The sequence below is a fragment of the Flavonifractor sp. An10 genome (assembly GCF_002161215.1).
GTDB classification, from domain to species: Bacteria; Bacillota; Clostridia; order Oscillospirales; family Oscillospiraceae; genus Flavonifractor; species Flavonifractor avistercoris.
Genome location: NZ_NFMB01000012.1, coordinates 1 through 57,671 on the forward strand (window position 1 = coordinate 1; position 57,671 = coordinate 57,671).

Below are 57,671 nucleotides of genomic sequence, written 5' to 3' on the forward strand. Positions count from 1 at the left end.
GGCCCAGGCCCGCCCCCTCCACCGCCGGACGGAGCAGCGCCCAGAGGGCCCACAGGGCGGCCAGCAGCACCGGCAGGGCCGCCAGGGCGGACAGCCACCCCGCCTCCCCGGCCAGGGCCGCGGTCTGGGCGGGGAGCACCCCGATGGCCGGGGCCAGCAGGGCGGCAAAGAGCAGCGAGAGCAGCTGCCGCAGAGAGATGCGGTCGTCGGCCATGAATGTTCCTCCTTCTGGTTTGGCTCTGTGATACGCCTGCAAGGCGCGCCGGGGTCGTCGCGCCCCACATCCTTTATCCCTCCTGCCGGGCGGCGTCGTAGCCGCGGCGGAGCTCCGCCTCCACGGACAGCTCCAGCTCCAGCCCGGCCAGGGAGGCGTTTTCCAGGGCCGCCTTGTGCCACGGCCGGGCCAGGGCCGCCCGGCTCAGCAGACCCAGGTAGTCGGCGTCCAGCTCCCGGGCCAGGGAGAGGGCGGCCCACGCCCGGTCATGCTCCACCCGGGCCAGCGCCTCCTCCAGGGCATGGGCCGCCTGCTCGTCCCGCAAGTCCAAATCCCCCTCGGCCAGGTTGGCCTCCACCTTACAAATGACGGTCAGGCCGGTGAGGGCGCCCCCCTCCACCACCGGGCGCACCGAGGCGGAGGCCCCCACCACCCGCAGGGCGGCGGTGCCGCCCCCGTCCAGAGGGAGCTCCACCACGTCGGCCTCCACCGAACCCAGCAGCAGGTTGATCCCCCGAGCGGCGTCCTCCCCCGCCCAGGCCGCCAGGGCCCCGTCCTTCACGATGCCGTATCCGGCGGCGGGCAGGCCGGTTTCCGCCGTCACGGCGGGGAGAAAGGTGGCCCCCTGGGCGTAGAGGTCGGTAATGGCGTCCTTCACCGTCCGGCGGGCGGAGCCGGAGAGCAGGCCCGCGTCCTCCGCCATGGCCTCCAGCCGGCCGGCGGCGGAGCCGTCCCGGGCCGCCGCCTCCAGGGCCGCGCCGGCCTCCCCGCCCCGCACCAGGTAGAGGGCGGTGTCCAGGCGCATCTCCACATCCCGGAGCACATAGTCCAGGGTGGGCCACAGCCCCCGGCGGGCCAGCTCCTCCCCCGCCAGCAGCTGGCCCACGTGGCCGAAATAGAGATAGGAGGCCCCCTCGCTCTGGAGGCCCAGCACCGCGGCACTGAGGGTGGCGGCCGAGCCGTTCACCACGGTGGCCCCGCTGTCCGGCCCGTCCCCCGCCCCGCTGGAGGCGGTGACGGCCACCTGCCCCGCCTCCGCCGCGTCCACCCCCAGGGTCTGCATCAGCTCCATGTCCTCGATCTCCCGGCCGCGGGGCAGCGCAGCCACGTCCCGGCGGCAGCCCGCCAGGGGGAGGAGCAGGGCGGCGGCCAGGAGGGCGCACAGTACCCGCCTCACCGCTGGTTCCTCCGGTTGGCGGGGTGGATGGCCGCCGGGCGCCACTTCACCCGGGGCAGGGGGCGGCGGATCAGCCCGCTCCCCTGCGCCGGCCCGTCGGACTCGGTGGCGAAGGGGGAGAGATAGGACACGCCGAAGCTCTCCAGCCCCGCCAGGTGGGCCACCAGGGCGGCCAGGGCCGCCGCCGCGCCGAACAGGCCCGCCAGGCTGGCCGCCGCCACCAGCAGGAACCGCCAGATACGCAGGGCCCCCGCCAGCTCCTGGGAGGGCATGGTGTACCCGGCGATGCCGGCCACGGCCACCACGATGAGCACCGCCGGGGAGACGATCTTGGCCTCCACCGCCGCGCTGCCCACCACCAGGCCGCCGATGATGGACACGGTCTGGCCGATGGACTGGGGGAGGCGCAGGCCCGCCTCCTGGAGGATCTCAAAGGCCAGCAGCAGCACGATCACCTCAAAGGCGGAGCGGAAGGGCACGTCCTGCTTGGCGGCGATGATGGACAGGGCCAGCTTGGTGGGGATCATCTCCTGGTGGAAGGTGACCATGGCCACATAGAGGGCGGGGAGCAGCAGGGTGAGGAGCATGCAAGTGTAGCGCAGCAGGGTGAGCACCGTGGCCAGCATCCAGCTCTCCGACCTGTCCTGGGGGGCCCGGAGGAAGTCCCCCAGCACCCCGGGGGCCAGGTAGCCCAGGGGCAGGCCGTCGATGAGGATGCCCACCCGGCCCTCCGCCAGGCCGGCGCAGAAGCGGTCAGACCGCTCGGTGTACTGGAGCAGGGGGAAGGGGGTGCGCTGGGCGGGGACGATATACTCCTCGATGTTGCCGGTGGCCAGGACGGCGTCGATGTCGATGTCCGCCAGCTGGGCCGCCACCCGGTTCACCAGGGCGGGGTCGGTGAGCCCCTCTATATATAAGATGTCCACCAGGGTGGCCGACTGCCGGCCCACGGTCTGCTCCCGGATGCGCAGCTCCGGGGCCTTGATGTGGCGGCGGACGATGGAGGTGTTGGTGCGCAGGCTCTCCACAAAGGCGTCCCGCGCGCCTTTGAGCACCGTCTCGTTGCTGGGGGCGGAGATGGAGCGCTTCTCCTCCGTGCCGGTAAACAGGGAGAGCACGGCGGATTCCCCGGGAAAGAACAGCAGGCACCAGCCGGACACCAGGTCGAAGGCCGCCTGATCCAGGGTGGTGCGCTCCGCGGCGGACAGGTTGTACAGGGCTCCGTCCTCCATCTTCTTCATCAGCGCCCCCATGTCGGCGCAGCCGGCCAGGGAGCTGTCCTGGGCCAGGGGGCGGAGCACATAGTCGCTGACCCGCTCCATCTTCACCATGCCGCTGAGGTAGCACAGGGTGAGGGTGGGCCCCCCCTCCAGGGCCACCGGGCGCTTGGTGAAGTCCACACAGCCCCGGAAGATCTCCTCCACCCCCGCCAGGGTCAGGGGCCCCGGATAGCGGGGCTCCCTTCTGGGGTGGGGCTCCCCCGGCTCCCTTCTCGGCCCGAATATACCCATGCCGCGCCCCTCCTTTTGTCGATTTTGTCGAATGGAACTTTGTTAGGATGCCCTTCTTTTGCCCGGTTATACAAATTTGTCCGCACCCGTTGCAATTTGCCCCCGTTGCTGATATACTTTTAACGAAACTCATAAGTTCAATCAATGAACTACCCACTTTCCTTTTGGTCAGTACCCGGCGCCCCCCTTTTCAGGCGGGGTCTCTTTTGTCTCAATTTCATTGTAAGGAGGAGCGGAAATGAAACCCTTTACCCAGGCCGCCGAGACCCTGGATCAGGAGCTGGCGGAGAAGATTGACGGCATCCTGGCCGCCCACGGCGGGGATCCCACCCAGCTGGTGGGCATCCTGCTGGACGTGGAGGCCGCCGTGGAGCGGCACTATATTCCGGAGTCCGCCGCCTACTATGTGTCGGAGAAGCTGGGGGTAAAGCCCACCCAGGTGTACGACGTGATCTCCTTCTACTCCGCGCTGCACGACAAGCCCAGGGCCAAGTTCACCCTGGAGGTGTGCAACAGCGCCCCCTGCCGGGTGAAGGACAGCGACACCCTGCTGGCCACGCTCAAGCGGCTGCTCAACCTGGAGGTGGGCGAGGTGACCTACGACGGCCGCTTCTCCATCGAGAAGGTGCCCTGCTTCGGTGCCTGCGACGTGTCGCCGGCGGTGCGGGTCAACGGGGTGGTCTACGGCCATCTGGACAGCGAGGAGCGGATTCTGGACATGCTCCAGCAGCTCAATTAAGGGGGAGAGGACATGAGCAAGACCGTCTGTTTCATCACCCGGAACTTCGGGAAGTACGACCCGGACAGCCTGGCCGGCTATGAGGCCATCGGCGGCTTCCGGGCCCTGCGCCGCGCCCTTGGCATGGACGGGTACGCCATCGCCGACGTGCTGGCCGCCAACGGCGTCCAGGGCCGGGGCGGCGCGGCCTATGACATGGGCAGGAAGTGGCGCCAGGCCCGGGACGTGCAGGGCGCCCACAAGTGCGTGGTGTGCAACGCCGACGAGGGCGAGCCGGGCACCTTCAAAGACCGGGAGCTGCTGACCCGCGACCCCTTCCAGCTGCTGGAGGGCATGATCATCGCCGGCTGGGCCGTGGGGGCGGACAACGGGTACATCTACATGCGGGAGGAGTACTCCCACCTGCGGCCCCGCATCCTCTCCGCCATCGCCCAGTGCGAGGCGGCGGGCTACCTGGGGGACAACATCCTGGGCTCGGGGCTGAACTACCGCATCCACCTGTACTCCGGCGCGGGGGCCTATGTGTGCGGCGAGGGCTCCGCCCTGGCCGAGTCCATCGGCGGCAACGCCGGCCGGCCCCGCATGAAGCCCCCCTTCATCAAGCAGTGCGGCGTGTTCCACCTGCCCACCTGCGTCAACAACGTGGAGTCCCTGTCCCTGGTGGCCCCCCTGCTGATGGACGACGAGGGCTACTACAAGCGCCAAGGCACCCCGGACTGCCCGGGCACCAAGATGATCTCCGTGTCCGGCAACGTGAAGCACCCCGGCGTGTTTGAGGTGCCCTTCGGCATCACCATCCGGGAGATCGTCTACGACCTGGCCGGGGGCATGGAGAGCGACGAGTACCCCCTGCGCCTGGTGCAGCTGGGCGGCGCGTCGGGCCGCATCTGCTCCCCGGCCCAGCTGGACACCCCCTACACCTACAAGGGCATGCGGCAGGCCGATCTCACCGCCATCGGCTCCGGCGCGGTGCTGGTGGTGGATGAGCGCACCAGCGTCATCGGCTTCCTGCGCATGACCCAGGAATTCTTCTCCCACGAGAGCTGCGGCCAGTGCACCCCCTGCCGGGAGGGCAACCGCCACATCTCCCTGCTGCTGGACAAGGTGGCCGCCGGCACCCACACGGAGAAGGACATCGCCACCCTGAAGAAGTTTGCCGACATCATGTCCAGCGCGTCCCTGTGCGGCCTGGGCGAGACGGCCCAGTCCGCCCTGCTGTCCGCCATGAAGCGTTTCCCGGAAGTCTTTGCCGTGAAAGAGGAGGTCGCCGTCCGATGAGCGAAATGGTACATATCACCGTCAACCGCCAGCCCCTGGAGGTGCCCGCGGGCACCCGGGTCATCGAGGCGGCCAAGATGCTCAACATCGACATCCCCCACCTGTGCTACCACCCGGATCAGACCATCAAGGCCCACTGCCGGATGTGCATGGTGGAGGTGGTGGGCTCCCGCAAACTCACCGCCGCCTGCTCCACCGTGGTGTGGGAGGGCATGGAGGTCATCACCGACTCCAAGAAGGTGTACGACGCCCAGACCGGCGTGCTGGATCTGATCCTGGCCGACCACAAGACCAACTGCCTCTCCTGCGCCCGCAACGGCAGCTGCGAGCTGCAGGATCTCTGCCGCCGGTTCAACCGGCTCCACCCGGAGCTGCCCGACATCTCCTCCAATGAGCCGCTGCGCATCGACAACCCCTCCATCGTCCGGGATCCCTCCAAGTGCGTCAAGTGCGGCCGCTGCGTGAAGGTCTGCTCCGAGGTGCAGGGCTGCGCCGCCCTGACCTACTCCAGCCGCTCCGCCGATTTCAAGGTCACCACCGCCTTCGACCTGCCCATGGACGAGACCGACTGCGTCCTGTGCGGCCAGTGCACCCTGGTGTGCCCGGTGGGCGCCCTGGTGGAGACCGACTACACCAACGAGGTGTCCGCCGCCATCCAGGATCCTTCCAAGCACGTGATCGTGCAGGTGGCCCCCTCCGTCCGGGTGGCCCTGGGCGACGAGTTCGGCCTGGAGAGCGGCGCCATCGTCACCGGCAAGATGGTCACCGCCCTGAAGATGCTTGGCTTTGAGAAGGTGTTCGACACCAACTTCTCCGCCGACCTCACCATCATGGAGGAGGGCAGCGAGCTGCTGGAGCGCATCAAAAACGGCGGCAAGCTGCCCATGATCACCTCCTGCTCCCCCGGCTGGGTCACCTACATGGAGAAGCACCACCCGGAGCTTATCGACAACCTGTCCACCGCCAAGAGCCCCCAGGGCATGTTCGGCGCCGTGGCCAAGACCTACTATGCCCAGAAGATGGGCTGGGATCCCCACGACGTGGTGAGCGTCTCCGTCATGCCCTGCACCGCCAAGAAGTACGAGGCCAGCCGGCCCGAGCTGGGCCGGGACGGCTATCAGGACGTGGACTACGTCCTCACCACCCGGGAGCTGGCCAAGCTCATCCGCTACGTGGGCCTGAACCTGTCCGACCTGCCCGACAGCGAGTTCGACTCCCCCCTGGGCATCGGCTCCGGCGCGGGGGCCATCTTCGGCGCCACCGGCGGCGTCATGGAGGCCGCCCTGCGCACCGCCTATGAGCTCCACACCGGCAAGACCCTGCCCCGCCTGGAGTTCGACGCCGTGCGGGGCGACGTCAACGCCATCAAGGAGGCCGTCATCGACCTGGACGGCACCCCCCTGAAGGTGGCGGTGGCCAACGGCCTGAAGAACGCCGAGGAGATCATCCGCCGGGTGGAGAGCGGCGAGGCCGACTACATCTTCATCGAGATCATGGCCTGCCCCGGCGGCTGCATCGGCGGCGGCGGACAGCCCATCGGCACCAACAACGCCGTCCGGGACGCCCGCATCCAGGCCCTGTACGAGATCGACCGGAGCCTCCCCCTGCGCAAGAGCCACGAGAACCCGGAGATCAAGACCATCTACGAGGAGTTCTTCGGCGCGCCCCTGTCCAGCCGGGCCCACGACCTGCTCCACACCCACTACCACGCCCGCAAAAAGCGGCACGATTTCTCCCATCTGAAGTAAAGAGGGGCCGGGGGACAGCCAATCTGGCCGTCCCCCGGCCTCAGGCTCTCGAAAAAGTGGCTTCGCCACTTTTTCGAGAAAAATTGCATGGCGGAAGGGACTCGATTTCTTGCGAAATTGTCGCCCCTTCCGCCATGAGAAGTGTCATTTCCGACGCACATGTCGCCGGAAATGACGGATTTTGATTTGATTCCTGCGGCTGCGGCCGCAGGAACTCTGCGAGGCCCTCCTTCGCGGGAGGTCTTTCGACAGGCTAGGGCCGTGGGCCGCCGATTCGGCGGCCCACGGCCTCTTTTCGCCTCTATTCCGGGATAAACTCCGTGGTGCAGCCCATGCCGTTCCAAACCTCCCCGTCGGAGCGGTAATACTTCCGCTCTGACGTGCCGTCCTTCCGGGTGTAGTCGATGACGAATACCTGCCCGGCCTCGATGGGTATGGGATAGTTGTTATAGGGCAGCACATCGCCGCCCTCGGGGCAGTCTTTGAAGTCCTCATAGGCCCCCTCCAGCCGCCAGAAGGCCCGGGACTGGTAATCCTCGCTCCAGCCGGAGATGTCCTCCTCCCCGAAGCAGGACGCCTGGTACGCCTTCCCCGCCACGGTGAGGGTATCCGTCCCCTGGGGCTCCCAGGCCATCCAGGAGATATCCTCGGTGCGGAGGGCATCCCCGTACCGCTCTGTCAGCTGGGCGGCCATGGATGGGACGGTGCCGGCGGAGTCCGCCATGGCATCCGGGTCGGTATGGGCCGCGCTCCTCCAGATAGTCCCGGTAGCGGGCCCCGGTGCTGTCGTACTGGTGGCCCACGTCGGTGCCGTGGAACACAGTCTCCGGGCACCCCTCCTTGACGGTGCGGTAAAAGTCCAGCGTCTCGGCGCCGGAGGCGTAAGTACCCTCCCAGGCCATACCGGGCCTTTTTTCTCAGTATAGCAGATTCCGCCCCGTCAAAAAAGGGATCTCAGATTAAAATGGGCTGAAACCCGCCCGCTGGGCGGGCCGGCCCAAATTTTACAAAAAAAGGGCTTGACAAACCGGGCCGCCGCCGTTATACTGTAGCAAATTAAATCGGTAAACCGATGACGAAGAGGAGTAGTCCGGTATCAAGGCCTCTCAGAGAGCCGCGGGTGGTGGGATCGCGGCAGGCGGCGTCCGGGTGAATGGACTTCCGAGGGCATGGCGAACGGCCGCAGGCTCAGTAGCGAGACGGGGACTCCGCCCGTTATCAGGGGAGCGCGTGCTGGTCGGCATGCGAAAGTGAGCGGGCGTGTGCTTGGCATACGTCAATCCGGGTGGCACCGCAGAGGTCTTGGCCTTTGTCCCAGAGCAGAAGATGGGACGAGGGCTTTTTTCATGCCCTCCTCCCCCGCACAACGGCAAAAAAGGAGTGTATGAACATGACGAAGATCCCCCACCGCCTGTACCTGACCGAAGACCAGATGCCCCAGAAATGGTTCAACCTGCGCGCCGCCATGCCTGAGCAGCCCGACCCCCTGATCCACCCCGGCACCCTCCAGCCCCTGGGGGTGGACGATCTGTCCCCCATCTTCTGTGAGGAGCTGGCCCGGCTGGAGCTGGACGGCGCCACCGAGTACGTGGACATCCCGGAGCCCGTCCGGGACGTGTACAAGATGTACCGCCCCTCCCCGCTGGTGCGGGCCTATGAGCTGGAGAAGGCCCTGGACACCCCGGCGAAGATCTACTACAAGTTCGAGGGCAACAACACCTCCGGCTCCCACAAGCTCAACTCCGCCGTGGCCCAGGCGTACTACGCCAAGCTGCAGGGCCTCACCGGCGTCACCACCGAGACCGGCGCGGGCCAGTGGGGCACCGCCCTGGCCGAGGCGTGCAGCTACTTCGGCCTGACCTGCGACGTGTATATGGTCAAGTGCTCCTACGAGCAGAAGCCCTTCCGCAAGGCGGTGATGGGGGTGTTCGACGCCCAGGTGACCGCCTCCCCCTCCCCCACCACCGACATCGGCCGCAAGATTCTGGCCGAGACGCCGGACACCACCGGCAGCCTGGGCTGCGCCATCTCCGAGGCGGTGGAGGCCGCCCTGAACAGCGGTGGCACCAAGCGCTATGTGCTGGGCAGCGTGCTCAACCAGGTGCTGCTCCACCAGTCCATCATCGGCCTGGAGAGCAAAATCGCCATGGAGCAGCTGGGCGAGTACCCCGACGTGGTGGTGGGGTGCGCCGGCGGCGGCTCCAACCTGGGCGGGCTGATCGCCCCCTTCATGGCCGACAAGCTCCGGGGGGTGAAGAACCCCCGCATCGTGGCGGTGGAGCCCGCCTCCTGCCCCTCCTTCACCCGGGGCAAGTACGCCTACGACTTCTGCGACACCGGCAGGGTTACCCCCCTGGCCCGGATGTACACCCTGGGCTGCGGCTTCATCCCCTCCGCCAACCACGCCGGCGGCCTGCGCTACCACGGCATGAGCCCCATCCTCTCCAAGCTCTACCACGACGGGTATATGGAGGCCGTGGCCTACGAGCAGACCAGGGTTTTCGAGGCCGCCGTCCTCTTCGCCAAGCGGGAGACCATCCTCCCCGCCCCCGAATCCGCCCACGCCATCCGGGGCGCCATCGACGAGGCCCTGAAATGTAAGGAGTCCGGCGAGGCCAAGACCATCCTCTTCGGCCTCACCGGCACCGGCTACTTCGACATGACCGCCTATGAGAACTATCTCAGCGGGCAGATGAGCGACTCCATCCCCACCGACGAGGAGCTGCAGAAGGGCTTCGACTCCCTGCCCAAAATCCCCCAGAACGAGGGGATCTGAGAAAGCCGCGGTCTTCCGGCAGCAGGGCGCGGCATCCCTGACGCGCCGCCCGACTCCCTGCAAGGCGGAACGGGCCGCCGAGGGCGGCGGCCCCGGCGCGCGTATCAACTGCCGGGCCCGCAGGGGCGGATATCCTCCGCCCGAAGCCTTCCCCCCCACAGGGGGGAAGGTGGCGCGGCCAAGCCGCGGCGGATGAGGGGCTCCACGTTCTCACACCGGGGGCGCCCCTCGCGGGACGGGCCTGCCCGGCCGGGGCCCCCATTTCTTCCCGAAGAAATGGGGAGAAAGAAGGGCCGGGGGGCTTCGCCCGCCCTGGGCCCCCCAGTACGGGGGCTCATGGCGGCGGCAGGCTGTACAGAGAAGGCAAGAACCGGGCGTGCATCCACGCCCGGTTCCTTTTTGGTTTCGTGACAGGCGCTGTCGCGCCCTGGGCGGCACGCATCGATCACCCCGCAAGCCCTGATCATTGCCACACTGTACCGGCCTGGCCCGCCGGGCCGCCGCCGGTGCCATGCCGCTGAAATATCGGGGCAGTTGCGGCAGCCATCCGTAGGGGCGCACCTATGTGTGCGCCCGCTTGCCTGCGTATCCACCAACCCGTGGGGCGCGACGACCTCGGCGCGCCATCCAACTGCCTGGGTGCCCCCCGGGGTGCCCCGGCGAAACTTTGTGTTGCACATTGTCCCCCGGGTGGTTATAATAGGGGGGACATCAAACACAAAAGAAGGTTTTGCCATGGAATTCCGCGCAAACGAGGGAAAAAGCGTCACCATAGAGGTAAACGGAAAGACCTACGCCCGCCACGCCATTCAGACCCACTTCGTGCAGGTGGGCGAGAGCTATGTGGAGCTGGTGGAGAAGTACGTCAAGCCGGTGTGGCAGCCGGGGGATCTCCTCTCCTCCAGCGAGAAGATCATCGGCCTGTGCCAGAAGCGGGTGGTGTACAAGAAGGACATGAAGGTGGGCTGGCTGGCCCGGTTCCTGTCCCGGTTCGCCTCCCACTCCTCCGCCGGCATCGGGGTGGACAGCCCCTACAAGATGCAGTTCGCCATCAATGAGCGGGGGGCCCTGTTCGTGATCTGGGCGGCCATCTGCGCCGGCTTCGGCAAGCTCTTCGGCAAGCGGGGCGTGTTCTACGAGATGGTGGGCCAGGAGGTGTCCGGCCTGGACGGCTTCTATGACCACGAGTTCCAGGAGTACGGCGAGTTCGGCATCCGCATCCCGGAGAACCCCGGCAAGGTGTGCGACGAGATTGAGGCCGCCACCGGGGTGCAGGCCATGATCGTGGACGCCAACGACCTGAACGTGGAGATCCTGGGCAAGGCCTCCTCCATCACCCTGGATGACGAGACCCTGAAGGGCCTGATCCGGGACAACCCGGCGGGCCAGTCCCGGGAGCTGACCCCCTTTATCCTCATCCGCGAGGTAAAGGAGGAGGGCGAGACCGCCTGACTTCCGCAGCACTCCACCATGAAGATTCCATTAAAAAGAGCGAAAGTGCGTTGCACTTTCGCTCTTTTCTGCTACAATAGGGTTTACGTAAACTTCTTGTAAAGGCAGAGACACCGACCCATGACTTACACCGTAGAAACACCCCGCAGCAAAAAACGCCGCCTCCGCTGGCCCAAGCTCCCGCTCGCGGAGCGGCAGCTGGCCTGGACGGGCCGGGCCCTGCTGCTCCTCCTCCCCGTGCTGGCCTTTGTGCTGGTGGAGTATCTGAACTACAACAGCTGGGACGACTTCACCCCTGTCCAGATTGCCCTCAACCTGGCCTGGTACTACCTGCTGGAGCTGGTGTTCTACTTCGTCCGTCGGCGGCGGCGCATCGCGGCGGCCAAGTGGGCCTTCGGCATCGCCTGGGGCATCGGCATGGCCAACCACTACTTAATCTCCTTCCGGGGCCGCACCCTGTTCCCCGGCGACTTCCTCACCCTGCGCACGGCGGCCAACGTGGCGGGCAACTACGACTACCGCCCCGACTCCATGCAGTGGCTCACCATCGGCATCTTCGCGGCGGTGCTGGTGCTCCTGTCCTTCCTCCCCAGGGAGGAGAAGCGGCCCTTCGACTGGCGGGGCTTTGCCCCCGCGGCGGCGGGAGCGGCGGTGTTCCTGGCGGCCTTCTTCGGCACCGGCTGGGTGGAGGGCCTGGGCATCGAGCCCTCCATGTGGACGACCCGGGGCAACGGCCTGGTGCTCAACTTCACCGTGTGCCTGAAATACATGAAGGTGGAGAAGCCGGACAGCTACTCCCAGGAGACGTTGGCGGCCCTGGCCGGGGAGAACCCCAGCGACGCCGCCGATGCGGCGGCCTCGGCGGACGGGGGCATCCGGCCGGTGAATGTGATCGTGATCATGAACGAGTCCCTCTCCGATCTCTCCGTCCTCCCCGGGGTGGAGAGCAATATGGACGCCATGCCCTTCCTCCGCTCCCTCACCGAGAACACCGTCAAGGGCTACGCCTACTCCTCCGTGTTCGGCGGCACCACCGCCAACTCGGAGTACGAGTTCCTCACCGGCAACACCACCGCCTTCCTCCCCGCCGGCACGGTGCCCTACCAGATGTACGTCTCCCCCGGCGACCCCTCCCTGGTGGGCCAGATGGAGGCCCTGGGGTATACCACCATCGCCGCCCACCCCTACCGCTCCTCCGGCTGGAACCGGCCCACGGTGTACGCCGACTACGGCTTTGATGAGGTCTATTTCGAGAGCGACTTCCAGGATCGGGCGTACATGCGGGGGGACGCGCGCACCGGCTACGTCACCGACCGGTGCGACTACGAGAACCTGATCCGCTGGTACGAGGAGAAGGAGGAGGGGCAGCCCCTGTTCCTCTTCAACGTGACCATGCAGAACCACTCCGCCTATCAGATGGCGTGGACGAACCTGCCCAAGGAGGTGTGGCTCACCGGGGAGCTGGAAAACCGCTTCCAGACGGTGAACCAGTACCTCTCCCTGGTGTACCAGAGCGACCAGGCCTTCGAGTATCTGATCGACTACTTCTCCCAGGTGGAGGAGCCCACCATGATCCTCCTGTTCGGCGACCACCAGCCCCAGGTTGCCACCAACTTCTACACCGACGTGCTGGGCACCAACCCCGACACCGCCGACGCCCAAAAGAAGCAGATGGTGCCCTTCGTGCTGTGGGCCAACTACGACATCCCGGAGGCCCAGGGGGTGGAGCTGTCCCTCAACTACCTGTCCGCCCTGCTGATGGACACCGCCAACCTGCCCATGACCGGGTATCAGAAGTTCCTCTCCCAGCTGTGGGAGACCGCCCCGGTGATCAACACCGTGGGCATCCGGGACGCCCAGGGGAACTGGTACGGGGAGAACGCCGCCCTGCCGGAGGAGCTGGACGGGGCCATTGAGGACTACAAGGTGCTGCTCTACAACAACGTGTTTGACAAAAAGGATCGGGTGGAAAACTTCTTCACCCTGTCGGACTAGCCAAAGGCCCGGCGCACGGAGTGTTTCGTGCGCCGGGCCGTATTTTTCTGAGCCTAGTCAGGCGCTCTCCCTGGGGGCGGTGGCGGCGTAGTCCTCCACCAGCTTGCGGCCGAATTTCAGGGCGTCCTCCCCCTTTTTCAGCCGGAGGGCCAGGTAGGGCTTCTCCCCGGCGGAGAAGAGCAGGCGGGACTTGTACTTCTCCATGGCGCACAGGGCGCTCACCCGCTGGAGGTCAAAGCCGTCCAGGTAGAAGTTGAGATTCGTCCCCTTCTGGCTGATCTCGGCGATGCCGTTGTCGGCGGCGTGGGCCCGGAGCAGGGCCACGGAGATCAGGTTGTTCACCGTCCTGGGCGGGTCGCCGTAGCGGTCGATGAGCTCATCCACCACGTCGTCGGCGTCGGCCTCGCTGCGGATGGCGGCGATGCGGCGGTAGAGATCCATCCGCTGCTCCGGGGAGGGCACATACCGGTCGGGGATGGAGGCGGCCACCGACAGGTCGGCGGCGCACTCGGTGGGCCGCTGGGGTTTCTCCCCCCGCTCCTCCAGCACCGCCTCCTCCAGCAGCTTCAGGTACATGTCGTAGCCCACGCTGAGCAAAAAGCCGCTCTGCTCCGGCCCCAGCACGTTGCCGGCGCCCCGGATCTCCAGATCCCGCATGGCGATCTTGAAGCCGGAGCCGAACTCGGCAAACTCCCGGATGGCCCCCAGCCGCTTGGAGGCCACCTCGGTGAGCACCTTGCCCCGGCGGTAGGTGAGATAGGCGTAGGCCCGCCGGGTGGACCGGCCCACCCGGCCCCGGATCTGGTGGAGCTGGGCCAGGCCCATGTGGTCGGCGTCCTCGATGATCAGGGTGTTTACGTTGGGGATGTCGATGCCGGTCTCGATGATGGTGGTGCACACCAGCACGTCGATCTCCCCGTCGCTCATGCGGGTCATCACGTCGTTGAGCTCCTCCTGGCTCATCTTGCCGTGGGCCACCGCCACCACTGTGTCCTCCCCCAGCATCTCCTTGATGCGGGCCGCGGTGCGGGTGATGGTCTCCACCCGGTTGTGGAGGTAGAACACCTGACCGCCCCGCTCCAGCTCCCGCCGCATGGCGTCGGAGAGGACGCCCCAGTCGTGCTCCAGCACGTAGGTCTGCACCGGCTGCCGGTCCAGGGGGGGCTCCTCCAGGGTGCTCATGTCCCGGATGCCGGACAGGGCCATGTTCAGGGTGCGGGGGATGGGGGTGGCGGAGAGGGTGAGCACGTCTACCTGCCGGGACAGCTCCTTCAGCTTCTCCTTGTGGGCCACGCCGAAGCGCTGCTCCTCGTCGATGACCAGCAGGCCCAGATCCTTGAACTGCACGTCCTTCTGGAACAGCCGGTGGGTGCCGATGAGCAGGTCGATCTGCCCCGCCGCCAGCCGGCGGAGGGTGTCCTTCATCTGGGCGGCGGTGCGGAAGCGGCTCACCACGTCGATCTCCACCGGGTACTTGGCAAACCGCTGCTTGGCGGACAGGTAGTGCTGCCGGGCCAGCACCGTGGTGGGCACCAGGACGGCGGCCTGCTTGCCGTCCAGCACGCACTTCATGATGGCCCGGAAGGCCACCTCCGTCTTGCCGTAGCCCACGTCGCCGCACAGCAGGCGATCCATGGGCCGGGGCTGCTCCATGTCCCGCTTGATCTCCTCGATACAGCGCAGCTGGTCGTCGGTCTCTGCGTACTCGAACTCGTCCTCGAACTCCTTCATCCAGGGGGAGTCGGGGGAGAAGGCGAAACCGGGCTGCCGCTGCCGCTGGGCGTAGAGCTGGATCAGGCCCTTTGCCAGATCCTTCACCGCCTTCTTGGCCCGGGTCTTGGCCTTCTCCCAGTCGGTACCCCCAAGCTTGGACAGCTTCTTGGTCTCGTTGGCGTCCTCGCCGGAGCCGATGTACTTGCTCACCAGATCCAGCTGGGTGGCGGGGACGTAGAGCACATCCGCCCCGGCGTAGGCGATTTTGACGTAGTCCTTCTCCACCCCGTCCACCGTCATCTTGGTCATCTCCAGAAAGCGGCCCACGCCGTGGTGCTCATGCACCACCAGATCGCCGGGGGACAGGTCGGCGTAGGAGTCCAGCTTCTGCCGGTTGGTGACGGGCTTGCTCTTCCGCTTCTTGCCCAGCAGGGACTGCCCCTCGGTGAGGACGGCCAGCCGCCCCACCGGGTACTCCATGCCGGCGGTGAGGCCGCCCACGGCGATCACCGCCTGGCCGTGGGCGGGCAGGTCGTGGAGCTGGAAGTCCACGGCGGTCTTCCGCCCCTGCTCCCGCAGGAGGGCCTGGAGGTTCAGGGCCCGCTGCTCGCTGCCCACCAGCACCACGGTGCGGAAGCCGTCGGAGATATAGTGGGCCAGGTCGGACACGGCGGTCTCCAGGCTGGCACCGTAGGAGGGCAGCTGCTTGGTCAGCAGGTTGAGCAGCGTCCGGGGCCGCCGGGGGTACTGGGAGGAGGTGAAGGAGTCCAGGTAGCACACCGGCCAGGCGTCCAGCACCTCGGCCAGCTCCTCAAAGCTGCGGGCGAACTCCGCCAGCTCCCCGGACAGCTCCCCCCGCTCCATCAGGGTCTTGGCGTCCTCGGTGAGCTGCCACAGGTAGTTCTTCCCCCGCTCCGCCACCCGGGGGCTCTCGCTGAGCACCACCACCGCGTCGGCCGGGAAGTAGTCCGCCGCCGTGGCCATCTGGGGATAGATCAGGGCCATGTAGCGATCCATGGCCGGGAAGGTCAAGCCGCTGGCCAGCTTCTCCCGATCCTCCGCCAGGGTGGTCAGCAGCTTGTCGCTCCCCTTGCGGCGCTTTGCCCGGGAAATGACGCCGTCCAGCAGCTCCACCAGGCCGGCGAAGCCCCCGGGGGAGAGCTGGGGCAGCACCTCGGCGGCGGGGAGGATCTCCGCCGTGCCGATGTTCTCCACCCGCCGCTGGGTGTCCGGGTCGAAGAGACCCATGGCGTCGATCTCGTCGCCGAAGAACTCCACCCGCACGGGCTTGGCCTGGGACGGGGAAAAGAAGTCCAGGATGCCGCCCCGCAGGGCAAACTGGCCCGCGCCCTCCACCTGCTCGCACCGGGTGTAGCCCGCGGCGGTGAGGGTCTCGGCCAGCTGGTTGAGATCGTGGCTCTCCCCCATGCGCAGCACCCGGGAGGCCCCCTCCAGCAGGGCCTTGGGCAGGGTGCGCTGGAGGACGGCCTCCGCCGTGCACACCAGCAGGGGGCACTCCCCCGCCGCCAGGGCCCGGAGGACGGAGAGCCGCCGGTGCTCGTACTGCCGGGACACCACGGCGGCGTTGTGGAAGGTGAACTCCCGGGCGGAGAGGGTGCGCACCTCCTCCCCCGACAGGGCGGCCAGATCCCTGGTCATCCGCTCGGCCTCCCCCTCGTCGGCGCACACCACCACCACCGGCCGGCCGGTCTCCTGGCGGATGCCGGCGGCGAAGTGGGCCCGGTGCACCGCCGACAGGCCGGACAGGGCCGCCGGGCAGGCGCCGCCGTCGATGGCCGAGAGCAGGGAGCGGTATTCAGGGATGTCGTTGAGGGCAGAGAGAAGGGGTTTCATGGGGCACCTCTCAATAAAATAGAAAATTTTGGAAGCCACAGGCATGCCGGTATCCGGCCGGGCCGGCTCCGACGGGCCGGGCTTCATAAAAATAAAGTCAGTTTTCCTATTGACTTTAATTTTATTTATGTTATACTCAATTTTGTTAAAACTTTTGGAAAGGAGCAGCGCATTGGATCTGAATCAAATCCCCCAGTGGCTCCTGGCGCTGGAGCCGGAGGACATAGCCTTCCTGAAAAACTTCGTCCTGAAATCGGGCTCCCTGAAGGAGATCGCCCGGCTCTACGGGGTCTCCTACCCCACCGTCCGGCTGCGGCTGGACAAGCTCATTCAGAAAATCGAGCTGAGCGACCAGCAGAAGGAGGCGCCCTTCTCCGCCTTCATCAAGGGCCTGGCCGTGGACGGGCGGGTGGATCTGGACACCGCCAAGCTCATCATCGACAGATATCAGAGAGAAAAGGAGGCAGACGCATGAATCCGCTGCTTACCCTGGCCGCCGCCGCGGCAATTACCGTGTTCCACATCTGGGCCTCCCGGAGAAGGCCCAGGTACTGGTATCTGGGCGGCATCGTCCCCGCCCTGTGGATTGGGGCCGTTGTTTTCCTGCTGGCAAACGGCATGATCCGCCCGGCGGAGGACTGGAAGATGCTGCTCTTCCCCACCGCCATTCTCCTGCTCATCTGGCTGGAGGGCCATCAGGCCGCCAGGAAAAAAGAGCTGGAGCGCATGAGGGCAAAGGATCTGTAACGCACAAAGCCACCATTTATCCATACATGAAAAAGGAGCATCTGATATGAGAGCCTTGCTTGTACTCCTGTTGACCTTTGTAATCCTGGCCGTGCAGTTCCATCTGGGCCTTCGGAAAAGGAAGCTGCTGGGCGCCGTTCTGCCGGCAGTCATGGCGGCACTGTTCGTCTTCATCAGCCTTGCGGGAAAAACGACGGAATATATCGCCGCGGGGATCCTCTGCGTCATCGCCATCGTGATCGTGTGGGCAGTGGGATATGCCAAATCCGCCAAGCACGAAAAGGCTGCGCTGGACAAGATGAGGGCAAAGGATCTGTAACGGTCTACGCCAGAGCATTCCCGGCGGGTATCCGCCCGTTTGCCCCCGCAACCACTGACCTCGTGGGGCGCGACGACTCGGCGCGCCCTGCCATCCTCTGACCATTCACTGGGGGCTCCCCCGTGGAACACGCCTACACGGCGGGTGGCAACTGCCGTGCCCTGTAGGGGCGGATAGTATCCGCCCGCCCGGTGGAGGCTCGGCCTCCCGGCGGGGGCCTGCCCGGCCGGGGCCCCCATTTCTTCCCGAAGAAATGGGGGGAAAGAAGGGGCCGGGGGTGTGCCCCCGGCGCCCCCCCAGTACGTGGGCTGTTGGCGGCGGTGGGTTGTACGGACAGGGCAAAGACCGGGCGTGCATTGCCGCCCGCCCCATTGGCGCTTGCGGTAATTGGGGCCCCCGCCGAAGCCCAGCGAAGCGGGTTCGGTGGGGAGAGGAGGCCCAGCGGAGGGAGTGAGCTTTCGGGCCTGCCCGGAAGCGAACGATCCGTAGCTTGGGCCGACGACGCCGCGCCTTGGGCGGCACGCATCGGGATTGCCCCGCAAGCCCTGATATCTGCTGCACTGTACCGACACGGCCCGCCGGGCCGCCGTCGGCGCCTTGCCGCCGAAATACTATGGCGCTTGTGGCGGCGGGAAACGGCGCGTCAGGGATGCCGCGCCCTACAGTGTCGCTCCCGAGCGGCGGAGGCGTTACGAAGTAAGCCTTCGCCGCCGGTATGTTACCTGTAGCACAGCTCGGGGGAAGTTCCAAGAAGGGGGAATCGCAATTCCCCCTTTTTGGTCGATCTAAGGTGGGGGCGTGGGGGAGGGAACTCGAAATCCCTCCCCCACCCTTTCTTTCTCCCCACTTTCTTTCGGAAAGAAAGTGGGGCCGCCGGAGGCCGGGCCTCCATGGGGCGGGCGGCCACAGGCCGCCCCTACAGACCATGGCAGTTGACACGCGCGCCGGGGTCGTCGCGCGCCACGGGCCCGGCGGTTGACGGCCCCTAGCCGTTAAACCGGTTCATGGCCTTATCGGGGCCGTGTTCGACATAGCACGCCACGGCGGCGGCAGCCTTTTTCACCGCCGCCTGGATGGTTTTCAGATCCTCCCCGGTGAACTTGGAGAGCACCCAGTCGGCCATATCGTAATCGGGGTGGGGCTTCTCCCCCACGCCGATTTTGATCCGGGGGAACTGGTCGGTGCCCAGATGCTGGATGATGCTTTTGAGGCCGTTGTGCCCCCCGGCGGAGCCGCTCTTGCGGATGCGCAGCTTGCCGATGGGCAGGGACACGTCGTCGGAGATGACCAGCACCCGCTCGGGGGGGATCTTGTAGAACCGGGCGGCCTCCCCCACGGCCTCGCCGGACAGGTTCATATAGGTCACCGGCTTCATGAGCAGCACCCTGGCGCCCCCCAGCTCCACGGTGTTGGTGAGGGCGCGGTGCTTCAGCCTCTGCACCGGCACCCGCGCCCGCTCGGCCAGCTCGTCCACGGTGAGAAAGCCCACGTTGTGGCGGGTATTCTCGTACTTGTCGCCCGGGTTGCCCAGGCCCACCACCAGCCACTCGGCGCCGGAGCTTCGATTTCTGTCAAAAAACAAGGTTTTCCCTCCACGCGGCAACAGGGGCGGAGCAACGCTCCGCCCCTCGCCGTTATGGTTTTCGTTTGGTTCAGCCGCCGGTTCTTACACGAACAGCTTGGACACGGACACCTCTTCGTAGATGCGCTCGATGGCCTCGGCGAACATGTGGGCCACGGAGAGGTACTTGATCTTCTCGCACTTGACGCCCTCCTTGGGGGGCACGGTGTCCAGGAAGTAGAGCTCCTTGATGACGCTCTTCTCGATGCGCTCCACCGCGGGGCCGGAGAGGACGCCGTGGCTGGCGCAGGCGATCACGTCCACCGCGCCGCCCAGCTCCACCAGGGCCTGGGCCGCGCCGCACAGGGAGCCGGCGGTGTCCACCATGTCGTCAAAGAGGATGACCTTCTTGCCCTGCACGTCGCCGATGATGTTCATGACCTCGGAGGAGTTGGCCTTCTGGCGGCGCTTGTCCACGATGGCCAGGCCCATGCCCAGCTTCTGGGCGAAGGCCCGGGCCCGGGCCACGCTGCCCACGTCGGGGGAGACGACGATCACGTCGTCCTCGCTGCCGTTGAAGCGGTCGTGGAGGTAGTTGGTGAAGATGGGGTTGCCCAGCAGATTGTCCACGGGGATGTCGAAGAAGCCCTGGATCTGGTTGGCGTGGAGATCCATGGTGAGGACGCGGTCGGCGCCGGCCCGGGTGATCAGGTTGGCCACCAGCTTGGCGGAGATGGGGTCGCGGGGCTTGGTCTTGCGATCCTGGCGGGCATAGCCGAAGTAGGGCATCACGGCGGTGATGCGCCCGGCGGAGGCCCGCTTCAGGGCATCGATCATGATGAGCAGCTCCATCAGGTTGTCGTTGACCGGGGAGCAGGTGGACTGAACCACGAACACGTCGGAGCCGCGGACGGTCTCGTAGATGGAGACAAAGTTCTCCCCATCGGAGAAGGCGCCCACCTCGGCGTTGCCCAGCTCGGTACCCAGCTCCTTGCAGATGGCCTCGGCCAGGGGACGGTTGGAAGTGCCGGAAAAGATCTTGATGTCCTTACCGTGTGCGATCATTCTTTAACAACATCCTCTCACATTATCTCTATATTCCGGCCCGCGGAGTTGCGGGCCCGGTCTTACTTTCGGCGGGCGCGGCGCTTGGCGGCCCACTGCTTCTTGACGGTCTGGCGGGTGCGGGCGATGGCCAGGGAGTCGCCGGGCACATCGTCGGTGATGGTGGAGCCCGCGGCGGTGTAGGCCCCGTCGCCCACCTTCACCGGGGCCACCAGGTTGGTGTTGCAGCCGATGAAGGCGTCGTCCCCGATGGTGGTGCGGAACTTGGTGAAGCCGTCGTAGTTCACGGTGACGGTACCGCAGCCAAAGTTGACCCGCTCCCCCACGTCGGAGTCGCCCACATAGGTCAGGTGGGAGATCTTGGTGCCCGCGCCGATGGTGGAGTTCTTCAGCTCCACGAAGTCACCCACCTTCACGTTCTCGCCCACATGGCAGTTGGGCCGGATGTACGCGAAGGGGCCGATCTTCACCCCGTCGTCCACCCTGCTCTCGTTGAGCTGGGAGGCGTTGACGGTGACGTTATCCCCCACGGTGCAGTCGCGGATCATGGTGTTGGGGCCGATCTCGCAGTTCCTGCCGATGACGGTCTCCCCCCGCAGGATGGTGCCGGGGAGCACCACGGTGCCCTCCCCCACCTGCACCCGGGGGCCGATGCAGCACTGATCCGGAGCCAGGAAGCGGACGCCGGCCATCATCAGCCGGTGGGCGCCCATCTGGCGGGCCGCCAGCTCGGCCTCCACGCGGCCCTCCCACCCGGAGCGGATGGGATAGGCGCCCTGGAACCAGACGCCCCGGCTGTTGAACTTGTCGCCCCTCTCCTTCAGGGCCTCCTCCAGGCCCACGCCCTCGCCCAGGGCGGCGGACAGGGCGGCGGCATCCACCCGGTAGACCCCGGTGTCCTTGCTGTCCAGCACGCCGCCGTTCTCCGCGTTCACCAGGGTTCTGGCGTCGTCCCAGCGCAGCAGCACCGGCTTGGTGATCACCACCACCTTGCCCTCCAGGGCGTCCAGGAAGGCCAGCAGCTGCCCCACCGCGTCCTCGGTGGTGCCGGTGACCAGCTCCGTGCCCTCGGGGAAGCAGGCCGCGGCCTGTTCCCGGTCGTCACTGTGGCAGACCACAAAAAACCGCTCCACCCCGGCGCTGCGCAGGGACTCCGCCAGCCAGCGGGCCGCCGGGTCAAAGAGCAGCTCCTCCAGCATCAGGGACGGGCCGTTTCCCTCCCGGGGGAGGAACACCACCGCTCCAGTCGCGTTCATGTCGCCATCTCCTCAAAAAATGGATTTCTTGCAACAAGATTATAGCAAAGCGGGGCGGAAAATGCACCGCTATTTTCAAAAAAACCGCCCATTTTTTCACGGTTAGGAGGCTTGCACAATTTCTCCGCCCCTTCTTGACGGGATCTTTACAAAACAGCCGTCCATCGTCCCCATATCGTGGTCATCTGTCACCTCACCAGGGACAGCATTGCCCGCCGCAGGGCCAGGCGCCGCCAGACGTGGAGCACCTCCGCCACGGAGCACAGCTTGTCGGCCAGGCACACCGCGGCGGCCTCCCGGCTGTGGGGCATCCGGACGGACAGGGGCCACATGTGGGCCAGGATGCAGTTTTCCTCCTTGGGGGACAGGGCCCCCTCCAGGGCCGCGGCGTTTCTGGCCGCCGCCACCGGGTGGGCAAAGCACTGCCGCCAGGAGGGCAGGGAGCGGGGGTCGTAGAGGTACAGGTCGTGGAGCAGGCCCGCCCGGGCGGCCAGGGCCCCGTCCGCCCCCCACCACCGGGCCAGCCGCCAGGCCACATAGGACACGAAGGCGCTGTGCTCATAGCAGGACACCCCCGGGTGGTGGCGGATGGTTTTCAGCCGCGCCACCTCCGGCGCGGCCAGCAGCGCCGCCACGCAGTCCCGGTATTCCTTCCACTCCGCACGCTCCATGGGCTCCGCCCCCTCTGTCTGAGTTCTGTCTCCATTATAACCCTCCCGCACCCGGTTGTCACTGGAAATTTGGCGGTTTTCCGCCGCGGGATTTCTGCCCCGGCGGATAAAAGCGCCCCGCCTGCGGCGGGGCCCCCGAAGAGGCCGCCATAAAAACGGGCCCCGGACAGAAGTCCGGGGCCCTTGCGCGAACTTGATTACTTGTACAGCTCGACGAGACGGGTCAGGTGCTCGTAGCGGGCCTTTGCGGCCATACCCCAGCGGGCCAGCGGCCCGCCGGGAGCCCCTATTTGATTTCACATGCTCGGGGCAAGTGAATTGCCCCTGCGCCGAGGTTTTGCCTTCGGCAAAACGCTTGGACGCGCCTTGCGGCGCGCCCCGCCTGTGGCGGGGCCCCCGAAGAGGCCGCCATATAGAACGGGCCCCGGACAGAAGTCCGGGGCCCTTGCGCAAACTTGATTACTTGTACAGCTCGACGAGACGGGTCAGGTGCTCGTAGCGGGCCTTTGCGGCCTCTTCGTTCTCGGCGAAGAGCTCCTTGGCGCGCTCGGGGAAGGCGCGGGTCAGGGAGGAGTAGCGGGCCTCGTTCATCAGGAACTCCTGATAGCCGCCGGCGGGGGCCTTGGAGTCCAGGGTGAAGGGGTTCTTGCCCTCGGCCTTCAGGGCGGGGTTGAACCGGAACAGGTTCCAGTAGCCGCACTCCACGGCCTTCTTCATCTCCATCTGGCAGTTGGCCATGCCGCCCTTGATGGAGTGCATCTCACAGGGGGCGTAGCCGATGACCAGGGAGGGGCCGTGATAGGCCTCGGCCTCGGTGATGGCCTTCAGGGTCTGGTTGGGGTTGGCGCCCATGGCCACCTGGGCCACGTAGACGTAGCCGTACTGCATGGCGATCTCCGCCAGGCTCTTCTTGGGCTGGGTCTTGCCGGCGGCCGCGAACTGGGCCACCTGGCCGATGTTGGAGGCCTTGGAGGCCTGGCCGCCGGTGTTGGAGTACACCTCGGTGTCGAACACGAAGATGTTCACATCCTCGCCGGAGGCGATGACGTGATCCAGGCCGCCGTAGCCGATGTCGTAGGCCCAGCCGTCGCCGCCGAAGATCCAGATGGACTTCTTGTTCAGGTACTCCTTCTCCTGGAGAATCTCAGCGGCCAGCTTGCAGGCGTCGCAGTCGCAGAACTGCTTGCCGGCGGCCTTCAGCTCCTGGCCGTGGGCGGCCAGCTTGGCGTCGGGGCAGGCGCACAGCTCATCCACGGTGCACAGGCCGTCCTCCAGGGCGGCGATGTAGGCCTTGGCGGCCTCGCCGTTGGCCTCGCCGTCGTTCATGGTGTCCAGCCACTTCTGGCCGGCCTCCTTGATGGCGGCGGAGCACCAGGACACATTCAGCAGGTCGCGGGTCTTGGCGGCCAGCCGGTCGCGGATGGCCTTCTGGCCCAGGAACAGGCCCAGGCCGTGCTCGGCGTTGTCCTCAAACAGGGAGTTGGCCCAGGCGGGGCCCTTGCCCTCCTTGTTGACGGTGTAGGGAGAGGTGGCAGCCGGGCCGCCCCAGATGGAGGAGCAGCCGGTGGCGTTGGTGATGTACATCCGGTCGCCGCACACCTGGGTCACCAGGCGGGCATAGGCGGTCTCGGCACAGCCGGCGCAGGAGCCGGAGAACTCCAGCAGGGGCTGCTTGAACTGGCTGCCCTTGACGGTCTTGGTGTCCTCCATGTCGGCCTTGGGGGCAACCTTGGCCACCATGTAGTCAAACACGGCCTGCTGCTCGGCCTGGGACTCCTGGGGCTTCATCTCCAGGGCCTTGACGGGGCAGGTGCTCACGCACACGGAGCAGCCCATGCAGTCCAGGGGGGAGATGGCGATGGCGAACTTGTACTCGCCCTTGCCCTTGCCGGCCTTGATGTCCACGATCTTGGCGGCGGCGGGGGCGTTCTTGGCCTCCTCCTCGGTGAGGGCGTAGGGGCGGATGGTGGCGTGGGGGCAGACGTAGGAGCACTGGTTGCACTGGATGCACTTGGAGGCGTCCCACTCGGGCACGGTGACGGCCACGCCGCGCTTCTCGTAGGCGGAAGCGCCCTGGCAGAAGGTGCCGTCCTCATGGCCGTTGGCGAAGGCGGACACGGGCAGGGAGTCGCCGTCCATGCGGCCCACGGGCTCCATGATCTCCTTGACCATCTTGACGGTGGCGGCGTCGCCCTCCAGGTGCTCGGCCACGGGCTTGTCCTCGGCGGTGGCCCAGGAGGCGGGAACCTCAAACTTGTGGAAGGCGGTGGCGCCGATGTCGATGGCCTTGTGGTTCATATCCACCACGTCCTGGCCCTTCTTCAGGTAGGAGTGGGTGGCGGCGTCCTTCATGTAGCCGATGGCCTCGGTCTCGGGCATCACCTTGGCCAGGGCGAAGAAGGCGGACTGCAGGATGGTGTTGGTGCGCTTGCCCATGCCGATCTCGATGGCCAGGTCGATGGCGTTGATGGTGTAGACCTGGATGTTGTGCTCGGCGATGTAGCGCTTGGCCACGGCGGGCATGTGGTGATCCAGCTCCTCGTCAGACCACTGGCAGTTGATGAGGAACACGCCGCCGTCCTTCACGTCGCGAACCATGGGGAAGCCCTTGACGATGTAGGCGGGCACGTGGCAGGCCACGAAGTCGGCCTTGTTGATGTAGTAGGGGGCGCGGATGGGCTCATCGCCGAAGCGCAGGTGGCTGATGGTCACGCCGCCGGTCTTCTTGGAGTCGTACTGGAAGTAGGCCTGCACGTACTTGTCGGTGTGGTCGCCGATGATCTTGATGGAGTTCTTGTTGGCGCCCACGGTGCCGTCGCCGCCCAGGCCCCAGAACTTGCACTCGATGGTGCCGGGGGCCGCGGTGTTGGGGGAGGGCTTCTCCTCCAGGGAGGTGAAGGTCACGTCGTCCACGATGCCCACGGTGAACTGGCGCTTGGGCTCGGCCTTGGTCAGCTCCTCATACACGGCGAACACGTTGCTGGGCGGGGTGTCCTTGGAGCCCAGGCCGTAGCGGCCGCCGATGATGGTGGCCTGCCGGCCGGCGTTGGCGAAGGCGGTGACCACGTCCAGGTACAGGGGGTCGCCCTGGGCGCCGGGCTCCTTGGTGCGGTCGAGCACGGCGATCTTGGTGGCGGTGGCGGGAATGGCCTCCAGTAGCTTGTCGGCGCGGAAGGGGCGGTACAGGCGCACCTTCACCAGGCCCACCTTCTCGCCGTGGGCGTTCAGGTAGTCGATGACCTCCTCGGCCACGTCGCAGATGGAGCCCATGGCGATGATCACGCGGTCAGCGTCGGGGGCGCCGTAGTAGTTGAACAGCTGATAGTTGGTGCCCAGCTTGGCGTTGACCTTGCCCATGTACTCCTCGACAATGCCGGGGACGGCGTCGTAGTACTTGTTGGCGGCCTCGCGGTGCTGGAAGAAGATGTCGCCGTTCTCGTGGGAGCCGCGCATCACGGGATGCTCAGGGTTGAGGGCGCGCTTGCGGAAGGCCTCCACCGCGTCCATGTCCACCATGTCGGCCAGATCCTCGTTGTCCCAGATGGCGATCTTCTGGATCTCGTGGGAGGTGCGGAAGCCGTCAAAGAAGTTCAGGAAGGGGACGCGGCCCTTGATGGCGGCCAGGTGGGCCACGGCGCCCAGATCCATGACCTCCTGGGGGTTGGACTCGCACAGCATGGCAAAGCCGGTCTGGCGGCAGGCCATGACGTCGGAGTGGTCGCCGAAGATGTTCAGCGCGTGGGTAGCCACGGTACGGGCGGACACGTGGAACACGGCGGGCAGCAGCTCGCCGGCCAGCTTGTACATGTTGGGGATCATGAGCAGCAGGCCCTGGGACGCGGTGTAGGTGGTGGTCAGCGCACCGGCGGCCAGAGAGCCGTGGACGGTGCCGGCGGCGCCGGCCTCGGACTGCATCTCAATGACCTTGACGGTGGTGCCGAAGATGTTCTTGCGGCCCTGGGCAGCCCACTGATCCACATTGTCGGCCATGGGGCTGGAGGGGGTGATGGGGTAGATGCCCGCCACCTCGGTGAAGGCGTAGGACACATGGGCGGCGGCGGTGTTGCCGTCCATCGTTTTCAGCTTTCTAGCCATTTGAAACGATTCCTCCTCTTTGTCTGTCGCTCCAGGGCAATGGGAATCCGTCCCCGCCGCCGGTCCGGCCGGGCCCGATTCCCATTACCCTGGCGGTTTTTGCCGCGGCTTACCTGCCGGTAGGCCGTTTAAGCGCCTTCATTGTAACACCATCTTTCCCGTTTGTAAATCCATTCTGCCCTCCAAATTTAATTTTTCTTTTTTGTTCCTGAATTAGAAAAAATGATCCGCTTTTTTGGGGCGTTTTGCGGAAAAACTTTTGATATTAGCTATAACTAACTAAACTAGAAGGGCTAAAATATGCAGTTTATCCACACTCCGCTCTTCCCCCCTTCCACCCCCTTGGCAGGCCCCCTTTTTTCATGCTATACTATAAAAAAAAGGAAGGGCGGCGGTGGCATGCTCTGTGAGGTGCGCTCCCTGGGGTTGAGCGGAATTGCGGGCTATGAGGTGAAGGCGGAGTGCGATCTGTCCCCCGGGCTGCCCGCCTTTGAGGTGGTGGGCCTGCCCGACGCGGCGGTGAAGGAGGCCCGGGACCGGGTGCGCGCCGCCATCCGCAACTGCGGCTTCCCCTTCCCCGTGTCCCGCATCACGGTGAACCTGGCCCCGGCAGACCGGCGGAAGGTGGGCACGGTGTACGACCTGCCCATGCTGGTGGGCATCCTGGCCGCCGGGGGGCAGCTGCGCCTGGACGGGCCGGACAGCGCCTTTGTGGGGGAGCTGTCCCTGTCCGGCACCCTGCGGCCGGTGGCGGGCATGCTGCCCATGGCCCTGGCCGCCCGGGAGGCGGGGGTGAAGCGGCTGTACGTCCCCGCCCCCTCCGCCGCCGAGGCCACCCTGGCCGGCGGCATGGAGGTCTACCCGGTGGAGAGCGTGGCCGCCCTGGTGGCCCACCTGCGGGGGGAGGCGCCCATCGCCCCTGCCGCCCCCTGGACACCGGGGGCGGAGGCGGGGGAGGCCCCCGACTTCGCCGACGTGAAGGGCCAGGAGAGCGCCAAGCGGGCCCTGGAGATCGCCGCCGCCGGGGGCCACAACATCGCCATGGTGGGCCCGCCGGGCTCGGGCAAGTCCATGCTGGCCCGCCGCCTGCCCTCCATCCTGCCGGAGCTGAGCCGGCGAGAGGCCCTGGAGGCCACCGCCGTCCACTCGGTGATGGGCCTCACCAGCGCCCAGCGCCCCCTGCTGGTGCAGCGGCCCTTCCGCGCCCCCCACCACACCATCTCATCCACCGGCATGGCCGGCGGCGGCACCCCCGTGCCCCGGCCGGGGGAGATCTCCCTGGCCCACAACGGGGTGCTCTTCCTGGACGAGCTGCCCGAGTTCCACAAGGACGTGCTGGAGGTGCTCCGCCAGCCCCTGGAGGAGGGGTGGGTCACCATCAGCCGCTCGGCGGGCAGCGAGCGCTTCCCCGCCCGCTTCATGCTGGTGTGCGCCATGAACCCCTGCAAGTGCGGCTGGTACGGCTACGGCAGCCGGTGCCGCTGCTCCCCCAGGGACGTGGAGAAGTACCTGGGCAAGCTGTCCGGCCCCCTGCTGGACCGCATCGACCTGTACGCCGAGGTGCCTCCCCTGGACTTTGACGAGCTCTCCCGCCGGCCGGCGGCGGAGCCCTCCGCCGTCATCCGGGCCCGGGTGGAGGCGGCCCGGGCGGTGCAGGCCGCCCGCTTCGGCCCGGACGGCCCGTCCTGCAACGCCCACATGGGCCCGGCGGAGCTGGCGGCGTACTGCGCCCTGGACGCCGACGGCCAGGCCGTCATGAAGGGGGCCTTCCAGCGCATGGGCCTCACCGCCCGGAGCTATGACCGCATCCTCCGGGTGGCCCGCACCATCGCCGATCTGGACGGCGCGGCGGACATCGGCGTGGAGCACCTGGCCGAGGCCGTCCAGTACCGGGAGAGCGCCTATCTGCGCCGATAGGGCCGGGCTGGACAAAAATACCCAAATTGGATATAATAATGAGACTTTTGGAAAGGAATCCGATGAGAGATGAACGAGATTATTCTGCTGAAGCTGGGGGAGCTGGTGCTCAAGGGCCTGAACCGGCGCACCTTTGAAGACCGGCTCATCGCCAACGCCCGCCGCCGGCTCCAGGCCCACGGCAAATTCAAGGTATACACCAAGCAGTCCACCATGTATGTGGAGCCCCAGGACGACAGCTGCGACCTGGACGGCGCGTGGGAGGCCATGAAGCGCCTGTTCGGCGTGGTGGGCCTGTCCCGGGCCCGGGCCTGTGAGAAGGACGCGGACGCCATGCTCCAGACCGCCATCGAGTACCTGGGGGACAAGCTCTCCGCCGCCCACACCTTCAAGGTGGAGTCCAAGCGGGCGGACAAGAGCTTCCCCATGACCTCCATCCAGCTGTCCCAGTACGTGGGGGGCGAGCTGGACGAGAAATACCCCAACCTGAAGGTGGACGTGCGCCATCCGGAGCTGACGGTGCACCTGGAGGTGCGGGACTATGCCGCCTACGTCCACGCCGATCCGGAGCCCGGCGCCGGCGGCCTGCCGGTGGGGGTGGGCGGCCGGGCGGTGAGCCTGCTGTCCGGCGGCATCGACTCCCCGGTGGCCTCCTGGATGATCGCCAAGCGGGGCATCGCCCTGGACATGGTGCACTTCTTCTCCTACCCCTACACCTCCGAGGAGGCCAAGCAGAAGGTGCTGGATCTGGCCAAGATCCTCACCCCCTGGTGCGGACGGCTCACCGTCCACGTGGTGCCCTTCACCGCCATCCAGGAGGAGCTGCGCCGCAGGTGCCCCGAGGAGCTGTTCACCGTCCTCATGCGCCGGTTCATGATGCGCATCGCCGAGCAGGTGGCCCAGCGGTGCGGCGCCGGGGCCATCGTCACCGGTGAGAGCCTGGGCCAGGTGGCCAGCCAGACCATGGACGCCATGCGGGCCACCACCGCCGTCACCACCCTGCCCATCCTCCGGCCGGTGGTGGGCATGGACAAGGAGGAGATCGTCCGCATCGCCCGGAAGATCGGCACCTTTGAGACCTCCATCCTCCCCTACGAGGACTGCTGCACCGTATTCACCCCCCGGCACCCCCGGCTCCACCCCATGCTGGGGGAGCTGGAGGCCGCCGAGTCCGCCCTGGACGTGGACGGCCTGGTGGCCGCCGCGGCGGACGGCATCGAGCGCATCCGCGTGTAACCCACAGAACGAGAGACGCCCCGGGCGGCCGTTGGCCGCCCGGGGCGTCTTGCTGTCGAAAACCTCCCACAAGGAAAAGCCTCGCAGAGTTCCTGCGGCCGTAGCCGCAGGAATAAAGTCAAAATCTGTCATTTCCGGGGACATGTGCCTCGGAAATGACACTTCTCATGGCGGAAGGGGCGACAATTTCGCAAGAAATCGAGCATCTTCCGCCATGCAATTCTTCTCAAAAAAGTGGCTTCGCCACTTTTTTGAGACGCCGCCGCCCGGGGCGTCTTGTTATCCGGTCATTTTGGCGTAGGGGTAGATGCGGTACATCACGTCGTCGTTGTAGTGCTCGTCCATCCACACCTGCCAGGGCTGGTCGGCCGGCTCCCCGGCGGCGCGCTGGCTGTACCGGGTCAGGGCCGCGGCACTGAAGACCATGTTCACCGCCATGAACACCGTCAGGGCCCACACCAGGAGCTTGCCCGGCCGGGCGGGGATTTTGGCGATCCACCGGGCCAGGACGGGGTAGAGCCCCTTGAACCAGGCCACGGCGGCAAAGCCCCAGAAGAAGCAGTAGAGCAGGTTGATGCGCCCGCCCAGGTTGAAGGGGATGGCGCTGTAGTCCCAGAACACGGTGCCGAAGGCCAGCTCGGTAAACACGCTGCACAGGTACTCGTACAGGCCGCCCAGCAGGGTGCCCGCCACGAAGAAGAAGCTGGCCGAGCGCTCCCGGTACTTGTACAGCAGCAGGGTGGCCGCCGCCAGGGCCAGGCCCCACACGATGCTGAAGGGGCCCCACACCACGCTGGAGCGGCTCATCCACCAGCCCAGGCGGACGCGGCAGAACAGGGTCTCCGCCAGATCGCCGCACACGCCGCCGATGTAGAACAGCAGCAGGATGCTGTAGAAGCTGGCGCCTTTGGTAAAGGGATTGACCTTGACGGCCTCTTTCCGCCGGACGAAGTCCGCCCGGGGATAGGCCTTTTGGATGCGCCCCTCGGTGTGGCGGAGGATCCACTCCCCCATGCGCACCGACAGGGCGGCCAGGCGGTTGTTGAGCCGCTCCACCGGGGGCAGGACGCTGCGCACCCCCAGCAGGGTGAGCAGGGTACCCAACACGTCCGCCGCCAGGATGCACACCAGCACCAGCAGAAGGATCTCCCGCACCAGCGGGGGGATGAGCTCATACAGGGCCAGCAGCAGGGGGTTGCCCCACTGCACGGCGATAAGGCCCAGGGCGCCCCACACCAGGGAGGCGGTGAAGCAGATGTAGCCGTCCAGGTTCCACTTCCGGCCGGAGTAGTCCCACCAGCGGGTGTGGGTGGCCTTCTCCAGCAGGTGGCCGGAGATCCACTCCACCACCGTGGCGGCCACGGCGCAGCCCAGGAAGAGGAAGAACCAGCTGCCCCGCAGCTCGGTCAGGCCCTCGGACAGCACCACGGCGGTGAGGCCGTAGGACGCGCACCAGGGGCCGAAGAGGACGCTGCGATCCACATAGCGCCGCTGCCTGACCGCGGCCAGGGCCGTCTCCAGCACCCAGCCCAGGAAGGCGTAGCAGAAGAACAGCCACAGCAGGTTAAACAGAGTCATGGACTCCACCTTTCTCGCGCCGCACAGGGCGCGCGGAGGTCAGCGGCGGCTCACCGCCGCCGTGCGGGCGGGGGGATCTGGGGCTCATCGTGCTCCATGACGTCGAAGTAGTCCTTGTCCTCCAGCTCCGGCCTGCGGTGGCGGATGGCCTCGGTGAGCAGGGGGTAGAGCACGATGGCCAGCAGGCCGCCGGAATAGCCGTTGTTGTAGAGGTTGACGCCCTCCACCGGGGTGCCGGCGTGGAGCACCACCGAGGAGTGGAGGAAGCCGGCCAGGATGCCGAAGGGCCAGCCGAAGTAGCCCGAGATGGGGGCCAGGGTGGTGCCGAACAGCATGGCCAGCTGCACCGACGGGTTGTTGATGCGCCAGTGCATGCACACGCCGCCGATGACCACGCCCACCATGATGGGCAGGATGTTGCGGGCGTGCTTGCCGAAGGCGGAGAAGCCCATGATGGCGAAGATGCCCCCCAGGGTGGGGCCGTTGAGATCCCCGCCGGTGGCCAGGATGAAGAGCATGCCGATAAGGCCGTTGATGCCGGTGTTGAGGAGCACCGGCGCGGCGCCGAACATGCGCAGGTAGTCGCTGGGGGCCCGGCCGGTGGTGAGCAGCAGCCGCCGGTACCCCGCCCAGGCCGCCCAGGCCGGCCGTCCGCACAGGAACAGGCCGGTGAGGATCAGCACGGCGCACAAAGCCCCCAGGGCCAGGGCCAGGGGCAGGTTGTTGCCCGTAGACCAGTGGCTGGCGATGTTGGGATCCGCCCCCAGGGAGCTCATCACCGGCACCAGGATCATGGCCAGCACGCCGCAGGCAAAGCCCATGTTGTACAGGTTCATGCCGTTCTGGATCTTGTAGGTGTAGGCCGACAGGGGGGGCAGCACAAAGCCGATGAGCACCCCCACCCCGATGCCCCACCACAGGTTGCCGAAGCCGTTGTCGATGGCCACGTAGCTGACCACCGGCGCCAGGGCGGTGGCCAGCAGGGCGATGGACACATACTTGCCGAAGGGCTCCCGCCGCACCTTGGCGTAGAGGAAGGTGCCGGCGATGATGGGCCAGATGTTGGCGATGTTCTTGCCGAAGAGGGCGAAGCCGGCCATGAGGCCCAGCTCCACCATGGTGAAGCCGTTGGGGGCCTCCCTGCACAGCCAGAGCAGGCCCACGCTGATGAGGGTCACCAGGGCGGAATTGACAAAGGCCGCGGAGATACCGGCGATCTGGATGTAGTCGGTGATGAGCGCGTCCTCCATGAGGATGATGGTGCGGATGCCGGGGATAATCTGGGCCGGATCGCCCAGCATCACCCCCACCGCCGCCAGAAAGACGCAGAAGCAGAGCGAGGCGGGATAGATTTTTGAATACCGCATGCCGTGACCCCTTTCTTCCGGTGGGTGGCTCCGATTGACTTATTGGGCTGCGTTCTGCCGGTCAAAATACTCCTTGGTCTGTTGGGCGTTGTGCATGACCTCCGCCTTCAGGGCCTCCAGGCTGTCGAACTTCCGCTCCCCCCGCAGGCGCTTGTAGAACTCCATGCGGATGGTCTGGCCGTAGAGATCCCCGTGGAAGTCCAGGATGTACCCCTCCACCGTCACCCGGTCGCCGTCGTCCACCGTGGGGCGCACCCCGATGTTGGTCACCGCCGGGCGGCTCTCCCCGTTCTCGAAGTAGACCCGGGTGGCGTACACCCCGTGGGCGGGCACCAGCACGCCGGGCTGGAAGTGGAGGTTCACCGTGGGGAACCCCAGGGTGGAGCCCAGCTTCTTGCCGTGGGCCACCGTGTCCGTCAGGGTGTGGGGGTGGCCCAGGAACTGGTTGGCCCGCTCCATCTCCCCCTGGGCGATGAGGGTGCGGATGTAGGTGGAGGAGATGGTGATGTGATCCTTCTCCACCTTGGGGATGATGTCGCAGCCGATGCCCAGCTGGCCGCACAGCGCCCGCAGCCGCTCCGGGTTGCCCTCCCCCTTGTAGCCGAAGTGGAAGTCGTGGCCCGCCACCAGGTGCACCGCCCCGTGCTCCGCCGCCAGATAGCCGGTGACGAACTCCCGCCAGGGCATGTGCATCATCCGCTCGTCAAAGTGGGCCACGATCACCTCCCGGATGCCGTAGCACCGGCGCATCAGCTCCGCCCGATCCAGGGGGGAGCTGAGCAGGGGCACCGCCGGGGTTTTCAAAATCAGGTTCTCCGGGTGGGTGTCAAAGGTCACCGCCGCCGGCACGGCCCCCAGCTCCAGGGCCTTCTCCCCCACCCGGCGCAGCAGGGCCCCGTGGCCCAGGTGCACACCGTCGAAGAAGCCCAGGGCAATGACTCGTTTTTCAGTCTGCATTGCGCTTACACCTCGAAAAAGCTCTTGATGGTGGTGGCCGTCCCCGCCTGGCACCGGCCCAGCAGCAGGAACTCCCCGCCGGGGCCGTAGAACCGGTAGACCCCGTCCGGCACGCCGGCCGGGCAGGGGAAGGGGTTGCCGTTCCTGGCCCTGGACAGGGCCCGGCCGGTGATCTCCACCGCGTCATACCCGTAGAAGCAGCCGTCCACCGGCCGGAGCAGAGCCGCGGGATCGGGGGCGGCCTGCACCGCCTCCAGCGTCACCGCGTCGGCCAGGGTGAAGCCGGCGGCCCCGGTGCGCCGCAGGGCGGACATGCACCCGCCGCAGCCCAGGGCCTGCCCGATGTCGTGGCACAGGGTGCGCACGTAGGTGCCCTTGGAGCACCGCACCCGCAGGGTGTAGGTGTCCGGCCCGGTCTGCTCCCCCGCCTCCAGGGCGTGGATGGTCACCGGCCGGGGGGGCCGCTCCACCTCCTTCCCCGCCCGGGCCAGCTCGTAGAGCTTTTTGCCGTCCCGCTTGATGGCGGAGTACATGGGGGGGATCTGGAGGATATTCCCCCGGAAATGGGCCAGGGCCCCCTCCAGCTCTTCCCGGGTGACGGACACAGGGCGCTTCTCCAGGATTTCGCCGGTGGTATCCTGGGTGTTGGTGACAACGCCCAGTTTTATCTCCGCCAGATATTCCTTTTCGGATTCACTGGCGAACTCCACCGCCCGGGTGGCCCGGCCGATGAACACCGGCAGTACGCCGGTGGCCATGGGATCCAGGGTGCCGGCGTGGCCCACCCGCTTCTCGCGGAAAATCCCCCGCAGCTTGGCGCACACGTCCATGGAAGTCCAGTCCCGGGGCTTGTCGATGATAATGATTCCGTTTGGCATACGCAGAAGCCTCCCTGTGCGCCAAGCATCGGCGCTTTTGCGCCGTCCGAGCGTTTTCGCCCCGGCGAAAACCTCGCCGCAGGCGGAATTCATTTCCGCCGAGGATGTAATAATCATAGGGTTCCCGCAGACGCGTGCGTCTGTGGGATGCACACGTCCATGGAAGTCCAGTCCCGGGGCTTGTCGATGATGATGATTCCGTTTGGCATGGCTGACCTCCGGGTGCGAAAAATAAAGTCTCTGCCGTATGGATGCGCGGCGCAGGCGCGCCCTCGGGGGCACCCCGGCAGGTGGATGGCGCGCCGAGGTCGTCGCGCCCCACATCGTCGGCCCAAGCTGCGGATCGTTCGCTTCCGCGTAAACGCGAAAGCTCATTCCCTCCGCTGGGCCTCCTTCTCCCCACACGACCCGCGGCACAGCCGCTGGGCTCGCGCGGGGGCCCCATGAAACGGGCCGGGCTGTTGTCATACCCCCACAGGCGGCGCGCCGGGCCGCCGCGCCCCTGGGGAGTGCGTCAGCGGGAACGCGGGCGGATAATATCCGCCCCTACGCCTCCGCCTGTACCTGCCGGATGGCGGCTAAAATGGCGGCCTCGGCCTCGGCCAGGCCGCCGGGCACGGTGCAGCCGGCGGCGGCGGCGTGGCCGCCGCCCCCCAGCAGGGCGCACACCGACGAGGCGTTGAGCCCGCCGCTGGTGCGCACGGAGAGCTTGCAGCCCCCCTCGGCCAGCTCCCGGATGGTGACGGAGGTCTCAACCCCCTCGATCTGGCCCAGGAAGGCGGCGATGTCCTCCATGTCCCCCTCCACGGCCCCGGCCTCCTCCATGAGGGACAGGGACACGGGGGCCACGGCGATCTTCCCCCCGTCGTAGCGGTGCATCCGCTCCACGATCAGGCGCTCCACCTGGAGGCGGGGCCAGGTCTTGGTGCGGAAGTGCTTCTTGTTCAGGGGGAACACGTCCAGGCCGGTGTCCATCAGCGCGGCGGCCGTCCGGTGGGTGGCGGCGGTGGTGCTGCTGTACTGGAAGCAGCCGGTGTCGGTGGCGATGGCCACATACAGGGGGGCGGCCATGTGGGCCGTCACAGGCCCCAGCTCTTTCAGGATGTCGTAGATCAGCTCCCCGCAGGCGGCCCGGCCGGCGTCCAGGCAGGTCTGGCGCGCAAAGAACTCCTGGGAGGGGTGGTGGTCGACGGCCAGGTCAATCCCCCGCTCCAGCCAGGGCCGGCCGGCGTCGGTGAACAGGCTGCGGGCCGCGATGTCCACGCTGACCACCGTGTCCGGCGCGAAGCCCTCCGGGGCCATGAGGCCCTCCAGATAGGGCAGGAAGATGGGGGTGGCCCCGGTGCCGGGGCAGATATGGGCGGTCTTGCCCAGCCCCCGCAGGCCCCGGCACAGCCCGGCGGCGCAGCCGATGGTGTCCCCGTCGGGCCGCTTATGGGTGAGGATCAGGTAATTGTCGTGTTCCCGCAGGAACGCGGCGGCTTCCGTGACGGTCATGGCGTTCACTCCTCGTCCTCCAGGTGGATGTGCTCGTTGGCCGGGTTGGCGGGCTTGACCACCTCCGGGTCGCGGAGCATGCTCAGGATGTGGGCGCCGGCGCCGATGGAGTCGTCCTCCACAAACTGCAGCTCCGGCGTGTAGCGCAGCTGGAGGGCCCGGCCCAGCTCCCGCCGCAGATAGCCCCCGGCGGACTTCAGGCCCTTCACCACCTCTTTTACGTCGCTCTTGTCCAGTACGCTGACGTAGATCCTGGCGTAGCGCAGGTCGGAGGTGGTGTCCACCGCCGTGATGGACACCAGCCCGTGGACACGGGGATCCTTCACCGTGCGGATGAGGGCGGCCAGCTCCCGCTGGATCTCCTCGTTGATGCGTCCGATGCGATTGCTCGGCATAGCGTTCTCCTTTCCAGGGGGCCTCAGCCCCCGGTCTATCTCTCGATGGTTAAGCAGATCTGGAACTGCTCGTGTAATTGCTTTATGGCATCCAAATCCAGGTCGGCCAGCCTGCCGCCGAAGCGGTGGGGCCGGGTCGGGCCGTCTCCTACCCACAGGCTCCACAGCTCCACGGCCTCGCCGGGGCGCAGGTGCTTTTCCAGATAGGCCCGCAGCTCCGCCGCGTCACCCTCCGTGGCCTGCAGATCCAGCTCATATTGGTATGGCTTCAGCTCCAGGCCCAGATCTTCCACCGCTTCCCGGTAGTATGTGTGCTCCTGCACGGAGAATCCGTTCGTCTCAATGCTGACCGTATGCCCGCCGTGGGAGCTGGTCTCAACCCGGCGGATGCCGGAGTCGTACAGGGGCAGGGGCCGGTCGGCGCACAGCAGGGTGACAGCACTCATAAGCTCTCCTTATAAAGACGCACAGGCCCGCCCCCTCCTCAAATGACTTGGGGACGGAACGGGCCTGTATGGGTTTGTGGGTTAGGGCGGGCAGGGAAAGGGTATCTCGCCGCCCCGCATGGGCGGGGCAGCAGGTCAACCCCGATCTTTGATACGGGCTTTGAGGGCCACGGCCGCCTCGTCGACACAAGCTCCAGATCACTCGCTTCGCCGCAGGCGGCAAAGCGCATTCCTTCCGCCGTGTCTCCTCTCCGAACCGGACCCGCTTCGCTGGGCTCCGGTTCGGTTTTCCTGGCACAGATCTTGGTGGCTTTTTTACACCTCAATCTGCTCCATCAGGTAGGCTTCCACAATGTCGCCCTCTTTGATATCCTGGAACTTTTCAAAGGTGATGCCGCACTCGTAGCCCTGGGCCACCTCCTTGACGGAGTCCTTGAAGCGCTGGAGGGAGGCGATGGCGCCGTCGTAGATGACGATGTTGTCGCGCAGCAGGCGCATCTGGGCGCCCCGCTGCATCTTGCCCTCGGTGACGTAGCAGCCGGCCACCATGCCCACGCCGGTGATGCGGAACACGTTGCGCACCTCGGCGGTGCCCAGCTCCACTTCCTTGAACTTGGGGGAGAGCATGCCCTTCATGGCGGTCTCGATCTCGTTGATGCAGTCGTAGATGACCCGGTACATGCGCATATCCACCTTGTTGCGCCCGGCGGACTCCTTGGCGTTGTGGTCGGGCCGGACGTTGAAGCCCACGATGATGGCGTTGGAGGTGGTGGCCAGCATGACGTCGGACTCGTTGATGGCGCCCACGGCGCAGTGGATGACCCGCACCCGCACCTCTTCGTTGGACAGCTTCTCCAGGCTGGCCTTGACGGCCTCGGCGGAGCCCTGCACGTCGGCCTTGACGATGACGTTCAGGTTCTTCATCTCGCCGGCCTGGATCTGGCTGAACAGATCCTCCAGGCTCACCTTGCCCACCGGGGCGGAGGAGGCCATCTTCTGCTCGTGCTTACGCTGCTCGGCCAGCTCCCGGGCCATGCGCTCGTCGGCCACGGCGTGGAAGTCGTCGCCGGCGTCGGGCACCTCGCCCATGCCGATGATCTCCACGGGCACGGAGGGGCCGGCCTCGGTGAGCTTCTCGCCCTTGGCGCTGGTCATGGCGCGGACGCGGCCCACCGCCGTGCCGGCGATGATCACGTCGCCCTGCTTCAGGGTGCCGTTCTGCACCAGCAGGGTGGCCACGGGGCCGCGGCCCTTGTCCAGCCGGGCCTCGATCACCGCGCCGTGGGCGGAGCGGTTGGGGTTGGCCTTCAGCTCCTGCATCTCGGCGGTCAGGTTGACCATCTCCAGCAGGTTGTCGATGCCCTCGCCGGTCTTGGCGGAGATGGGGCAGATGATGGTCTCGCCGCCCCACTCCTCGGGCACCAGCTCGTACTTGGTGAGCTGCTCCTTGATGCGCTCGGGGTTGGCCTCCGGCTTATCCATCTTGTTGATGGCCACGATGATGGGGATGTTGGCGGCCTTGGCGTGGTTGATAGACTCCACGGTCTGGGGCATGATGCCGTCGTCGGCGGCCACCACCAGGATGGCGATGTCGGTGATCATGGCGCCGCGGGCCCGCATGGCGGTGAACGCCTCGTGGCCGGGGGTGTCCAGGAAGGTGATGGTCTTGCCCTGCACCTCCACCTGGTAGGCGCCGATGTGCTGGGTGATGCCGCCGGCCTCGCCGGCGGCCACGTGGGCGTGGCGGATATAGTCCAGCAGGGAGGTCTTGCCGTGGTCCACGTGGCCCATGACCACCACCACGGGGGCGCGGGGCACCAGATCCTCCGGCTTATCCTCGGCGGTGTCGATGAGCTTCTCCTCGATGGTGACGATCACCTCGTGCTCCACCTTGCAGCCCAGCTCCTCGGCGATGATGGCGGCGGTGTCGAAGTCGATGATGTCGCTGAGGGAGGCCATGACGCCGTTCTTCATCAGGGTCTTGACCACCTCGGCGCCGGTCTTCTTCATGCGGCTGGCCAGCTCGCCCACGCCGATCTCGTCGGGGATCTTGACGGTCAGCGGGGTCTTCTTGGCGATCTCCAGCTGGAGCCGGCGCATCTTCTCCTGCTCCTCCTGGCGGCGCTTGCCGCTCTGGAAGCCGCCCTTGCGCTGGCTGCGGCCCTGGAACTTCTGCTTGCCGCCCTGCATCTGCTTGGTCTTGCCGGCGGCCAGATCCTCCAGCCGCTGGTCGTACTTCTCCAGGTTCACCTGGCCGCCCTTGCGGGTGTCCACCACCTTCTTCTCGGGGACACGGGCGCCGGGGCGGCTGGCGGCCGGCTGCTGCTGGGGCGGCTTCTGGCCGCCCTGATTCTGGGCCTGGCCGCCGTTCTGGCCGGCGGGCCTGGCCTGGCCGCCGTTGTTCTGGCCGCCCTTGCCGCTCTTCTGGGCCTGGGGCTGCTGCCCGCCCTGGGCGGGCTTGGCCGGCTCCGCCTTGGGGGCGGGCTTGGGCTCCCGGTACACCTCGGCAAAGATGCTCTCCAGGCTGTCCACCTGGTTGTGCTGGGTCAGATACTCAAAGATCAGGGACAGCTCCCGGTCGTCCAGGGGCTGCATGTGGTTCTTGGGCGTGGTCGCATATTCGGTCAGGATGTCGGTGATCTCCTTGGAGTTCTTACCGAAGTCCTTGGCCACCTCGTGCACGCGATACTTGTTGTTCAGCAAAAAAGCCACCTCCATTGGCGGGCCTGCACCAATAGGAAAACACAGCGGCGCCGCTGCGCTTTCTTATTGGAACAAACCCACGTCGTTGCAAACGTATTCTCGCCGTCTCATGGCGTCCTCTTTTTCTTCTTGCCGGGGCCCCGGTTTTTCGGCGCGGCGCGCCCGGCGGGCGGGGGCGCCCAGGGCTTTTTCTTTGCCCGCTCCAGCTTCTTCTCATGGGCCCGCTGCTCCCGCTGGCGCTGGAGCTGCCTGTCGGCCTTGTCCCGCAGCGCCTCCGCCGCGGGGCCGTAGGCGTCCGGGTCGGCCTGGGCCAGCTTCTCCACCAAGGCGGCGGCCAGCCCCGCGTCGGTGAGGGCCAGCATGGCGCAGGCCGTGCGCCCCACCGCGCCGCCCAGGGTTCCCTTGTCCCACGGGGTTTTCAGCCAGGGCACCTGGCCCGCCTCCGCGAAGCGGGCGGCCCGGCGGACGCTGTTGTCCGCCGCGTCGGCGGCCACCAGCAGCACCCTGGCCTGCCTTGCCCGGCAGGCGGCGCCGGCGGGCTCCTCCCCCACCTCCGCCCGGCCGGCCTTGCGGGCGATGCCCAGCAGGTGCAGCGCGCTATCCATCGCCGTCACCTGCCTGCATCTGCGCCTCCAGGGCGTCGTACACCCCGTCGGGCATGGGGGCGGAGAAGGCCCGCTCCAGGGCCCGGGCCTTCCGCGCCTTCTTCAGGCACTCCGGATTGGGGCACACGTAGGCCCCCCGGCCCGGCTTCTTCCCCTTGAAGTCCAGGGAGATCTCCCCCTCCGGGCTCTTCACCACCCGGATGAGCTCCTTCTTGGGCTTCATCTCCCGGCACCCCAGGCACTGACGCATGGGGATCTTTTTGGGCATCTCCGCCACCTCCTCGTCGTCGCAAGTTTCAGATCATTTGCTTTGCCGCAAGCGGCAAAGCGCATTCCTTCCACTGCTCCTCCTCTCCCCACCGAACCCGCGGCATACGCCGCTGGGCTTCGGTGGGGGCCCCGTGATGGGGCGAATGGGCGCATCTTGTGCGCCCCGATATTATTCCTCCGTGTCGGCGGCAGGGGCGTCCCCGCCCTCCGCCTCGTCGGCGATGATCTCGTCCCCGTCGTCCAAGATCACGTCGTCCTCGTCCTCCGGCGCCTCGTCGGCGGGGGCGGAGGCGGGCTTGATGTCGATCTTCCAGCCGGTGAGCTTGGCGGCCAGGCGGGCGTTCTGGCCCTCCTTGCCGATAGCCAGGGAGAGCTGGTCGTCGGGCACCACCACGCGGCAGCTCTTGCCCTCCTCGTGGATGTCCACGCTGACCACGTCGGCGGGGGACAGGGCGGCGGCGATATACTGGGCCGGATCCTCCGACCACTTGATGATGTCCACCTTCTCGCCCTTGAGCTCATTGACGATGTTGTTCACCCGCTGGCCCCGGGGGCCCACGCAGGCGCCGATGGCGTCCACGTCGGGATCGGCAGACCAGACGGCCAGCTTGGTGCGGCTGCCCGCCTCCCGGGCGATGGACTTGACCTCCACGGTGCCGTCGTAGATCTCGGGCACCTCCAGCTCGAACAGGCGCTTGACCAGGCCGGGGTGGGTGCGGGAGATGAGCACCTGGGGCCCCTTGGTGGAGCGGCGCACCTCCACCACATACACCCGCAGGCGCATGCCCTCCACGTACTCCTCGCCCTTGACCTGCTCGCCGGGGGCCAGGAAGGCCTCGGTGGCCTCGTTGCCCGAGCCGATGCGCAGGCTCACGCCGCCGGAGCGGGGGTCGATGCGGGTGATCACGCCGGTGAGCAGCTCGTGCTCCTTGGAGGAGAACTCGTCATAGATCATGCCCCGCTCGGCCTCCCGCATGCCCTGGATGATCACCTGGCGGGCGGTCTGGGCGGCGATGCGGCCGAAGTCCCGGGTGCGCACCTCGATGCGGATCACGTCGCCCAGCTGGGCCTGGGGCAGCTTATCCCGGGCCATCTCCAGGCTCATCTCGGTGCAGGGGTTATCCACCTCCTCCACCACGTCCTTCTTGACGAACATGCGCACGGTGCCCTTCTCCTCGTCGGCCTCCACCGTCACGTTGTCCCCCGCGCCCTCGTGATCCCGCTTGTAGGCGGTGACCAGGGCCTGGGTGATCTTCTCCAGCATGTAGGCCTTGGGGATGCCCTTCTCCTTCTCAATCAGGTTGATGGCGGCGAAAAACTCCGCCCCGTCCAGCTCGTTGGTCTTCTGCGCTTTGGCGTTCTTCTTCGGCATAATCGTTCTATCTCCTCACTCGTCTCACGCGGGCGCGCGCCGCGCGCCCCTGTATGGCAGGTTGTATCCGGCGGGCGGATGATATCCGCCTCTGCGTAGGGCGGGGGCTTGCCCCCGCCGCCCCCTAAAACCGCACGGTCAGGCGAACCTGGGCCACGTCCTTCTTGGCGAAGGTGCGGGGCGCGCCGCCCAGCTCAATGGTCACGTCCCCGTCGGCATAGTCCCGCAAAATCCCGGTGTACTCCTTCCGGCCGTCCAGGGGCCGGTAGAGGCGCACGTCCACCTCGGCGCCCAGGAACTGCCGGAAGTGGGCGGGCTTTTTCAAAGGCCGGTCGGCCCCGGCGGAGGACACCTCCAGCACGTAGCTGCCCTCGATGGGGTCGGCCTCGTCCAGGGCGTCGGACAGGGGGCGGCTCACCGCCTCGCAGTCGTCGATGGACACCCCGCCCTCCTTGTCGATATACACCCGCAGGAACCACTGCCCCGCCTCCCGGACGTACTCCACGTCCCACAGGGAGCAGCCGTTTTCCTCCGCGATGGGGGCGGCCAGACCGGCCACCAGCTCGGTGACTTTTGCCATGGGCAATCCCTCCTGCACAGGGGCATCCAGAAATTTACAGCCCCGCTTTTTTCAATAAGAAAGAGCGGAGCCGCAACCCCACTCTCACCATACCACTACTACTATCATACGTACTATAGCACAAAAAATCCCGCCATGCAAGGGCTTTGGGCTATTTTTTGCACCCCCCTGCGGGATCTGTAACCGAATTTGCGTTGACATAACAAATTCCTCTGCTAAAATGGTGGATAAGAGCGTACAAAGGAGGACAAACCGGCATGAACGAGAGCAAGACGGCGGCGGCCATTCTGGCCCAGGTGCGCCGCGCCGTGGTGGGCAAGGACGAGGTGCTGGCCCGGGTGCTGCTGGCCATTCTGGCCGGGGGGCACATCCTGCTGGAGGACATCCCCGGCGTGGGCAAGACCACCATGGCCCTGGCCTTCTCCAAGGCCCTGGGCCTGGACTACAACCGGGTGCAGTTCACCCCCGACGTGATGCCCTCGGACATCACCGGCTTCACCCTCTACAACAAGGAGGCGGGGCGGATGGAGTACCAGCCGGGGGCGGTGCTGTGCAACCTGTTCCTGGCCGACGAGCTCAACCGGGCCACCAGCCGCACCCAGTCCGCCCTGCTGGAGGCCATGGAGGAGGGGCAGGTGACGGTGGACGGGGTGTCCCACCCGGTGCCCCGGCCCTTCCTGGTCATCGCCACCCAGAACCCGGCGGGGGCCTCAGGCACCCAGCCCCTGCCCGACTCCCAGATGGATCGGTTCATGGTGCGCCTGTCCCTGGGCTACCCCGCCCCGGCGGACGAGATGGACATGGTGCGCCGCCGCCAGGGGGGCAACCCCCTGGACAGCGTGGAGCAGGTGGTGGATCGGGAGGGCCTGCTGGCTCTGCGGGAAAAGGCCGGGGCGGTCTACCTGTCCGACGAGGTGCTGGACTACATCGTCCGCCTGGTGGGCGCCACCCGGGAGCACCCCATGATCCTCCAGGGGGCCAGCCCCCGGGCCACCCTGGCCCTGGCCGCCATGGCAAAGGCCGCCGCCCTGGTGCGGGGGCGGGACTACGTGAACCCGGAGGACGTGGAGCTGGTGTTCCCCGACGTGGTGCCCCACCGGCTGATCCTCTCCCCCCGGGCGGAGGGGGACAAGTCCTTTGATCCGGCGGCGGAGCTGCTGGCCAGGGTCAGCGCCCCCAGGATCGGGTGACGCCATGGCCCGGCGACGGATTGCCTACGCCGCCCTGCTGGGGCTGGCGGTGCTCTTTCAGATCTTCTTCCGCTTCTACCTGTCCACCTTCACCCTGGTGCTGGTGGTGCTCCTGCCCGTGCTGGCGGCGGCGCTGAGCCTGCCGGCGGCCCTGGGCTGCACCCTCACCCTCTCCCCCGCCGCCCCCACGGTGATCCGGGGGGGCGAGGCGTCCTTCCGCCTCACCCTGGACTGCCGCACCCCCTTCCCCCTGCCCCGGGTGAAGGTGCGCCTGCGGTGGGAGAACCGGCTCACCGGCGAGGGGGACGCCCTGTCCTGGGCCCCCGCCCCCGGGGAAACGGCCGGGGAGCTCACCGTCCCCGCCGCCCACTGCGGCTGCCTGGCGTGCCGGGCGGAGGGGGCGTGGACTTGTGATCTGCTGGGCCTGTTCCCCATCCCTCTGAGGAAGCCCGCCCCGGCGGAGGTGCTCTCCCTCCCCCGGCCGGTGGAGCTGGAGGTGCCCCCCGGCCTGCTGTCCGGCCGCAGCGAGGGGGCGGCCCTCCGGCCCCGGCCCGGCGGCGGCCCCGGGGAGGACTACGACCTCCGGGGCTACCGGCCCGGCGACCCCCTGCGCTCCGTCCACTGGAAGCTGTCCTCCAAGCGGGACGAGCTGGTGGTGAAGGAGATCCTGGAGCCCCACCGGGCCGCCCTGGTGCTCACCTTTGACCGCTTCGGCGCGCCGGAGGTGCTGGACGAGACCTTTGCCCGGCTGTGCGCCCTGTCCCGCTGGCTGCTGGAGCGGCAGCGGCCCCACCACATCCGCTGGGCCGGCCCCGGCGGCACCGGCACGGAGGGTCGGCCGGTGGACAGCGAGGCGGCGCTGCTCTCCTGCCTGGCCCTGGCCTTCTCCGCCCCCGCGCCGGAGGCGGGGGCCTCCATGCTGGATCTGCCCCTCCGCCTGCCCGGCGAGGGGGGCCGGGTGCGCCGCATCCACGTCACCGCCAGCGGCCTGGAAGGGGGCGGACTATGAGGCGCGAAAAAATCCGCAGGCACCGCCCCGCCCCCCTGAAGCGGGGCCCCCTGGTGCTGCTGGGGGACGGGGTGCTGCTCTTCCTGGTGCTCGCCGGCGCGGTGGGGAGCTTCTGCACCGCCTTCACCCTGGACGTGTCCCTCCCCCTGGTGTACGCCGGGTGCGCCCTGTGCGCCCTGATTTTCCTGGCGGTGTGGTCTCTCCCCCGCCGGTGGTGGGCCCTCCCCCTGGCGGTATGCGCCGGGCTGTGGGGCGCCGCCCTGTGGCGGATGTGGGACGGCCTGGCCCTGGGGGAGGTGTCCGTCCGCTGCTCGGTGGTCAACACCTTCTGCCTGAGCCTGGGGCTGGACGGCATGATCCAGCCCGCCGCGGAGCTGCCCGCCGACACCTGGACGGCGGCGGCCACCCTGCTGGTGCTGCTGGTGACAGTGCCCCTGGGGGCCCTGCTGGGCCTGGGCATCGTGCGCCTGCGCTCCTTCTGGTTTGCCTTCTGGTGCTCCGTGCCCCTGGTGCTGGCCCCCCTGTGCATCTCCGTCACCCCCGGCTGGCTCCCCCTCATGGCCCTGGTGCTGGGGTGGTGCGTGCTGGGCCTCACCTCCCTGGCGGGGCGGCAGAACCCCCGGGGGGCCGCCCTGCTCAACCTGGTGGCCCTCCCCGCCGGGGCATTGCTGCTCTCCGCCCTCACCCTGGCGATGCCCCAGGACAGCTACCAGCGGCCCGCCTGGGCCGACGACGCCCTGGAGCACATCACCAGCCAGGTGGTAAAATACAGCGACATCTGGCTGGACGGCACCGGGCCCTTCGGCGGCGGAGGCGGCGGCCGGCTGGCCGCGTCCGACGGCTCGGTGTCCCTGAACAGCGGGCCCCTGCGCTTCTCCGGCCGCACGGTGCTGGAGGTGGACACCGAGCTGGAGGGCCGCATCTACCTGCGGGGCTTCTCCGGCGCCCTCTACGACGGGGAGCGCTGGCTTCCCCTGCCCGACGACATCTACAGCTCGCTGGAGCTGGACTTGGAAAGCGCCGGTGAGGACGGGGACGCCTCTGGGCAGGTGCTCGCGGACAAATACCCGAACCTGAGCCACTTGCCCTACCTCATCAAGCTCCGGGGCTGTCAGCCCCTGAACTTCCCCGCCCTGGCCGCCCGCTCGTCCGGGGAAGCCGGGGACTACGCGGCGGTGACGGTGCACAACGTGGGGGCCGACCCCGGCTATGTGTATGCACCCTACCAGATCCTCACCCAGCCGGACGAGCTGTCCGGGGCGGAGTTCGTCTACGACTCCCACCTGGCCCGGGCGGAGGACATCTGGACGCACACCCTCTACGTCCAGCCCGACGCCGACCCGGCCCGGGATCTGGGCGCCCTCACCGGCGACGCCGCCGTGGCGGAGGAGGGCTACCGGGAGTTCGCCCGCATCTACTACCGCATGCTGCCGAATGATCCAGAGCTGTACGACGTGCTGAGTGCGAACTGCAGCGCCGCCGCCCGGCCTTTGGACGAAGACAGCCTTGCCGCCTACCAGGATGCGCTGGAGCGCGGCACGCCGGAGCCGGTGGTCTATGCCCGGATGGTTGCGGACTATCTGGCCTCCATCGCCCAGTACGACCCCAACACCCCCGCCACCCCGGAGGGGGAGGACTATGTGACCTACTTCCTCACCGAGAGCCGCCGGGGCTACTGCATGCACTTCGCCAGCGCGGCTGTGCTGATGCTGCGCTGGATCGGCGTCCCAGCCCGGTATGTGGCGGGCTACGTGGCCGACGTGCCCGCCTCCGGCCACGTGCGGGTGCCCGACTCCGCCGCCCACGCCTGGGTGGAGGTGTACATCGAGGGCTACGGCTGGGAGCCGGTGGAGGTCACCCCGGCCTATGCCGGCTCCACCCCCGGGCAGAGCGGGGTGACGGCGGAGCCGGAGGCCACTCCTACCCCCACCCCCACGCCCTCGGCCAGACAGGCCCCTGCGGAAACCGACACCCCCGCCCCCACCGCCTCCCAGGCCGTGGAGCCGGAGGGGGACGGCGGGCAGGGCTTCGACCCGTCGGTGCTGTGGGTTCCGCTGGCCGTCCTGCTCCTCGTCCTTGCCTTCCCCCTCCGCCGCCGTCTGGCCCGCCGGGGAAGGGAAAAGCGGTTCGGAGACCGGGACACCAACCGGGCCGCCGTGGCCGTCTACCGCTACCTGCGGCGGCTGGAGCCCTGGGGCGGGGAGACGCCGGAGGAGATCACCGAGCTGGCCAAGAAGGCCCGGTTCTCCAACCACACCCTGACCGAGGAGGAGCGGCACGCCGCCGTCCGCGCCGCCGGGGACGTGGCCCGCCGGGTGGACGCCGCCCTGCCCCGTTGGAAGCGGCTCCTGTTCCGGTACGTGCTGGGGCTGTATTGAGACGCAGGCTCCAGGGGCGGTATAACAACTGCCAGGCCCGTAGGGGCGGATATCATCCGCCCGTTTGCCCCCGCAACCGCTGGCCCCGTGGGGCGCGACGACTCGGCGCCCCCCAATACGGGGGTTCACGGCGGCAAGCGCTGTACGGGCCAGGCAAAAACCGGGCGTGCAGCCACGCCCGGTTCCTTTTTCTGTTCGTTTCAGGCGCTGCCGCGCCCCGGGCGGCCCGCGTCGATCACCCGGCAGGCCCTGACAGCCGCTGCGCTGTACCGGCCTGGCCCGCCGGGCCGCCATCGGTGCTATGCCGCCGAAATACTTTGGCGGTTACGGCGGCACACAGCATGTTTGGGCCCCACATAGCCCGTAGGGCGGGGGCTTGCCCCCGCCGCCCGTTTCGTATACGCCGCAGGGCCGGCTGTGCCGGCAACGACAAGGGCCGGACGCCTGCTCCTGACGTCCGGCCCTCATCGAAGGAAAGAGGATACAATGAAATGAAAAGAAACTGTCTCTTGCGAGTATGATCATACCAAGGAGATGTTAACGAAAAAAACTCCATCTGTTACAGGAGTATTAAATTTCAATCTTTTTTTGTAAAGTTCCTGTCATGTGGGAAAATTCGGTGGAAAATGTGGAAAAACCGGCCAAATGCAGAAGTCCGGCCGGGGATTGCTCCCGCGGCCGGACGTTCTGAATTGGAGGATAGAATGAAAAGAAGCGCTGTCTCTTGCAAGTGTTATGGTAACAGAGGGTTGTTAACAAACCTAGCGCCGGATGTTACAATTTCATGAAATCAGCGGAGATTTTCAAAAAATTCCTGGAGCAGCCCGGCGCACTCCTCCTCCAGGATATGGCCGTACACCCGGGGGTGGTGGTTGAACCGCTCCTCAAACAGGTTGAGCACCGAGCCGCAGCACCCCGCCTTGTCGTCCCTGGCCCCGTAGCACACCACCGGGATGCGGGCGTTGACGATGGCCCCGGCGCACATGGGGCAGGGCTCCAGGGTGACGTAGAGGGTGCAGTCCCTCAGCCGCCAGCCCCCCAGGGTGCGGCAGGCGTCGGCAATGGCCTCGATCTCCGCGTGGCCCAGGGCGGTGCGCTCCCCCTCCCGCCGGTTGCGGCCCCGGCCCACCACGGAGCCGTCCTTCACGATCACGCAGCCCACCGGCACCTCGCCCGCTTCCCCCGCCTCCCGGGCCAGGGTCAGGGCCAGGCGCATCCAGTCCTCCCGCTCCATGACAATCTCCCCCCTCACATACTCCTATTTGTTATAGCATATTTTTCTCCTGTATGCTATAATCTTTTCAGCTGTTCTAACTTTCTTTTTTGAAAATGGGTGATTTTCTTTGGTCGAGATCTTTCTCATCGCCGTCAGCCTGGCCCTGGACGCCTTCGCGGTGTCCGTGTCCAGCGGCATCTCCATCCCCGGCTTCGGGGTGAAACAGGCCGCCAGGATGGGCCTGTGGTTCGGCGCGTTCCAGTTCATGATGCCGGTGGCCGGCTGGCTGCTGGGCAGCAGCGTCAGCCAGTACATAGAGACGGTGGATCACTGGGTGGCCTTCGGCCTGCTGGCCGTCATCGGCGGCCGGATGGCCTGGGGCTCCCTCCGGGGCGGGGAGGAGGACGAGGCCCCCGCGGATCTCTCCGCCAGGCGGCTGTGCCTGCTGGCCATCGCCACCAGCATCGACGCCCTGGCCGTGGGAGTGTCCATGGCCTTCATGAACGTGCCCGTGCTGGCCTCCGCCGTGGTCATCGGCGTGGTGGCCTTCGCGCTGTCCCTGGTGGGCGGCCTGGTGGGCAAGCGGCTGGGCAGCCTGTTCCAGCGGCGGGCCGAGCTGGTGGGCGGCCTGGTGCTCATCGCCATCGGCGTGAAGATCCTGATTGAGCACCTGAGCGGAGGTTAGGCCGTGGACATCTGGGAGAAGCTGCGCCTGGAGCCGGAGCGCCACCGGGTGGTGGCCCTGGTGGGGGCGGGGGGCAAGACCTCCACCCTCTTCGCCCTGGCCCGGGAGGCCCGGGCCGCCGGCCTGACGGCCATTGTCACCACCACCACCCACATCAGGCCCCACCCCCGCCTGCCCCTGACGGGGGAGACGGACGGGGAGAAGCTCCGCGCCCTGGTGGACGCACACGGGGTGGTGCTGTGCGGCCGGCGGGAGCCCACGGGCAAGCTGACCCTGGCCGCGGCGGTGGAGACCTGCCGCCGGGCGGCGGACGTGGTGCTGGTGGAGGCCGACGGGGCCAAGATGCTGCCCCTGAAGGCCCCGGCGGGACACGAGCCGGCCATCCCCCCCTGCGCCGACGCGGTGGTGGCGGTGGCGGGCCTGGACGGGGTGGGACAGGCCGTGGAGGCCGCCTGCCACCGGCCGGAGCGGGTGCGGGCCCTGCTGGGCGCGGGGGAGGGGCATCTCCTCACCCCGGCGGATGTGGCCGCCCTGCTGGCCCACCCCCAGGGGGGGCGCAAGGGGGTGGCGGAGGGCATGGCCTTCCGCTGCCTGCTGAACAAGGCGGACACGCCTGCGCGGCTGCAGTACGCCCGGGAGGCGGCGGCCCTGCTGGCCGCCCGGGGGATTGAGAGCGCCATTCACAGCTATACCGAGGAGGAGCGTGGCGGGTTATGCTGGTTTTGATCAAAGGGGCCGGGGATCTGGCCACGGGCACGGCGGTGCGGCTGCGCCGGGCGGGCCTTGACCTGGTGATGACCGAGGTGGAGCGGCCCACCGCCGTGCGGCGGACGGTGGCCTTCTCCCAGTGCATGTACGACGGGACGGCTGCCGTGGAGGGGCTCACCGCCCGGCGGGCGTCCGGAAAGGCGGAGGCCCTGGCCGCCATGGCGCGGGGGGAGATCCCCGTGCTCTGCGACCCGGGGGCGGAAATTCGGAAGGAGCTGCCCTTTGACGGGGTGGTGGACGCCATCCTGGCCAAGAGAAACCTGGGCACCGCCATCACCGACGCCCCCATCGTCCTGGCCCTGGGGCCGGGCTTCACCGCCGGGGTGGACTGCCACGGGGTGGTGGAGACCAAGCGGGGCCACGATCTGGGCCGCCTGATCCTGGAGGGCTCCGCCATCCCCAACACTGGCGTGCCCGGCGACATCGGCGGCTACACCGAGGAGCGGATCATCCGCGCCCCGGCGGACGGCATGTTTGAGCCCCTGGCCGCCATCGGCGACCGGGTGGAGGAGGGCGCGCCGGTGGCCCGGGTGGCCGGGTCGGTGGTGTGCGCCCGGCTCACCGGCGTGGTGCGGGGGATGCTCCCCGCCGGACTGGCCGTCAAACAGGGCATGAAGGCGGGGGACATCGACCCCCGGTGCGAGGTGCGCCACTGCTTCACCGTCTCCGACAAGGCCCGGGCCATCGGCGGCGGCGTGCTGGAGGGCCTGCTGTATTTTGGAAAGGAGAAGGGGTTATGGAGCGTCTGATCCTCTGCGGCGGGGGCCACGTGTCCCTGGAGCTGGCCCACATCGCCGGCCGGCTGGAGTTTGAGCTGATCGTCATCGACGACCGGCCGGAGTTTGCCAACCCGGAGCGGTTCCCCATGGCCCGGCGGGTGATCTGCGCCCCCTTCCTGGAGGCCCTGGCGGAGCTGGGCAGCCGGGAGGACGACTACTACTGCCTGCTCACCCGGGGCCACGTCCACGACCGGGACTGCCTGGAGCATGTGCTGAGAGGCCGGTACGCCTACATCGGGATGATCGGCAGCCGGGCCAAGGTGGCGGCGGTGAAGGACTCCCTGGCGGCGGCCGGGTTCGCCCGGGAGGCGCTGGACGGGGTGTGCGCCCCCATCGGCCTGCCCATCGGGGGGCAGACCCCGGCGGAGATCGCCCTGTCCATCGCCGCCCAGCTGGTGCAGGTGCGCTCCCGCCGGGGCCCGGCGGCCGTCCCCCCGCCGGAGGGGGAGCCCGGCGTGCTGTGCACCATTACCGCCAAGCACGGCTCCACCCCCCGGGGCGTGGGCACCTGGATGCTGGTGCGGCCCGACGGCTCCGTCCTGGGCACCATCGGCGGCGGCGCGGTGGAGTTCCAGGCCGTCCAGGAGGCCAAAGCCCTGTGGGCGCAGGGCGGCGGCGTTAAAATGACCCGGCACTACGACCTCTCCCCCGACGCCGCCAGCCTGGGCATGGTCTGCGGCGGCAGCATGGACGTGGAGTTTATCGTCCGCAGACCGTAGGGGCGGATACCATCCGCCCGCTTTCCCACGCAACCGCTGGCTCCGTGGGCGCGGCGGCCCGGCGCGCCGTGCGTAGGGCCGCCATACATGGCGGCCGCTCAGTGGAGGCCCGGCCTCCGGCGAGCGCCTACGCGGCGGGCGCCCCGCTTTTGATGGCAAAAGCGGGGGAAAACCAGCAGGGCGGGGAATTTCGATTTCCACGGGTTAAGGTGGCTACGCCTGGATTGCTTTTGGGCTAAAACGTGCCACCGGCACGTTTCTTAACGCCCAAACGCCCTGCACCCACCCCTTGAAACGACCAAGAAGGGGGAATTGCGATTCCCCCTTCTTGGAACTTCCCCCGAACTGTTCTACAGGCAGCTGACCGGCGGCGAAGGCTTACTTCGTAACGCCTCCGCCGCTCGGAGCGGGCGACCACAGGTCGCCCCTACGGGTCATGGCAGGCATCCCGCCCACCGGCGGGCAAAAAAGCAGGCGCCCCGCGATTGGGGCGCCTTTTTTTGTCATGCGGATATGGGGGTTACTCGCCCACCACGGCGGCGCAGCGGGGGCACAGCTCGGGGTGGTGTCCCTCGGTGCCGATGTGCTCGTTGTGGTTCCAGCAGCGGGGGCACTTGGGGGCCTCGGACAGCTTGACGGCGATGGTGCAGGGCACCAGGCAGTCCTCCATCTTCTCGCCCTCCACGGGCCCGGTGGTGACGGTGACCTTGGAAACGATGCACAGGGTGGCCAGATCCACGCCCTCCAGGAAAGCCGCGTCGGCGGCGGAGACGGACAGGGTGATGTCGGTGTCCTGGGCCTTCTTGAACACGCCGGCATTGCGGGCGTTCTCCAGGGCCTTGTTCACCGCGTCGCGGAGGGAGACCAGCTTGTCCCAGCGCTCCTGTCCGGCGGCGTCCAGGGCCAGCTTCTCCTCATAGCCGGGCATGTCGTTGAGCAGCACGCTCTCGGCGTCCACGCCCTTGGCGTGCTTCATGGCGTGCCAGATCTCGTCGGAGGTGAAGGCCAGTATGGGGGCGATGAGCCGGGTCATGCCGTCCAGGATGGTGTACAGGGCGGTCTGGGCGGAGCGGCGGCCGGCGTCGTCGCCGCAGTACAGCCGATCCTTGATGATGTCCAGGTAGAAGTTGGACATGTCCACCACGCAGAAGTTGTACACGGCCCGGTAGACGCCGTGGAACTCGTAGCGGTCGTACGCCTCCCGGCAGGCCTTCACCAGGTTGTTGTAAGAGGCCAGGGCGAACCTGTCCAGCTCCTCCAGCTTGTCATAGGCCACCGCGTGGGTGTCGGGGTCGAAGTCGCACAGGTTGCCCAGCATGTAGCGGGCGGTGTTGCGGATTTTCAGGTAGGCCTGGCTCAGCTGCTTCATGATGTCCTTGGAGATGCGCATGTCCTGGGTGTAGTCGGCGGAGGCCACCCACAGGCGGAGCATGTCGGCGCCGTACTCCCTGATGACCTCGTCGGGGGAGACGGCGTTGCCCAGGGACTTGTGCATGGCCTTGCCCTCGCCGTCCACAGTCCAGCCGTGGGTGGCGATCTGGTGATAGGGGGCCACGCCGTTGACGGCGATGGAGGTGAGCATGGAGGACTGGAACCAGCCGCGGTACTGGTCGCCGCCCTCCAGATAGAGGTCGGCGGGGTACTTCAGATAGGGGCGCTCCGCGGCCACGGCGGCCCAGGTGGAGCCGGAGTCGAACCACACGTCCATGATGTCGGTCTCTTTGGAGAAGTGGGCCTTGCCGCACTTGGGGCACACGAAGCCCTCGGGCAGCAGGTCGCGGGGCTCCTTGTCAAACCAGATGTTGGAGCCGTGCTCCCGGAAGAGCCGGGCCACGTTGGCGATGGTCTCGGGGGTGACGATGTCCGCCCCGCAGTCGTCGCAGTAAAAGATGGGGATGGGCACGCCCCACACCCGCTGGCGGGAGATGCACCAGTCGGAGCGCTCGGTGATCATGGAGATCATGCGCTCCTTGCCCCACTCGGGCTTCCACTGGATGGCGTCGCAGGACTTCACCGCGGCGTCCTTGATAGCGTCCACGGAGCAGAACCACTGCTCGGTGGCCCGGTAGATGATGGGGTTCTTGCAGCGCCAGCAGTGGGGGTAGGAGTGGGTGATGTTCTCCTTGGCCACCAGGAAGCCCTCTCGCTCCAGATCCTCCACCACCATGTCGTTGCCCTTGGCGTAGAACTGGCCGTTGTAGCGCTCGTCGGTCATGACGCCCTTGGCGTTCACCGGCACGGGCACGCCGATGTGGGTCAGGCCCGCCTTGTCGTACTGCCGGCAGATGGCGAAGTCCTCGGCGCCGAAGCCGGGGGCGGTGTGGACGCAGCCGGAGCCGGCGTCCAGGGTCACGTGCTCGCCATTGAGGATCACGCTCTCCCGGTCAAAGAGGGGGTGCTTGGCACTCATCAGCTCAAACTCGCTGCCCTTGAGGGTGGCCAGCACGGTGCAGGCGGCATAGTCGATGTGGGCGGCCTTGCACACGCTCTCGGCCAGATCCTTGGCCAGGATATACACGTCCCCGCCGGGCACCTGGAGGAGCACGTAGTCAAACTCGGCGTTGAGGCAGATGGCGTAGTTGCCGGGAATCGTCCAGGGGGTGGTCGTCCAGATCACGAAGTAGGTGCGGCTCAGATCGGTAAGGCCCCCCAGCTTGCCCTTGTCGTCCAGCACGGGGAACTTGACGAAGATGGTGGTGCAGGGGTCGTCGGCGTACTCAATCTCCGCCTCGGCCAGGGCGGTCTGGTCGGCGGGGCACCAGTACACCGGCTTCATGCCCTTGTAGATAAGGCCCTTCTCCGCCATCTTGCCGAAGACCTCAATCTGCCTGGCCTCAAACTCGGGCAGCAGGGTGATGTAGGGGTTCTCCCACTCGCCCAGCACCCCCAGGCGCTGGAACTGCCCGGTCATCTTGGCGATATAGCCCTCGGCGTACTCCCGGCACTTGGTGCGGAACTGGGCGGTGGTCATCTCGTCCCGCTTGACCTTCTTGTCCTTCAGCACGGCGGACTCGATGGGCAGGCCGTGGGTGTCCCAGCCGGGTACATAGGGGGCGCAGTGGCCGGTCATGTTCTTGTGCTTGACGATCATGTCCTTGAGGATCTTGTTCAGGGCGGTGCCGATGTGGATGTTGCCGTTGGCGTAGGGGGGGCCGTCGTGGAGGACAAACTTGGGCTTGCCCTCGTTGCGTGCCACCATCTTGTGGTACAGATCGTGGTCGTACATGGCCTGGAGCATGTCCGGCTCCCGCTTGGGCAGGCCGGCCCGCATGGGGAAGTCGGTCTGGGGCAGATGGACGGTCTGGTTGTAATCCATGGGTGGTTCTCCTTTGTAAATTGATAATGAATAATTGAAAATGGAGAATGGGCGGTTAGGCGGCGGGGTTCGGGCCGACACACAGGTCGGCCCCTACGAGAGGCCGCCCGGGCAAACAAAAAGCGCCCCTGCCTCACAAAGAGACAAAGGCGCAAACCTCTGCGGTACCACTCTCATTGCCGCGGACGTGCCGCGGCCCCTCGACGGCCGGTAACGGGGCCAGGCGTCCGCACCTACTGGGCAAAGAGGCCGTTGGGGCGGCGGCTCGGAGGTGATCTTCCCGGCCCGCCCTGTCCGCCTTGCACCAAAAACGGCGGCTCTCTGCACAGGGTTGGGGGCGGTACTCGTCCTCGTCACAGCGTTTGGCTGGATAAAATCACTCGGAGGCGCGGTTTTCCGCGTCTCCGAGTATCTTACCTGTAATTCCGCCTTCTGTCAAGAGGCTTTACCGGATTTCGTAGTCCTTTCCGAACTGGAGGTGGTCGAAGTCGATGCGGCGGGTGGGCTCGGTGGGCTCCTCGGCCTCCTCCTCCCCGCCGTGGGAGCGGCTCAGCTCCAGCAGCTCGGCGTACAGGCCGCCCTCCTTCTCCGGGGCGGGGCCGCCCAGATCCACCGTGTCCTCCCGCTGGCCGGCCTCGGCCTCCGCGCTCTCCTCGGCCACCAGCTTCTCCACGTTGTGGGAGATGTCCTCCACCGCGGTATCCACCGGATCCGCCGCAGGGGCGGGCTGGGCGGCGGCGGTGAGCTTGGACAGGCCGTTGAGATAGTCCATCTCGTGCTGGTACAGCTCCTTGAGCTTGGACACGTAGGCCGCCGTGGCGTTCTGGGCCGCGGTGAGGCGCAGCTGCTCGTCCCGCAGGCCCTGCTGCAGCTCCGCCATGCGGGCCTTGGCCTGGGCCTCCGCGTCCTTGAGCATCTCCGCCTTCTTGCTCTCCGCCTGGGCCACCATCTCGTCGGCCATCTTCTGGGCCGTCAGCAGGGCCTTGCGCATGGCGTCCTCGGTGGAGCGGTACTCCTCCACCTTGTCCACCAGCACCTTCATCTTGGCCTTGAGGGTGGCGTTCTCCTTGTAGAGGGTGGTGTAGTCCGCCGTCAGCACGTCCAGGAACTCGTCCACCATCGCCATGTTATAGCCCCCGAAGGACGCCTTGGCAAAGGCGTGCTCCGATACTTCCTGCGGTGTCAGCATACTCAAACCTCCGGTTTAATTGATAATTGACAATGGATAATGGATAATTAGGCGGTGGACGATACCGTGCAGCACAGGATCGTTCCCCCGGCAGTTGCCAATATCCACTTGCCAATCACAATTTTCAAGTCAATTGACCATTGACAATGGATCCTCGATAACCGGGATGGGACCGAGCCCATATGGCGGGTATCGTCTCCCTCCCAATTATCAATTTCCCATTCTCAATTATCAATTGCTCAAAAGTACAGCCCGTTGTTCTCCAGCTCGTCGATCAGATCCCCGAGAATGTCCACGTTGTAGGGCGTGATGATGTAAGTAGAAATGGCCACCTTCTTGATCTTGCCCTCGTTGGCGTAGGCCACGCCGGACAGGAAGTCCAGCAGGCGGCGGGCGATGTCCTTGTTGGTGGACTCCAGGTTGAGCACCACGGTGCGCTTCTCCCGCAGGTGGTCGGCAATCTCGCTGGCGTTCTCAAACCGCTCGGGCTTGACCAGCACCACCTGCAGCTGGGTGGTGGTGTGGATGTTGACCACCTTGTTGCTGCGCCGCTCGTTCTCCACGGGGTAGAGGGTGCCGGTATTCTCCTGGCTGCTCTTGGCGGCGCGGCGCTCCAGCCGCTCGCCGCCGGTGCGGTCCATCCGCTCGCTGCGGGAGACGGGCTCGTAGTCGTCAAACTCCTCCTCGTCCTCCTCGTCCTCATAGGGGCGGGCCAGGCGCTTGATCTCGTCCAAAAATCCCATGTCGGTAAACCTCCCGATGTGATTCCTATCCCTTGTGCATGGGGGGACGGGGGCCGAACAGGGCGGTGCCCACCCGCACCAGGGTGGCCCCTTCACGGACAGCGTTCTCATAGTCGCCGCTCATGCCCATGGAGAGGCAGGTAAAGCTAGTCTTATTATCATCCATCTGACTTCTTATGTCAACAAAAAGCTGACGCATTTTTGCAAAAAACGGGCGGTTTCCGTCGGGGCCGGCCACCGGAGGGATGGTCATGAGGCCCCGCAGGCGCACATGGGGGCAGGCGGCGGCCTGTTTCACCAGGGCGGGCAGCTCCTCCGGGGCGATGCCGCTCTTGGACTCCTCCCCGCCGATGTTCACCTCCAGCAGGATGTCCTGTACCAGATCCAGCTTGGCGGCCTGGGCCTCGATGGCATCCAGCAGGTGGGCCGAGCCCACCGACTCAATGAGCTCCACCCGGCCCACCACCTGCCTGACCTTGTTGGTCTGCAGGTGGCCGATGAAGTGGAGGGCCGCCCCGTCGTAGGCGTTATCCGCCAGGTGGGCGGTCATCTCCTGCACCCGGTTTTCGCCGCAGATGGTGACGCCGGCGGCGATGGCCTGGCGGATGGTGTCCGAGGTCTGCACCTTGGTGGCGGCCACCAGGGCGATCTCGGACGGGTCGCGGCCGGCCTCCCGGGCGGCGGCGGCAATGTTTGCGTTGACTTTGGCAATATTCTCTGCAAGGGACATGTGAATAACCTCCCATATTAAGAATCCAGAATCACGGCTCCGTCTGTGAGCTCCACCGAGGAGAGGATGATCTGATCTCCGGCCCGCAGGGCCTCGCTGTCGGACACCCCGTCGGCGGGCACCACCAGGGCGAATTCCTCCATCTGCTCCACCACGGTGACGGGCTTGAACTCCGCCTGCTGGCCCACCAGCACGAACACGCCGGTGGTGAGCACCTGGCTCTCCTCCTCCGTCTCCGGGTCGGTGACGGTCTGCTCCACCACCCGGATGGACTCGGTGGGAACCCGGATGCCCTCCCGGCTGTCAAAGACCAGCTCCACCGTCTGCCGGCGCAGCAGGGTGGTCTCGGACAGGTAGCGGTCGGTGGACAGCACCACGGCGCACTGCCCGTCCTCCTCCGGCTCCCCCACCCGCTCCACCGTCATGTCCACCTCGCCCGACCAGTCCCGGGAGAAGCGGACGGTGACGCTGCTCCCCTGGTGCAGGCGCTGGGCCTCCTCGCTGCCGGCGGCAAAGACGAAGTACCAGGTGGCGTCGGTGATCAGCTTGCCCACGGCGCCGGAGTCGGCGGCGGGCTGCTGCCGGGCGAGCTGGGTGAGCTCCGCGGCGGTGATGGTCTCCAGCTTGTCCGGTGTGAGCTGGCTCTCAAAGCCGTCGGTCTGGCCGGAGAACACCCCCGACTGGCCGGCGGTGACCGCGGTGGTGTCCTGGGCGGCCTGGGCGGTGAGGGCGGAGATCTGGGCCTCCACCTCGTCCAGGGATGCCTGGATGGCGGCGGAGGCGTCCCCCTCCCCCTCCCCTTCGCTGAAGGTGTACTCCCGCTTGTAGACCAGGCTCTTCAGCTTCTGGGCCTCCTCCTCCAGCCGGGTGAGATCCCCGGCGGCCACCGAGGCGTGGAGATCGGCGATGGCGTCCAGCACCTGCTGGCTCAGCTGGGAGGCGTCGCCGCCGGTCTGGGCCCGCTCCAGGGCGTACTC

Annotated in this window: 45 protein-coding genes, 1 pseudogene and 1 other annotated feature (1 of these 47 running past the window's edge); of the genes and pseudogenes, 18 read left to right on the forward strand and 28 right to left on the reverse strand. The window is 67.1% G+C overall.

The features are described 5' to 3' along the window. The 3 genes and pseudogenes from B5E42_RS17815 to B5E42_RS17825 form a co-directional block, all read right to left on the reverse strand. Positions 1-214 (reverse strand): annotated as a pseudogene (locus tag B5E42_RS17815) (spore gernimation protein); the annotation flags it as partial. A 73-nt stretch (positions 215-287) separates the two neighbouring features. After that, on the reverse strand, positions 288-1,391 hold the full coding sequence (locus tag B5E42_RS17820; protein ID WP_087242128.1) for a Ger(x)C family spore germination C-terminal domain-containing protein: 1,104 nt from the start codon (positions 1,389-1,391) through the stop codon (positions 288-290). Next, positions 1,388-2,902 (reverse strand): spore germination protein, encoded by a 1,515-nt coding sequence (locus B5E42_RS17825; RefSeq protein WP_087242130.1) that lies wholly within the window; start codon positions 2,900-2,902, stop codon positions 1,388-1,390. Before B5E42_RS17825 ends, B5E42_RS17820 begins: the two co-directional genes overlap by 4 nt. Positions 2,903-3,140: 238 nt before the next feature. Here B5E42_RS17825 and B5E42_RS17830 point away from each other — a divergent pair, with 238 nt between their 5' ends. Genes B5E42_RS17830 through B5E42_RS17840 form a run of 3 tightly spaced genes read left to right on the forward strand, consistent with a single transcriptional unit; the run spans position 3,141 to position 6,667 of the window. Then, positions 3,141-3,641, forward strand: coding sequence for an NAD(P)H-dependent oxidoreductase subunit E (locus B5E42_RS17830; RefSeq protein ID WP_087242132.1), 501 nt, complete (start codon positions 3,141-3,143; stop codon positions 3,639-3,641). 12 nt (positions 3,642-3,653) lie between these two features. After that, positions 3,654-4,919, forward strand: coding sequence for an NADH-ubiquinone oxidoreductase-F iron-sulfur binding region domain-containing protein (locus B5E42_RS17835; RefSeq protein ID WP_087242134.1), 1,266 nt, complete (start codon positions 3,654-3,656; stop codon positions 4,917-4,919). Beyond that, on the forward strand, positions 4,916-6,667 hold the full coding sequence (locus tag B5E42_RS17840) for an NADH-dependent [FeFe] hydrogenase, group A6 (RefSeq protein WP_087242136.1): 1,752 nt from the start codon (positions 4,916-4,918) through the stop codon (positions 6,665-6,667). The genes B5E42_RS17835 and B5E42_RS17840 overlap by 4 nt, the downstream gene beginning before the upstream one ends. A gap of 301 nt (positions 6,668-6,968) precedes the next feature. Here the strand turns inward: B5E42_RS17840 and B5E42_RS17845 are convergent, their stop codons facing one another. Then, positions 6,969-7,391, reverse strand: coding sequence for a hypothetical protein (locus tag B5E42_RS17845; RefSeq protein WP_242967227.1), 423 nt, complete (start codon positions 7,389-7,391; stop codon positions 6,969-6,971). A 666-nt stretch (positions 7,392-8,057) separates the two neighbouring features. Between B5E42_RS17845 and B5E42_RS17850 the strand changes: the two genes are divergently transcribed. The 3 genes from B5E42_RS17850 to B5E42_RS17860 all read left to right on the forward strand — a co-directional run bounded on the left by B5E42_RS17850 (position 8,058) and on the right by B5E42_RS17860 (position 12,890). Further along, the gene (locus B5E42_RS17850) at positions 8,058-9,443 is read left to right on the forward strand and encodes a TrpB-like pyridoxal phosphate-dependent enzyme (RefSeq protein WP_087242138.1); all 1,386 of its coding nucleotides are present in this window, start codon (positions 8,058-8,060) and stop codon (positions 9,441-9,443) included. Positions 9,444-10,178: 735 nt separating this feature from the next. Beyond that, positions 10,179-10,895 carry a F420-0--gamma-glutamyl ligase gene (locus B5E42_RS17855; protein ID WP_087242140.1) on the forward strand — a complete coding sequence of 239 codons (717 nt, stop codon included), beginning with the start codon at positions 10,179-10,181 and terminating at the stop codon, positions 10,893-10,895. Between the two features lie 120 nt (positions 10,896-11,015). Further along, positions 11,016-12,890 (forward strand): LTA synthase family protein, encoded by a 1,875-nt coding sequence (locus B5E42_RS17860; protein WP_087242142.1) that lies wholly within the window; start codon positions 11,016-11,018, stop codon positions 12,888-12,890. A gap of 57 nt (positions 12,891-12,947) precedes the next feature. On the opposite strand, the gene mfd is transcribed toward B5E42_RS17860, so the two are convergent. After that, positions 12,948-16,457: a transcription-repair coupling factor gene (gene mfd / locus B5E42_RS17865; protein ID WP_087242318.1), complete on the reverse strand. Its 3,510-nt coding sequence runs from the start codon at positions 16,455-16,457 to the stop codon at positions 12,948-12,950. A 172-nt stretch (positions 16,458-16,629) separates the two neighbouring features. On the opposite strand from mfd, the gene B5E42_RS17870 reads away from it, so the two are divergent. From B5E42_RS17870 to B5E42_RS17880, 3 genes are read left to right on the forward strand one after another with little or no spacing between them, the layout of a single operon-like run. Then, positions 16,630-16,932, forward strand: coding sequence for a DUF2089 family protein (locus B5E42_RS17870; protein ID WP_087242144.1), 303 nt, complete (start codon positions 16,630-16,632; stop codon positions 16,930-16,932). Further along, positions 16,929-17,204: a hypothetical protein gene (locus tag B5E42_RS17875; RefSeq protein ID WP_087242147.1), complete on the forward strand. Its 276-nt coding sequence runs from the start codon at positions 16,929-16,931 to the stop codon at positions 17,202-17,204. Before B5E42_RS17870 ends, B5E42_RS17875 begins: the two co-directional genes overlap by 4 nt. Positions 17,205-17,250: 46 nt before the next feature. Continuing rightward, positions 17,251-17,523: a hypothetical protein gene (locus B5E42_RS17880; RefSeq protein ID WP_087242149.1), complete on the forward strand. Its 273-nt coding sequence runs from the start codon at positions 17,251-17,253 to the stop codon at positions 17,521-17,523. Positions 17,524-18,508: 985 nt separating this feature from the next. Here the strand turns inward: B5E42_RS17880 and pth are convergent. The 5 genes from pth to nifJ form a co-directional block, all read right to left on the reverse strand. Then, positions 18,509-19,105: an aminoacyl-tRNA hydrolase gene (gene pth, locus B5E42_RS17885; RefSeq protein WP_087242150.1), complete on the reverse strand. Its 597-nt coding sequence runs from the start codon at positions 19,103-19,105 to the stop codon at positions 18,509-18,511. Positions 19,106-19,189: 84 nt separating this feature from the next. Beyond that, entirely contained in the window at positions 19,190-20,149 is a 960-nt protein-coding gene (locus tag B5E42_RS17890; protein ID WP_087242152.1) for a ribose-phosphate pyrophosphokinase, read from the reverse strand. A 62-nt stretch (positions 20,150-20,211) separates the two neighbouring features. Continuing rightward, positions 20,212-21,405, reverse strand: coding sequence for a DapH/DapD/GlmU-related protein (locus tag B5E42_RS17895; RefSeq protein ID WP_087242154.1), 1,194 nt, complete (start codon positions 21,403-21,405; stop codon positions 20,212-20,214). Positions 21,406-21,593: 188 nt separating this feature from the next. After that, a complete protein-coding gene (locus B5E42_RS17900; RefSeq protein WP_087242156.1) occupies positions 21,594-22,076 on the reverse strand; it encodes an HD domain-containing protein in 483 nt (160 codons plus the stop codon). A 459-nt stretch (positions 22,077-22,535) separates the two neighbouring features. Further along, positions 22,536-26,171 (reverse strand): pyruvate:ferredoxin (flavodoxin) oxidoreductase, encoded by a 3,636-nt coding sequence (gene nifJ, locus B5E42_RS17905; protein ID WP_087242158.1) that lies wholly within the window; start codon positions 26,169-26,171, stop codon positions 22,536-22,538. 399 nt (positions 26,172-26,570) lie between these two features. On the opposite strand from nifJ, the gene B5E42_RS17910 reads away from it, so the two are divergent. Beyond that, positions 26,571-28,088: a YifB family Mg chelatase-like AAA ATPase gene (locus tag B5E42_RS17910; RefSeq protein WP_087242160.1), complete on the forward strand. Its 1,518-nt coding sequence runs from the start codon at positions 26,571-26,573 to the stop codon at positions 28,086-28,088. A 69-nt stretch (positions 28,089-28,157) separates the two neighbouring features. After that, positions 28,158-29,324 carry a tRNA uracil 4-sulfurtransferase ThiI gene (gene thiI / locus B5E42_RS17915; RefSeq protein WP_087242162.1) on the forward strand — a complete coding sequence of 389 codons (1,167 nt, stop codon included), beginning with the start codon at positions 28,158-28,160 and terminating at the stop codon, positions 29,322-29,324. Between the two features lie 279 nt (positions 29,325-29,603). Here thiI and B5E42_RS17920 read toward each other — a convergent pair whose 3' ends face one another. The 12 genes from B5E42_RS17920 to rimP all read right to left on the reverse strand — a co-directional run bounded on the left by B5E42_RS17920 (position 29,604) and on the right by rimP (position 41,972). Next, positions 29,604-30,902 carry a putative ABC transporter permease gene (locus B5E42_RS17920; RefSeq protein WP_087242164.1) on the reverse strand — a complete coding sequence of 433 codons (1,299 nt, stop codon included), beginning with the start codon at positions 30,900-30,902 and terminating at the stop codon, positions 29,604-29,606. Between the two features lie 50 nt (positions 30,903-30,952). Then, positions 30,953-32,269, reverse strand: a complete 1,317-nt coding sequence (locus tag B5E42_RS17925; RefSeq protein WP_087242166.1) for a DUF1576 domain-containing protein — start codon at positions 32,267-32,269, stop codon at positions 30,953-30,955. A 39-nt stretch (positions 32,270-32,308) separates the two neighbouring features. Next, positions 32,309-33,226 carry a riboflavin biosynthesis protein RibF gene (ribF, locus tag B5E42_RS17930; protein WP_087242168.1) on the reverse strand — a complete coding sequence of 306 codons (918 nt, stop codon included), beginning with the start codon at positions 33,224-33,226 and terminating at the stop codon, positions 32,309-32,311. A gap of 5 nt (positions 33,227-33,231) precedes the next feature. Continuing rightward, positions 33,232-34,104 carry a tRNA pseudouridine(55) synthase TruB gene (gene truB, locus B5E42_RS17935; RefSeq protein ID WP_087242170.1) on the reverse strand — a complete coding sequence of 291 codons (873 nt, stop codon included), beginning with the start codon at positions 34,102-34,104 and terminating at the stop codon, positions 33,232-33,234. Between the two features lie 546 nt (positions 34,105-34,650). Then, on the reverse strand, positions 34,651-35,601 hold the full coding sequence (locus B5E42_RS17940) for a DHH family phosphoesterase (RefSeq protein ID WP_087242320.1): 951 nt from the start codon (positions 35,599-35,601) through the stop codon (positions 34,651-34,653). A 5-nt stretch (positions 35,602-35,606) separates the two neighbouring features. Continuing rightward, the gene (gene rbfA / locus B5E42_RS17945; RefSeq protein ID WP_087242172.1) at positions 35,607-35,996 is read right to left on the reverse strand and encodes a 30S ribosome-binding factor RbfA; all 390 of its coding nucleotides are present in this window, start codon (positions 35,994-35,996) and stop codon (positions 35,607-35,609) included. A 35-nt stretch (positions 35,997-36,031) separates the two neighbouring features. Beyond that, a complete protein-coding gene (locus B5E42_RS17950; protein WP_087242174.1) occupies positions 36,032-36,442 on the reverse strand; it encodes a hypothetical protein in 411 nt (136 codons plus the stop codon). Positions 36,443-36,757: 315 nt separating this feature from the next. Continuing rightward, entirely contained in the window at positions 36,758-39,160 is a 2,403-nt protein-coding gene (gene infB, locus B5E42_RS17955) for a translation initiation factor IF-2 (protein ID WP_087242176.1), read from the reverse strand. 92 nt (positions 39,161-39,252) lie between these two features. Then, positions 39,253-39,750 (reverse strand): 50S ribosomal protein L7, encoded by a 498-nt coding sequence (locus tag B5E42_RS17960; RefSeq protein WP_087242178.1) that lies wholly within the window; start codon positions 39,748-39,750, stop codon positions 39,253-39,255. Next, complete coding sequence (locus B5E42_RS17965; RefSeq protein ID WP_087242180.1) at positions 39,743-40,018, reverse strand: YlxR family protein; 276 nt, start codon at positions 40,016-40,018, stop codon at positions 39,743-39,745. Before B5E42_RS17965 ends, B5E42_RS17960 begins: the two co-directional genes overlap by 8 nt. 171 nt (positions 40,019-40,189) lie before the next feature. Beyond that, the gene (gene nusA / locus B5E42_RS17970; RefSeq protein WP_087242182.1) at positions 40,190-41,392 is read right to left on the reverse strand and encodes a transcription termination factor NusA; all 1,203 of its coding nucleotides are present in this window, start codon (positions 41,390-41,392) and stop codon (positions 40,190-40,192) included. Positions 41,393-41,516: 124 nt separating this feature from the next. Then, positions 41,517-41,972, reverse strand: coding sequence for a ribosome maturation factor RimP (gene rimP / locus B5E42_RS17975; RefSeq protein ID WP_087242184.1), 456 nt, complete (start codon positions 41,970-41,972; stop codon positions 41,517-41,519). Positions 41,973-42,229: 257 nt separating this feature from the next. Here rimP and B5E42_RS17980 point away from each other — a divergent pair, with 257 nt between their 5' ends. From B5E42_RS17980 to B5E42_RS17990, 3 genes are read left to right on the forward strand one after another with little or no spacing between them, the layout of a single operon-like run. After that, a complete protein-coding gene (locus tag B5E42_RS17980; RefSeq protein ID WP_087242186.1) occupies positions 42,230-43,162 on the forward strand; it encodes a MoxR family ATPase in 933 nt (310 codons plus the stop codon). Between the two features lie 4 nt (positions 43,163-43,166). After that, positions 43,167-44,171: a DUF58 domain-containing protein gene (locus tag B5E42_RS17985; protein WP_087242188.1), complete on the forward strand. Its 1,005-nt coding sequence runs from the start codon at positions 43,167-43,169 to the stop codon at positions 44,169-44,171. Next, positions 44,168-46,549 (forward strand): transglutaminase domain-containing protein, encoded by a 2,382-nt coding sequence (locus B5E42_RS17990; protein WP_087242190.1) that lies wholly within the window; start codon positions 44,168-44,170, stop codon positions 46,547-46,549. The genes B5E42_RS17985 and B5E42_RS17990 overlap by 4 nt, the downstream gene beginning before the upstream one ends. 790 nt (positions 46,550-47,339) lie before the next feature. On the opposite strand, the gene B5E42_RS17995 is transcribed toward B5E42_RS17990, so the two are convergent. Further along, on the reverse strand, positions 47,340-47,783 hold the full coding sequence (locus B5E42_RS17995) for a nucleoside deaminase (RefSeq protein ID WP_087242192.1): 444 nt from the start codon (positions 47,781-47,783) through the stop codon (positions 47,340-47,342). Positions 47,784-47,892: 109 nt separating this feature from the next. Between B5E42_RS17995 and B5E42_RS18000 the strand changes: the two genes are divergently transcribed. Genes B5E42_RS18000 through B5E42_RS18015 form a run of 4 tightly spaced genes read left to right on the forward strand, consistent with a single transcriptional unit; the run spans position 47,893 to position 50,716 of the window. After that, positions 47,893-48,450, forward strand: coding sequence for a manganese efflux pump MntP family protein (locus tag B5E42_RS18000; RefSeq protein ID WP_087242194.1), 558 nt, complete (start codon positions 47,893-47,895; stop codon positions 48,448-48,450). Positions 48,451-48,453: 3 nt separating this feature from the next. Continuing rightward, on the forward strand, positions 48,454-49,176 hold the full coding sequence (yqeC, locus tag B5E42_RS18005) for a selenium cofactor biosynthesis protein YqeC (protein ID WP_087242196.1): 723 nt from the start codon (positions 48,454-48,456) through the stop codon (positions 49,174-49,176). Continuing rightward, positions 49,164-49,967 carry a selenium-dependent molybdenum cofactor biosynthesis protein YqeB gene (gene yqeB, locus B5E42_RS18010; protein ID WP_087242198.1) on the forward strand — a complete coding sequence of 268 codons (804 nt, stop codon included), beginning with the start codon at positions 49,164-49,166 and terminating at the stop codon, positions 49,965-49,967. Before yqeC ends, yqeB begins: the two co-directional genes overlap by 13 nt. After that, complete coding sequence (locus tag B5E42_RS18015) at positions 49,955-50,716, forward strand: XdhC/CoxI family protein (RefSeq protein ID WP_087242200.1); 762 nt, start codon at positions 49,955-49,957, stop codon at positions 50,714-50,716. The genes yqeB and B5E42_RS18015 overlap by 13 nt, the downstream gene beginning before the upstream one ends. A gap of 520 nt (positions 50,717-51,236) precedes the next feature. On the opposite strand, the gene ileS is transcribed toward B5E42_RS18015, so the two are convergent. The 5 genes from ileS to B5E42_RS18040 all read right to left on the reverse strand — a co-directional run. Beyond that, the gene (ileS, locus tag B5E42_RS18020; RefSeq protein ID WP_087242202.1) at positions 51,237-54,032 is read right to left on the reverse strand and encodes an isoleucine--tRNA ligase; all 2,796 of its coding nucleotides are present in this window, start codon (positions 54,030-54,032) and stop codon (positions 51,237-51,239) included. Between the two features lie 136 nt (positions 54,033-54,168). Next, positions 54,169-54,398, reverse strand: a binding site (T-box leader). Positions 54,399-54,477: 79 nt separating this feature from the next. Further along, positions 54,478-55,221, reverse strand: coding sequence for a DivIVA domain-containing protein (locus B5E42_RS18025; RefSeq protein ID WP_087242204.1), 744 nt, complete (start codon positions 55,219-55,221; stop codon positions 54,478-54,480). Positions 55,222-55,460: 239 nt separating this feature from the next. Beyond that, positions 55,461-55,964 (reverse strand): cell division protein SepF, encoded by a 504-nt coding sequence (locus B5E42_RS18030; protein ID WP_087242206.1) that lies wholly within the window; start codon positions 55,962-55,964, stop codon positions 55,461-55,463. A gap of 25 nt (positions 55,965-55,989) precedes the next feature. Further along, positions 55,990-56,694 (reverse strand): YggS family pyridoxal phosphate-dependent enzyme, encoded by a 705-nt coding sequence (locus B5E42_RS18035; protein ID WP_087242208.1) that lies wholly within the window; start codon positions 56,692-56,694, stop codon positions 55,990-55,992. A gap of 17 nt (positions 56,695-56,711) precedes the next feature. Then, positions 56,712-57,671, reverse strand: partial view of an HlyD family efflux transporter periplasmic adaptor subunit gene (locus tag B5E42_RS18040; RefSeq protein WP_087242210.1) — the 3' portion only. It continues 333 nt past the right edge of the window; only the last 960 of its 1,293 coding nucleotides appear in the window; its start codon lies beyond the right edge, outside the window — the gene reads right to left on this strand; its stop codon occupies positions 56,712-56,714.

Coding starts and splice junctions, on each gene's coding strand:
- B5E42_RS17825 (WP_087242130.1), bottom strand. CDS start 2,902: ATGGGTATATTCGGGCCGAGAAGGGAGCCGGGGGAGCCCCACCCCAGA.
- B5E42_RS17830 (WP_087242132.1), top strand. CDS start 3,141: ATGAAACCCTTTACCCAGGCCGCCGAGACCCTGGATCAGGAGCTGGCG.
- B5E42_RS17835 (WP_087242134.1), top strand. CDS start 3,654: ATGAGCAAGACCGTCTGTTTCATCACCCGGAACTTCGGGAAGTACGAC.
- B5E42_RS17840 (WP_087242136.1), top strand. CDS start 4,916: ATGAGCGAAATGGTACATATCACCGTCAACCGCCAGCCCCTGGAGGTG.
- B5E42_RS17845 (WP_242967227.1), bottom strand. CDS start 7,391: ATGGCGGACTCCGCCGGCACCGTCCCATCCATGGCCGCCCAGCTGACA.
- B5E42_RS17850 (WP_087242138.1), top strand. CDS start 8,058: ATGACGAAGATCCCCCACCGCCTGTACCTGACCGAAGACCAGATGCCC.
- B5E42_RS17855 (WP_087242140.1), top strand. CDS start 10,179: ATGGAATTCCGCGCAAACGAGGGAAAAAGCGTCACCATAGAGGTAAAC.
- B5E42_RS17860 (WP_087242142.1), top strand. CDS start 11,016: ATGACTTACACCGTAGAAACACCCCGCAGCAAAAAACGCCGCCTCCGC.
- mfd (WP_087242318.1), bottom strand. CDS start 16,457: ATGAAACCCCTTCTCTCTGCCCTCAACGACATCCCTGAATACCGCTCC.
- B5E42_RS17875 (WP_087242147.1), top strand. CDS start 16,929: ATGAATCCGCTGCTTACCCTGGCCGCCGCCGCGGCAATTACCGTGTTC.
- B5E42_RS17880 (WP_087242149.1), top strand. CDS start 17,251: ATGAGAGCCTTGCTTGTACTCCTGTTGACCTTTGTAATCCTGGCCGTG.
- B5E42_RS17890 (WP_087242152.1), bottom strand. CDS start 20,149: ATGATCGCACACGGTAAGGACATCAAGATCTTTTCCGGCACTTCCAAC.
- B5E42_RS17895 (WP_087242154.1), bottom strand. CDS start 21,405: ATGAACGCGACTGGAGCGGTGGTGTTCCTCCCCCGGGAGGGAAACGGC.
- B5E42_RS17900 (WP_087242156.1), bottom strand. CDS start 22,076: ATGGAGCGTGCGGAGTGGAAGGAATACCGGGACTGCGTGGCGGCGCTG.
- nifJ (WP_087242158.1), bottom strand. CDS start 26,171: ATGGCTAGAAAGCTGAAAACGATGGACGGCAACACCGCCGCCGCCCAT.
- B5E42_RS17910 (WP_087242160.1), top strand. CDS start 26,571: ATGCTCTGTGAGGTGCGCTCCCTGGGGTTGAGCGGAATTGCGGGCTAT.
- thiI (WP_087242162.1), top strand. CDS start 28,158: ATGAACGAGATTATTCTGCTGAAGCTGGGGGAGCTGGTGCTCAAGGGC.
- B5E42_RS17920 (WP_087242164.1), bottom strand. CDS start 30,902: ATGACTCTGTTTAACCTGCTGTGGCTGTTCTTCTGCTACGCCTTCCTG.
- B5E42_RS17925 (WP_087242166.1), bottom strand. CDS start 32,269: ATGCGGTATTCAAAAATCTATCCCGCCTCGCTCTGCTTCTGCGTCTTT.
- ribF (WP_087242168.1), bottom strand. CDS start 33,226: ATGCAGACTGAAAAACGAGTCATTGCCCTGGGCTTCTTCGACGGTGTG.
- truB (WP_087242170.1), bottom strand. CDS start 34,104: ATGCCAAACGGAATCATTATCATCGACAAGCCCCGGGACTGGACTTCC.
- B5E42_RS17940 (WP_087242320.1), bottom strand. CDS start 35,601: ATGACCGTCACGGAAGCCGCCGCGTTCCTGCGGGAACACGACAATTAC.
- rbfA (WP_087242172.1), bottom strand. CDS start 35,996: ATGCCGAGCAATCGCATCGGACGCATCAACGAGGAGATCCAGCGGGAG.
- B5E42_RS17950 (WP_087242174.1), bottom strand. CDS start 36,442: ATGAGTGCTGTCACCCTGCTGTGCGCCGACCGGCCCCTGCCCCTGTAC.
- infB (WP_087242176.1), bottom strand. CDS start 39,160: ATGGAGGTGGCTTTTTTGCTGAACAACAAGTATCGCGTGCACGAGGTG.
- B5E42_RS17960 (WP_087242178.1), bottom strand. CDS start 39,750: ATGGATAGCGCGCTGCACCTGCTGGGCATCGCCCGCAAGGCCGGCCGG.
- B5E42_RS17965 (WP_087242180.1), bottom strand. CDS start 40,018: ATGCCCAAAAAGATCCCCATGCGTCAGTGCCTGGGGTGCCGGGAGATG.
- nusA (WP_087242182.1), bottom strand. CDS start 41,392: ATGCCGAAGAAGAACGCCAAAGCGCAGAAGACCAACGAGCTGGACGGG.
- rimP (WP_087242184.1), bottom strand. CDS start 41,972: ATGGCAAAAGTCACCGAGCTGGTGGCCGGTCTGGCCGCCCCCATCGCG.
- B5E42_RS17980 (WP_087242186.1), top strand. CDS start 42,230: ATGAACGAGAGCAAGACGGCGGCGGCCATTCTGGCCCAGGTGCGCCGC.
- B5E42_RS17985 (WP_087242188.1), top strand. CDS start 43,167: ATGGCCCGGCGACGGATTGCCTACGCCGCCCTGCTGGGGCTGGCGGTG.
- B5E42_RS17990 (WP_087242190.1), top strand. CDS start 44,168: ATGAGGCGCGAAAAAATCCGCAGGCACCGCCCCGCCCCCCTGAAGCGG.
- B5E42_RS17995 (WP_087242192.1), bottom strand. CDS start 47,783: ATGGAGCGGGAGGACTGGATGCGCCTGGCCCTGACCCTGGCCCGGGAG.
- yqeB (WP_087242198.1), top strand. CDS start 49,164: ATGCTGGTTTTGATCAAAGGGGCCGGGGATCTGGCCACGGGCACGGCG.
- B5E42_RS18015 (WP_087242200.1), top strand. CDS start 49,955: ATGGAGCGTCTGATCCTCTGCGGCGGGGGCCACGTGTCCCTGGAGCTG.
- ileS (WP_087242202.1), bottom strand. CDS start 54,032: ATGGATTACAACCAGACCGTCCATCTGCCCCAGACCGACTTCCCCATG.
- B5E42_RS18025 (WP_087242204.1), bottom strand. CDS start 55,221: ATGCTGACACCGCAGGAAGTATCGGAGCACGCCTTTGCCAAGGCGTCC.
- B5E42_RS18030 (WP_087242206.1), bottom strand. CDS start 55,964: ATGGGATTTTTGGACGAGATCAAGCGCCTGGCCCGCCCCTATGAGGAC.
- B5E42_RS18035 (WP_087242208.1), bottom strand. CDS start 56,694: ATGTCCCTTGCAGAGAATATTGCCAAAGTCAACGCAAACATTGCCGCC.